Raw genomic sequence first — 55,507 nt, 5'->3', positions numbered from 1 at the left:
CTGCGTCACCTTCGCCGCAAGCCGCCGCATGCGGGACGTCGCCAGTGCGGTGGTGGAGAGCGTCGCGGCGACGTCAGAGAGCTTGGCCAGCTCGAGCTGGGAGACGTTCATGGGCACGCGGCGCGTGGACATCGGGCGGCCAGGGATCGCCTCACCGATCATATAATGGGCGATGTCGAGCGTCTCGAAATTGTTGACGAAGGACGAATTGCGGTGCCGGTCGAGCGGCCCGACTGCCTCCTGCGACAGGCTATGCAGCATCAGCAGGTTCGCCGCTGCCACCCTGATCTTGAGTGAATAGACGAACTGGTTCTCGTACATATCGCCAGTGAACGACGTGAGGCGGACCAGCATGAGCGGGTTCTTTCCGAACCACTTTGCCGAGTAAGCGAAGTGCCGGAAATCCGACTTGTCTATGCGCTGCTTCACGCCGAGCCCCCTTGCCATCCGCTCGATGCTGGCGACGGCCGCGTCGAACGAATTGCTCTGGGTACTCACGGCGAAGCCCGCGCTCCTGAAGATCGCCTCGGAGCGGAGCTTGCTGTCCTTCGCGAAGATCCGCGGCATCTCCATCCCGAAACCTGTCAGCGGATAGAGGACGAAGCCCGGCCTGTCGGCGCCTGCGGTCGCGAGCCCGGCGATGACCCGCGCGGGCACATCCCCGCCCCCATTCTTGGCGGTGTGCAGGATATAGTCGTCGAGCAGAGAGCGCCCGATGTAGAACTCGTTCGACCATAGCGTGCGCGCGATCGCCGCGCGGAGCTGCAGGATATGATGCTCGATCGCCTGGCGATCCTTGGCAGACAGCTTGGTTTCGTCCGTGACGAGATCGTCGATGCTGTCGAACTGGGTCAGCAGGTTGTGCTTGGCCTTCAGGAAATCGTCGGACTGTTTGAGCTTCTTGCCGAGCGTGACGGTCAGACCGCCGAGCGTCGAGGTCATTCGCCCCCCTCGCTCTTGCGGGACGCCTGCCATTCTCGCGCCGCCGCCTCGATGTCGAACCCTTCGATCGACAGGCCGACAATCGTGTTGATGAAGGCCTTCGCCTCGGCGATCACGGCTTCAGCCTCCTCGGGATTGCTGAAGGCTCCTTGGTGCACCACGGCATTGCGCACCGTGTTGATCTTCTCGGCCGACGCTTTGAGCGCCTTTCCGATCGGACTCTTGTCCGGCGTCTCGAAATAGATCGGAACGAACAGCCGAGTGACCTTTAGCGGAAGGCCATTGGCCCAACGCAGGAACATGTCGACGATGGTGTCATCGAATTCGGTCTTGCGGGCCCATTCCGTCCGAATGGCATAGTTGGCCGCGATCTCCGCTGCCGTGGCGCAACGGACGATCGCCGCAGATGGCTCTTCTCGAAGGTGCAGGCCGGATAATTTGGTCCATTGTGACTGCAATTTTTCGAGATCGGTGCGTTCGTTATAGGGCTTTGACGATTTCTCGCGATGTGCGTTGCTGTTTGCCTTAGCCATTTGCCCCCCAATTTTGCTGCCCGCCGCCCGATCAGGGCAAGCTCTTCAATATCTTTTCTACGATGAAGGTATAGCTTGCGATGCGGGCGGGCTGATCGGAATTGCCCTGCTTATAACGGGGGATTCCATGACCGCAGTTACGGCGGCGAACGTCTTTTACATCAAGCTGGGCCGGGGCGGTGACTGGGAGACGGAGAGCATCCGCGACGGCGTGCTGCGCTTTGGCTACCGCGAAGTGCCGCACGACCTTTGCGTGGCAGGCGACTGGCCCGGCGTTTGGGACGCGATGAAGGATCGTCGAGGGGACGCCGGCGCTGCAACTCGCGATGTGAAGCAAATCCGGGCATTTTACGAGAGCGACGAGGATACCATCTTCATCACCTTCGTCGGCGGCTTGCTCTATTGGTGTCGGCCGGTCGGCGAGATCGAGATCCTGCCCGACAACAGCCATCGCCGCGCGACCCTGGATGGCTGGCACAGCACGTCGGTCGGCGGCAGTCTGTTGACGGCTGACCGGCTGTCCGGGCGACTGCTCAAGGTCCAGATGTTCCGCGGGACGATCTGCGACGTGCGCGCGGCCGACTATCTGCTGCGCCGGTTGAGCGATGAGCTGTCACCGGAGGTCGCAGCGGCGGAAGAGGCGGAACGCGCCCTCACAGCGGCGATCATTCCCCTGATGCGACTGCTGACCTGGCAGGATTTCGAACTGCTGGTTGATCTGGTCTTCTCGAGTAGCGGATGGCGCCGGCTCAGCCAGGTCGGCCGGACCCAGAAAACGATCGACCTCGAACTCGTGCTTCCGAGCACTGCCGAACGCGCCTTCGTGCAAGTGAAATCTCAAGCCACTCGGGCAGCTCTCGACGACTATGTCGGCCGGCTGGCCGAAGCGGAGGCCTATGATCGCATGTTCTTCGTATGGCACACCGGCAACATCCCAGAGAATGAAGGCCCGGACGGGGTAATCCTACTCGGGCCGCAGCGCCTCGCGCGAATGGTCCTCGACGCAGGGCTGTCGTCCTGGCTCCGGGAGAAGGTCTCGTGAGCACTATCACCCCCGGACCGGCGCGATCACGGCCGGCGCGAAAGGACTGACCGTGGACTACGAACCCTATCCCGACGAGGTGGATGACGAGCCTCGATATCGTCCGGTGGCTGAGATCGGACAGGCCGAACTCTACGAAGCCCTGATGACCCTGGCAGGGTTCGGCGAGAATCCATTTTTGAGGATGCAGGCGAGCCAGCTGTGCCTGGTCGACAACATGCTCAATCACATCGAGCAGGAGATCCTTGAGCATCAGCTCGACGACGAACCGCCGCGCGGCCGGATGGCGCAGCTGTCGGCCCTGACACCCATGTGGATCTATGCGGCCTACGAACTGCTCCGCACCTGGCGCCAACGGTGCGAGGAGGTCATCAAGCTCGCGGAGAATGGCGGGATCAATCTCAAGGCCACCAACCTCGAACGCGATCTCGGCTACCGGCATTACGATAGGGAGCTGCGGGCCCAACAGCTTCGCGATGCTCAGGAGCGACCCGAACTCGTCGATCAGATGCGGATCGATCTACGCCGGACGGAAATGGGCTTCACCAGGCTGGAATTCCTGCGCGTTGCGCTCGCCAAGCATGAGGTGAGCAAAAAGGGAAACAAGAAGCCCATCGCCTTCGCGCCCGGGCTCGCCACCGTCGATCGCCATTGCGGATCGATGCAATATGAGCTCTCCAACGGTGGCTCGATCATCGACTATGTTACGCGGCGCGATATGGCTGAGACGATCCGCTATATCCCCGAGATGGAGAATCCGAGCGACGAGGATCTTGCTGGATTCAGGGTCTATATGAACCCGCCGGATGTCGAGCCCCCGGCGGCCTGAGACCTCAAAGCAGCGACGCTTGCGCCGCGGCCGGTGGATAGACCTGCAGCGGCAGGAGGCTGCCCTTCGGCAGGAGGCCAAGCACCTCCTCTGCTGGTACTGAGGGATCAAGCCAGTCGGCCCACCGGTCGCGCGGTAGCGGGATGATCTGACGGGAATGATAGGGCGCGACATCCTCGCCGGGCTCCATCGTCAGCATGGTGAACGCCTCGCCGATTTCCGGATGCGATCGCCAGATGCCGGCGATGCAGAACCAGGGATGGTCCTTCATCGTGAACAGCCATTTTGTCTTGCGCTTCTGGCCCGGTTCGAGCGGCGCCGTGAACTCATAGAAACCGTCGGCCGGAATGAGGCAGCGGTGCGAAGTGAACTCGCGGCCCTCGGAGCGGAAATTATAGACCGGCCGCCCATTCTGGCCAGGCCAGCTCCATCGCCGATTGACGAGCTCGCCCGATCCCCTGCCCTCGCCGCTGCGCACGATAGGCGCGACGTCGCTGATGTTGATGTCTGCGCGGGCCGCGACATTGGGCGTCCCTTCGGGCATTTTGATCTTGATCTTGAGGTCGTCGAAATCCTCAACGATCGAGGCGATATCGACCTCCAGGCGATAATCATTGCACATCGGTCATCCGTTCCACTGGTCCTTGCGACTCATCGTCGTTCTATATATGTTCTTGTCATGGCGACGCCAACACCGTTCGACTCCGAGGCCCCCCTCGAAAAGCTCTTGCCCATCATCCGGCGAAATCCGGACGATATGCAAGAAATGGAAATGGTCGAGGCCCGGTGGGGCTCCAATCCACGCTTCAGCGGCGGGGCCTCCTTCCGCTTCGTGCGCTCGGAGGGCCAGATCTTCCCCAGCCAGCGCTGTCTGGTGCCCGCCTCGGAATTCCACATGACCGTTAGCGGCGGCAAGCAGTATCGGGTGCGGCTCGAAGACGGCAATTTCTTCTATCTCGCGGCGATCTGGGAGCCGGCCATGGCAGAGTGGCCCCTGTCCTTCCGGGTCATCACCGTCGCGGCCAATCCTGAAGTCAGCCACTATCAGGATCGACACGATGCCATCATCCTGCGCCGGCAACGCATGCAATGGCTCGACCACCTGCTCCCAGAGATCGACCTTCTCGAAACACCGCCGGCCCGCACCTTCATCGTCGAGGAAATAAACGGCGGCCCGAGGCAGAAGAGGCTTGCCGTCTAGTCCGGGATCTGGATTTCCATCGCCGCCATCTGAGCGATCAGCTCTGCCCTGGTGATCCGAACATCAAAGCGCCATTCAAGGAGCCGCACACCGTGGCGAGCCAGCAGCGCGCGCTTTTTCTCGTCGCGGAATTGCGTGAGCTTGAACCCCTCTTCGCCGCCGAAGAGCGTCACGGGCGCGTAGTGCTGCTGCCCCTGATACTCGATGGCGAGGCCCAGCTCCGGCACATGGATATCGACGGACTGCATGCCGAGGAACGCCGGGCGCCATTGATGGACCGCGGAGGGCCATAGGGTTCGAACCAGATCGAGCAGCGCCACCTCGGACACCCAGCCCCGTCCGATCTCGGGAATCGACCTCTCGCGGCGGAACGCCTCTTCGGCAGCGACCATGGCGGTCGCAAAGAACGCGGATGCCCCGGTGTCGGCGGCCCCGATGTTGATGGAGAAAATCCGGCCGCGCCGCGCACCGTGGTTCGTGAACTGCGCCATATGACGCCGATAGGCGGCCCAATCCGAAGCGGGCGGCATGGGCGGTATCATGGTCGACCCGAAATCCGGCCGAAGCCTGATCATTTCCTCCAGGACAGGCGGCTCCAGCGTGAATTGCGCATCGAGATGGCCCAGGAATGCCTCGAATTCCTCCAGCAGACGCCCCGCAATGAGCGATGATTCCGCATGTTTGCGCGCCAGTACGCGAATATCCTGCGCGCGCAGCGGCGATCCTGTCAGGAATCTGAGATAGATGACCTCGTCGAACAGAGGCTCACGATCGCGGCCGGGCACCGCCTCGACCAGCGTAAGTGCCTCGTCGAGCCGATCAGCCTGTGTGAGTTCAAGAACGCGCTGCCAATGCGGATCGGGATCCCAAGGTTCGCCATCGACATCCGGAAGATCACCTGGGAGGCCGGTGCCGTCAGCGCCACGCCATTGGTCGCCAAGCAGGCGTGCCTGCAATCCGTAACTCCGGGCCCGTTGATTGTCTTCCCATACGCGGGCAGTCGGCAAGGCTGGATCGAGGGGATTGGGCGTCCAGGACTGACCTTGGGCGATTCCATCGGGCCGCATCACATAGCCGATGTCGAATCCCGCGGCGGCGTAATCAGCCATGGCGAGATCGCCGATAGCTTCAACGATGCGCTCGAACAGCCGGACCTGATCCTGACGGACCCCGATCGAGAGCAGGACGCGGCCACGCGCCGAGATCTGCCGGAAGATGCCCGGCGCATGGACGGAAAGCTTAACGGCGCGTTGCCGCCGGATCCCCGGCCCTTCGAGGAAGTGAATGCGATGGGTAATGTCGTCGGGGAAGTCGGGATAGCTCAACGGCACCGGCTCCACCGCCTTGGGCACCCGCTTCTTGGGCGGCGCCTCCGGTCCATATTCTGTCAGCAGCTCACCGCAGAGCGCCGATAGTCGAGTGAAATGAACGGCCGTTGCCGAGCCTGCCGCGCGTTTCCCTGCGAGCGTCGCGTAGAGTTTCTGCCACTTTGCCAGGTCCTTTCGATAGAATTCGCGGGACATCCGGCTGCGCAACGTATCCTCATGGAGCTTGGCTGCCTCACGGAACGCCTGAAGACCGGCATCTCCCTCTTCCGGTGACGGGGGCTTGAGCTCCACAGCGCGCACCCGGTCAGTCGAACGACGGCGAGCCGTCGGCCCAGCCCGACGCCTGCCAGCGGATATTGAATTGCTCCTGCAGCTGCGGCTGCATCGGCGCGGCTAGATCGGTCACCTGAAGCTCAGGCAGGAACAGCTCGGGCTTTCGGATCTTGCGACCGCCACCGCGGGCGCGCGTCAACTGGACGTCTTCCACTCCCCGGAATGCGATGGAACCGAGGCCGGAACCGGCCAGGCCCACGTCGGCGAGCACGGCGGCAAGACGCTCGAGATGGGCGGCGATCGATGCTTCCAGCTCGCGACCATTCACCAGGATCTCGGGATCATCGTCGATCCGGGCGCCGATCATCGCCTCGAATTCAATCAGGCCGGGTCGAACAAGGCGCGTGCGCCACCGGGTCTCCGGGTTATTTTCGGTCTGAATGAGCGGCAGGCCATAGCTCCACCATTGGCGCTCATCCGAATCTGACTGAACCCGGACCTGGCTGTCAGGCGGAAAGCGGAGCGCCGCAGCGAGGACGGTCTTTGGATCGAGAGCCGGCCGATCCATCGCAGCGAGCGGCACAATGCGCAGCGTCATGCTGGGCATGGCGACGATCTCGGGAAGCCCTCCTCGCATCCGGTCCGCCGCCAGCTCTGAAATCGCGGTCCGCGCGGCCTCCCAGCGGGGATCCACCTGCGGCGCCGTTGGCGCCGGCGGCGCGACACGAATTCGGGAGCGCCCAACCTTCTCGAACGCATCTATCGCGCCGATCAGCGTTCCGGCGCGCGCATTGAGTTCCCGGATCGCATCCAGGGTGACCTGCTGCGTGCCGTGCCGCACGTCATAGTCGGTCTTCGGCCAGACCATGTTGGGGTTCCGGTCCATCACATGGATGCGCTCATAGACCAGCTCCATGAGAGAGGTGTTCGCCGCGCGAAGCGCCATGGCGGCCTCCTGTAGCGCGGTGTCCTCGAAATCGAAGGCAGCGCCCGCCCAGGTAGCAGCCATATCATCGAGGGGATCGAGTGCCTTGCGCGGATAGGGCGTCCCGAAATTATGCTCGCGCAGGAACTGGCGCAGCAGCTCCGGGATTTGCTGGCGATACCGCTGCAACAGCTCAACATCATGAGGGTGAGGTTCGGCCGGCGGCGCAGCCGCCATAAGAACCTCGTCGTCGAGAATCAGGCGAAGAGCGCTCTCCAGATCCTTCTGAAGCCCTGCCCGCGCCGCCTGGCGCTCCTCGTCGGTCGCGTCGGCCGGACAGTGGAAGAGGATCGGCCGTTTGAAATGGGTGAGGTCGAACGGAAGAGGATGCTCGTCGGGATGGCCCATCGCTGTGTTCATGACGCCGATCATCCTGCCCCACCCGCGCGATTTTAGCGCCCAGCCATGCTCGAGCAGGACATTGGGGTTGGGCGAGAGCTGGCCCTTGGCGCGCGTGGCAACGTGCGTGAGGTCGGACAGGAAGGCGACCGCCCGGTCGATCTTTCCGAAGATGGTGTCCGCGAGCGGCGGCATGCCCGGCACATTCACAGTGTCGCGATCGGCGCGAAGCTCACGATCGGCGGGATCAACGTCGGCGTCCGCATTGACGGTTCGAATGGCGCGGTCCAGCGCCCACTGAATCAAGCCGCGACCGATCCGGTTCTCCGTGTCGCTTTGCCAGGAATAGAAGATTTGGTGCGGCATTCAGGTAGCGATTCTCGTCGTTATGGTGGTCGCCCTCGCTAACATGCCTGCCTGGCCCAAGCATCATGGACGCACTTTCCCTCGTCGAATGATTGTCATCAATGACACTCTACCAGGCGTTTCGGGGTAAAGTGTCATTGATGGCATCTTAGGTTCTGGTGGGGCGGGCCGCCCCGGTCAAAGCGGCGCTGGTCGAGAGCCCATCATCCGCGTCTCCAGATTGCCGCCGGGCCGACGATGCAGGTCGATGACGTGACCCATCGTCGGCGTGAACTCTATCAGACTGGCCACCGTCTCGTAGGATGTGTTCGGCCCGAAATAGCGCCTCGCGCCGTGCCACTTCCGCCCCTCGATCAGGCGGACCCGGTACGTACCCGCAGGCACCGGCAGGGACACCCGGTCATTGGCGGCAACATAGATCGACAGTGCATGGGCGTTCGTATCCGGGTCCACCAATTGCACCACCGTGTTGGAATCGGCTGCCTCGATCGTGAGATTGCTGCGTTTGATCAGACCGATAACATTGGCCCCAACCGTAACCGACCCGCTCCGGAAACGGCTGCGCCGGCTCGAGATCAGGAATCCAGCCATGACGCTGCGCGTCCCCATAGAATGGGATCAGGATCAGCAGCAGGCTCAGCACCGGCAGGGCGAAACGGACAGCGATCGCCGCCGCAGACGGTTGTCGGCGATATCGCTGGTGGCGCGGATCAAGCCAGGCCGCCTCGATCCGCCCCCTACCCTCGTTCCATCTCGTCCGGTTGGCGCGCTGTCTGTGGCGCGCTCGCATATAGTCGCGATCATCGATGCCCATTGGACAGCCGCCTCCTGCCGAATGTCCGGGCCGCCGACGTCCGGATCAAAACCAACCGCCCTTGCGGCCTTCGCCCGCGTCACGAAGGTTTCGGCCGTCGATGGCGGAGCGGCGGATCTCCAGCTCGACCTCATCACCCTTGCGCCGGGTGCGGAAGTCCGCATTGCTGAGGCCGTTGCGCCGGGCATAGTCCTCGGCGGCCTTCTCGCTGCCGAACTTGCCGCCTTCGTCAAAATCCCATGCCATCGTCACTCTCCTTGCTTTCAGCCGGCACCGCGCCGACCGTTCGTCATCAAAGAGCAAGGCCCAGGCTGCGCTCGGGCAGCGGCGGCAGCAGGTCTGCCTTTTCGGGCTTGAGATCCGGGGGCGCCTTGAGGCCGTCGCCCTTGATCGGTGCTGCGGGCTCAAGCGGCCCGTCCGGAAGGGGGGGAAGATCGGCGAGGATGTCCGGCTGATCCGCGAGGTTGATCCCGTCGATCGGGCCGGGATCGAACTTCACCGGCTTGGCGCCGCCCTTCTTGCCGTCGATATCGAGGCGGCCGACCGTCTCTAGGGCCGAGGTCTTGTTGCCGGCATTGTGGTCGAGCTGGCGTTCGAGCTTTTCCTTATCGTCCACGATCATGGTGAGTTCGTCGCGCACCCGCGTCACGCCCACATTGAACAGGCGCTGGTTCGACAGGTTGCGCTCATGGCTGTCCATGACCGTGATCGCCTTGTCGGTGGTGATGCCCTGCGCCATGTGCATGTTGAGCGCGTAGGCGAGGTCCAAACGCGAGAGCATCGGATCGCCCGGCGCCAATGTCAGGGTCTGATTGCCCGCCGTCTCGACGGTGATGCCCGAGGCATCGGCCGAGATGATCCGGGCGAGCGCCGCGTTGTGCAGGTCGCGCGGCTTGTCGTTCGCGGTCCAGCGGATGCGATCCCCCTCGCGGACATGCAGATCCTTCTTCTCGGTGAGTTCGAGCCGGTCCCGCTTTTCGGTGGGCGAGAGGCGCTGCGGGTCGAAGCGAATCTTGCGGCGCCCATCGACCAGTTCGACCTTGCCCGAGGGCAGCACCCTGGAGACGTCATAGCGTCCCTGCGCGAGCCCGACGTCCTGCGCGCCGCCGCGGCCGACATCGAGGGTGAGGCCGGGCCGATAGCTGGCGGCGTAGCGAAGCTCCTCGCGGGTCAGGTTCACGCGGTCATAGACGATGAGATGGATGCCCTCGCCCCGCACGGTGCCCTCGGCGGCAAGGCCGTCCTGGATGCGCTGGTTGATGATGGCGCGGGACTCCCGGCCAGACGCAAACACCTGGGTCGCGGCACGGTCGTCCGCCCCCAGCGCGAGCCACCTGTCGGCGGCCTCTTCGGGCGGGTTCGCGCTTTCGTGGACGTTATCGCCCAGCACCTTCATCGCCTCGCCCGCCTTACCGACATTGGCGAGCGCGGCGACGGTGCGCAGCGTGTCGGTCCGCTGACGGATATTCTCGTCCATTCGGGCCATCGTGCCGCCGGCGGCCTGGATCATCGCGAAGGACTTGCCGGCGTCGATCGAGGAGAGCTGCTGGCGATCGCCAACCAGCACGAGCTTGTCGATGCCGAGCGCCTCGACGATGCTGTGAAGCTTCAGCATGTCGGCGCTGGAGACCATCGAGGTCTCGTCCACGACCAGCATCGCGCCGCCGAGCCGCTCGCGCGCCTCCTCGTAGCGCGGCGTATCGCGCTCGGTCAGGTAGCGCTCGTTGGCGAGCACGAACGAGGCGATCGTCTGGCTCTTGATCCCGGCCCCTTCGGCGAGGTCGGCGACCATCTTGTTCTGGAAGGCCAGGCCCAGCACATCCTTGCCTTCGCCTTCCGCGATCCGGGCAACCGCCTGCAGCATGGTCGACTTCCCGGCGCCGGCGACGCCCTGGACAGTCACGGTCCGATCTTCGGAGGAGAGGATCAGGGTCGCGGCTGCGAGCTGCCCCGCATTGAGCGGGCGATCGGCGACCTCCTGCAGGCGGGCGGGCCCATCCTGCGCGGGGAGTATCGGCACCGCCTTGCCCACGCCCGCATCGACCGCCTTGAGAACGGCTTCCTCGGTGCGCAGCGCCTCCTGGGTGGTCACCATCCGGACGCCCTTGTCGCCGGCGCGGGCGACACCGGGGATTAGCTGGCGGTTGTCGTAGAGCTGCTCGATCCGGTGCTCGACCGTCTCGATGGTGACGCCCTTCAGGCCGAGGTCCAGCGCGGTCTTGGAGAGCTTGTTGACGTCGAACGCCGCCTCGCGTTCGGCGAGGATGCGGACGGCCGAGGCTACCGCCAATTGCGTCCGGGCGACGGCCGGCGATTTGGTGGCGCGGGCAAGGCCGCTGTCGATCAGCGGATCGGGCGAGCGAAGGAAGCCGCCGATGAGATCGCGCGCGCCGGCGATCGCGTCGGTGACCGCCCGGAAGCCCCGCTCCAGCTTGTTGTCGGCGGCGCCCTGCCCTGCCCGGGCCAGCGCCGAGGCGAGCAGTCCTTTGCCGTCGAACCCGAGCTCCGCCGCCTTGTCGATCCATCCTTTGAGGAGCCCGTCGCGGTCCTCGACATTGAGCTTGGGATCGCGGGTGGTGGTGGTCACGCCGTCGCGCCCCTTGGCCGAGACGATGCCGAGCTCGGCCGCCTTCTCGAGGATCGCCTCGCGCCGTTGGCTGAAGGCATCGATGATCGCCTTGGGCACGCCCATGATCTCGAACGTGCCGTGCTTGCCCTTGAGCTCGACCTGGTAGCCGAGCTTCTCCAGCCCGGCGCGCAGGTAGGCGTGGTAGATCGCCCCGACGACCGCGTTATTCGACCAGATCTTGTCGGCGTGCAGCGCCTGCCATTTGCCGTCGGGCATCTGGGTCAGATTGGCGATGACGGAGTGGACATGGGCCTGCGGATCGAGCGCGCGACTGGTGTCGTGCTGGAACAGCGCATAGACGAGCTTGCCGGTCGGCACCGGCACCTTGCGACCCTCGACGTCCTTGCGCCCTTCGGCGAGATTCTTCTCGACCCAGGCCATGGTTTTCTGGACCGCGACCATGTTGGCGGCGAGCACCCGCTTGTCGCCGGCGACATAGGCCATGACCGACACGGACTTGGGCGCGGAGAAGGTGAGGTCGACACCGTTGCGCCGGTTTTCGACCTGGGCGACGCCCTCTCCGCTCGGCAGGACGCCGCTCAGAATCTGCTCGAAGCTTTCGCGGCTGACTTCGCCTTCAAGCGCGAGGGCTTCGGCCCCTGCCCCGCCCCAGGCACTGACCTCGGAGGAGCCATCGGCCGTGTAGTAATTGTCCTTGAAGTCGTCCTTCGCGAAATAGTTCGCGGCGCCTGATGCGGAACGGACGGCGGCGACCGAGAGCATGGATCAGATCCCCATGTCGAGATCGTCCTGGTCACGGCCCGCGGCGAAGCCCTGACGCAGTTCGATGAGGGTCTGATCCTCGACTTGCGGCGCCTGCGGTGACGGTCCGCGCCGGTCGTCGGCGGGCCGCTGGCCGGTCTCCTGCTGGGCGTCCCTGCCGCGCGCGCCGTCCTCCTTGCCGCCGCCCGCTCCCTTCGCCTGCGGGGGCACCGGCCGGTCATCGCTACGCGGGGCGGTACGATGGGTTTCGGCGGCCTGGTCCTCGCTCGGCGACTGCAGGATCCGCGCCGCCATTTCCTTCGCAAGATTGGTTGGCTCGACCACCTCATCCACGATCTGGACGGCGCCGTCCCTGCCGCCGGCCTCACCGCCCTCCTCGTCGAAAATCTCCTCCCCGCGCTTGGACCGGACGGGCTGCATCACGGGACGCTTCAGGAAGCCCGGCGCCACGATGGGGTAGTTCTTCCATTCGAGAAGGATGCGCGCGGCCGGGAAACCGTCGGGGAATTTCACGAACCCGTGCATCGAGGGCAGGTTGGTGATGTCGTCGGGGATCACGAGGGGCTCGACCTGCTTGCGCGGAGTCAGGGTCGAGGCGTCGCGATTGTTGTTGTAGCCGTAGCTATAGGCCTCATCCATCTGCCGCACTTCGCGGTTGCCGATGTACTGCGAGCACTCCTCGGCGGTCTTGAACTCGCTGGTCGCGAGGATGAGCTTGGAGCGGGCGAGCGAGGCGAGATTTCGCGCGCCTTCCTCGCCATAGACCTCGACGAGCTTCTGGAAGCTGTGGAGCCCCAGGATCATTGCGCCGCCGAAGTTCCGCGCGGTCTGCAGGCCCTTCTCGATCGCAGGCAGGCGGTGCAGCGCGCCGACCTCATCGAACATGAACCAGGTCCGCAAGCTGCGCGTGCGCGGCAGCGTCATGAGGCTGGTGATGGCGATGTTCATCCAGAGCGTCAGCAGCGGCCGGTTCATCTCCAGATCGTCGTAGTCGGAGGTGACGAACAGGATCGATCCGGGCGCGCGCTCGGTGGTCATCCAGTGCCGGATCGAGAACGGCTCTCCTTCGTCGGGCAGGAAACGCAGGACCTGCGCATTGGTGTTGAAGACGGCGCGGATCGATTCCGCCATGCGGGCCGCTTCCGGGGCGGTCAGCGGGTCGGCGATGGTGTTCGCGAGGAAGCGATGCACCCGCTTCAAATCGGCGGTCATCAGGTTCTCGGCGAGCGCCAGGTTGGTGGTCTGGCCGCGCTCCTGAAGCCGGACGCACATCTCGATGAACAGGGTGCGGGCCGCGAGCGCCCAGAAGGGCTCGGACGAGCCGCCATCGGAGGGAATGAGCGCCGCGGCGGCCGACGTGAAATGGCTGTAGGTCGAGCAGTCGTTGAAGATCGACCAGGCCGGGCAGCGCTGGTCCATCGGGTTCAGGATCGTGTCGCGCATGGGATCGTAGAAGGCTTCGACATAGGCGCCGGTGAGATCGAAGATCACGGCGCTGTCCTGGCGCTGGCGCATCTGGCTGACCAGACTCCTGAGCTCGGTGGTCTTGCCCGCGCCGGTGGTGCCGATCAGCATGGAATGGGACTGCTCGAGGCGGTGCGGATAGGGGATGCCGGCGAGCGTATAGGGATGGTGGATGCCGCCCGCCTTCCGTGTCGCGAACGGCAATTTGAGCACGGCGGCGGACGAGCGGCCGGGGAAGAACTCGCGCGCGTCCTCCGCGAATTTTTCCGCATTGTGCTGCGCGATTTCGGAGACCAGCACGGCGCGATCGACCAGCATGGCGCCGCGCTCATGGCGTTCCTGAAGGATCGAACGCCCACGCCTGCGCGAGATGTCGACGAACCAGATGGTGAGTGGCGCGACCACGAAAACCGAGACGAGGATCGAGCCGATCAGCGCCCGGATGGTGGTCTCCCAGGCCTGCTGCACGGCCGGGATATAGGGCACCACGGGCATGACCGTTTTGTAGATCTCGCCATTGGGCAGGGTGACGTTGACGCGCTTGTTGGGATTGAGGTCGACCCAGTTCCAGAGCGCCGAATAGATCTTCATGCAGACGAGCTGGAATCCGTGCTCGTCGAGGCGGATCGAGAGGATGACGAACCAGGCCGCGAGGAAGGCGAAGAACCAGACCATGATGGGCAGCCGCGCGCCCGAAAACCACATCAGCATCTCGTGGGTGAGAAGCTGTGAGCCGCGGGTGAAATTGCCCGAGTTTCGCTGCACGCGGCCGCGCGCAGAGTGGTGGGTCAGCGGGATGTTTTTCCCGTTCGAGCGGATGTCCTCACGCGCCATGATATTGCACCAGGCGCTTGTCGGTTTCGGCAACGAGGCGGTCGCGAAGCTCAGGATATTGCTCGCGCAGAATGACGTCGAGCACGAGCTGCTGGAACTCGCTGATCCGGGCCAGGCGGCGCTGGCTCGCGGTCAGCACGTCGGAGGATGAAAGGAAGACATTGAGGGCCGACCGGATGACGTCGGCGACGCTCAATTTCTGTTCGGCGGCGATCACGCTGAGGCGGTCCCATTGGGCGCGCTCCAGGCGGACGTTGTAATGCCGGTAACTGGTAGCCAAGACCAACCTCCTAGCAGGGAGGCTGGTGGGGACTGAAGAATGGCTCTATTTATAGCCGAGCGACCCGGTTCCGGCAAGTTGATCGTCATGGACCAGCAGGCCGTAGTCTCACAGACTACGCGCGAATGGCTGATTTCCGCCGTTTTTGCCCGCCCACCAGCTCGTACTACAACGTAGTCTCCTTTCCTTCCGCGCTAACCCGTTGTGAAACAACGGAACTCATGCACCTTCAGGTGCGTAGGGTGTGCTAATCCCAAGAGCCCGATCCCCTGTCCCTGGGCCTGTTACGATGTCGTCGGAGAGGAGCCGGTTGCCGGGACCGGCGAGGTACGCGCCGCCCTGAGGCGGAACGCGCGAGGCCGGTGTCACCGATCCGATCAGGGCGCGAAAAGCCCCGATGCGCAGCATCAACGTCGGCCAAAGGGCCGCGTTGGAAAGGCGAGGATCGTGACCCGAAGGGCGGAGACAAGGCGCATGCCTTGGCTCCGTGAGGTTGGGCTCTCGTTGCCTGAAGGGCATCGGGAGCCCTAGCGAATAGAGCCGTCGTCGGGCGCAGGCCCGATGCGCCCAGCCCCATGAATCTTCTTCTTCCTGCCCTCACCAACCAGCGCTATGTTCAGCCAGTTCATAGCCCGATTAGCCTTCACAAGAGGCACCTATGGCAAAGACACTGGAACAGGAGAGACAGGCTCTCGAAGAGGATCAGCGCCGGCTGGAAGAGCGGCGCAGGAAGCTCGAAGAGAAAGAGCGCGAGCAGGCGATCGCGACGATCGAGAAATCCGGACTGCTGAAGCTTGAACCTAAGCGGCTCGCCGATCTGACGGCCCGCATCAAGACACTGGGTTTCGAGGAAGTCGAAAAGCGGCTCAAGGCCTGAATCATCCCCCGCCGCGGCAACGCCGCGGCACGGTCATGGGGGGCTCGATGCCCCCCGTGACCGTTCCTCTCCCAGCAAAAAAACGTATGGCCCGCCCCGTTTGCAAGCTGTCTCTTATACACATCTTGCGAGCCAGTTCGACAAACTCGCCGTTCAGTGCCTCGACCTTGGTATCAAGTTCGTGCCATTCGGCGCGCAGTTCACCCACCAGTTGCTTCAAGCGCTGTCTCTTATACACATCTTGCGAGCCAGTTCGACAAACTCGCCGTTCAGTGCCTCGACCTTGGTATCAAGTTCGTGCCATTCGGCGCGCAGTTCACCCACCAGTTGCTTCAAGCGCTGTCTCTTATACACATCTTGCGAGCCAGTTCGACAAACTCGCCGTTCAGTGCCTCGACCTTGGTATCAAGTTCGTGCCATTCGGCGCGCAGTTCACCCACCAGTTGCTTCAAGCGCTGTCTCTTATACACATCTTGCGAGCCAGTTCGACAAACTCGCCGTTCAGTGCCTCGACCTTGGTATCAAGTTCGTGCCATTCGGCGCGCAGTTCACCCACCAGTTGCTTCAAGCGCTGTCTCTTATACACATCTTGCGAGCCAGTTCGACAAACTCGCCGTTCAGTGCCTCGACCTTGGTATCAAGTTCGTGCCATTCGGCGCGCAGTTCACCCACCAGTTGCTTCAAGCGCTGTCTCTTATACACATCTTGCGAGCCAGTTCGACAAACTCGCCGTTCAGTGCCTCGACCTTGGTATCAAGTTCGTGCCATTCGGCGCGCAGTTCACCCACCAGTTGCTTCAAGCGCTGTCTCTTATACACATCTTGCGAGCCAGTTCGACAAACTCGCCGTTCAGTGCCTCGACCTTGGTATCAAGTTCGTGCCATTCGGCGCGCAGTTCACCCACCAGTTGCTTCAAGCGCTGTCTCTTATACACATCTTGCGAGCCAGTTCGACAAACTCGCCGTTCAGTGCCTCGACCTTGGTATCAAGTTCGTGCCATTCGGCGCGCAGTTCACCCACCAGTTGCTTCAAGCGCTGTCTCTTATACACATCTAGAGGTGTATAAGAGACAGAATCAACGCCAAGGATAACAATAGACAGCGGTCCGCTCCTTTCCTTTGCAAGCACCGGCATCATACCGGATGCCGGGGAAAAGGGGCGGGCCATCCCATAAGGGGAGAGGCCGCAGCCCCTCCCCTATCGTTCAGAATTCGTCGATGATGCCGCCCGGCGCGGTGTAGACGATCCGGTCGATCATCGCCTGTCCGAGCGCGCCGTAGTCGCCCTCGTCAATGGCGAGGAACCCCAGCTCATCGTGCTCGACCACATGCTGGTCGAAGTAGCTGTGCATCGCGCGGCGCTCGGCATTGGCGACGGCGGCGAAGTAGGCGGCGTGCTGATCGGCGGCGGCGATGTTCGTGATCGTCTGCATGTTCGTCTCCTGTCGTCTTGAATGACAGGGGAATGGCGTCGGGCGGGCGGGACCGTGTCAGGCCTCGCCGGCTTGCCGGCGACCGCAAAGCGGCGGTGGGGGTCACGATTTTCTTCGGCGGCCACCGTCGTTCGAGATTGATGCGCAGCGCCCGATCCGCCGAAGAAAATGGTGGGGCCCCGCCGGGCTTGAGACGGTCTCGTCCGCCCGACAGAATGGGAAGACTGTGAGAGATTTTTCCTCTCGGGGAAGCGCCTCCGGCAAGGCGTAGCGGCGCGCGGACCGACGGGTCCGTGCGGCACGCGAGCGAGCCGGTGTCGTCACGATGAAACGCCGCCCCATCATGGCTTTTGCGAATTATGAGAACGGCGTGCACGGACCCTTCACCGATCTCGGCCAGCGGGCGGAGCGGATGGACAATCCACTGATCCGGGAGGGTGCTGGACAGGGCCGAAACGACTTCGCCTTGGTGTCACAGGAGGTCTGTGTTAGGCGCCGGATTGCGCTGCGAAGGCTGCGGCGCCGGGACTGGTAATCCCGTCGAGAAAGGCAGCTCGGTGTGATCTCACGCCGGGGTGCCTGCGCACATGTCCAGGTGCCTTGGCACTAAAAGCGTAGGCGCATGTCTCGACGTGTTACCCTGTCTCTTATACACATCTAATCCCGTCGAGAAAGGCAGCGCGGTGTGATCTCACGCCGGGGTGCCTGCGCACAGGTCCAGGTGCCTTGGCACTAAGAGCGTAGGCGCATGTCTCGACGTGTTAGCAGCCCCGGCTCCCGCGCACGGCGCGGGAGCTCTCCGGGGAGGAGCGACGGCCCGGAAGCTCGCGAGGATGGACCGCGCTCGAGGTAGCGATATGGACCTCTCGGAGACGGACCCGACGGTAACACGGGCGCTTGCGCTGGCATTGATGCGGCAGGCCAAAGAGTATCTGGCGGCGACAAACGATGTCGATGCCGCCGACCAATTGCAGCGCGCGATCGATACCCTGCTGACACCGCGAACGCCGGTCGCGGCATAGGCTCGCAGCGGCATTGCGGGGCGCGCCGCGCGCGGCGACGCGCCCCTTCGCGACGTCTGGTCCGGGCGGAGGCTATGCCCATTCCAGACGGGAACTGTCGTCAAGATCTCCGGTCGCGATCAGGCGGTCGAGCCGGGACAGGTATGGGGCTGCACCCTGCGCTTCGACGCTGCGCCGGATCGCGGGATCAGCGAGGCGGGCACGGACATTGTCGACCGGGATTTCGCCGACGCTCTCCGGTCGCAGTCCAAGCCCTTCGAGCAGCGCGAACGCATTCTGATAGGCCAGATCGAGTTCGAGGCCGAGATCGGAGGTCAGCCCGACCGACAGGGTGATCGGGCCAGTGTCGCCCTCGCGATAGACGCTGACCCGGCGGCCGCGAAACTGGGCCTCATCCAGCACCGTGATGACATCGGTCTGATAGTCGAAGATGCGTGCGATGCTGGCGAGCGCCAGCGGGCAGACACGCGCCTCGAACCGATAGGAGAGATAGTCGTCCTCCGCGAAATCCGGATCCAGCAGGGTCATGTCGAGACGCTCGCCTTGGCCGCGCAGAAATTCCCGGAAGGCGGCGAGCTGGCGGGCGTTGATGACGGCGGTCTGGCGTTCCTGATGGTCGGCCGATGTGGTGATGCGAAACACAATGGACATCTCGTCCTCCCTTGCTGAACGCAGCACCCGTCCCTTCTCCCCTCTGGCCGCCTGGCGGGGCGAAGTCGGTGCGAATGGTGGCCATTGCGCGAGCGCGCCAGCGCTCAGTCCCCCGCGGCGCGAAGGGGCTCGATGCCCCTGAGCGCCGCATGTCCACGCAGAAAAAGATGGAGAGGCCCCGGCCGAAGCCGGAGCCCCTCCAAGCGAGCACTCACGCGCTGCGCTGGGTGCGCTGGTGCGCGAGGCGGACGATGTGCAGCGGCACCCCCGCCTGCCGCAGCTTCTGGGCGAGGTTCTGCTGGATGCCCGAGCCTTCGCAGATGACGGCTTCCACCGGCTTGAGACCGAGAATGCGGTCATTGCGGACGAAGGCGGCGCGGTTGCCCTGACTGCGATCGAGGCGGAACTGGATGACCTTGACGCCGCGCGATGCCGCCCATGCGTGCGCCACGGCATCGCAGCCCTTCGCTTGCGCGGTGGTCGCGAGGATCATCTCCGGGATGCGTGCCTTGATGCTGTCGAGACCGTTCCAGAGCAGGTCCACGTCCTCCCACACCTGACCACCGGAGAACGCCACGACCGGGCCTTCGGGGGCGAACTGCTCGCGGCGCTCCCGGGCTTTCGAGGCAAGATAGTCGCGGGCCTCGATCATCGATGCGGTAAGCGCGCTGGAAACCCGGCTTCCCCGCACCGGCGAGAAGGGCTTGCCGGTTTCGACCCGATAGACCTCGGCGGCATGGTCGCGCATGCATTCCATCGCCTCGCGGCAACCCTGGAGGGTCTGGCAGAGGAGCTGGGTGTCTTCGAGTTCGGTCGCGTAGATCTCGGACGGATCATAGCTGCGTGCGAGATCGCCGAGCTTCTTGGCGGCGTCATCCTCGCGGCCCTCGATACGCTTCGCCACGACATGGAAGCTGTTGGCGAAACCCCACGCCAGATCGGCCGCAAACGGCTCCATGCGGGTGTCGCGCAGCACGTCGAACATGGTCTGCATCATCATCTCGGTGGCGGCCCGCACCTGCTCGGGATCGGGCATGTCAAGTGCTTCGGGCGCTTCGACGATGCTGAGCTTGGCCATCTCGCTATGTTCGATGAACGCGCCCTCGTAGGTCTGGGTCAGTCCGTCATTTTCACGCGACGCGGCGACGAAGCTGGCAAGGTCGGCGAAATTGTTGAAAGAAGTCATAAAAGCCTCCGAACAAGTCGATCTCTCATCCGGGATTGGATGAAAGATGAAATCTCATCGGATGGGCCGACGGGGCTTTGTCAGGGACGCGGGGACAAGTCCCCGCGCCGCCTCGGCGGGGCGTGGGGGAACCGATTTTCTTGGGGCCAGAGCGCAGCGACGGTCCCGGGAAAATTGGGGGGACCGCGCATCCTTGAGAAAGCCCCCCAAGGCACATCACACTACGGCGATGAAGCTTGTCTGATACCGAGATGTTAGAGAGAGAATTGGATTTGCCCCGGCCGCGCGGCGGCCGGGTTAACAGCAAATCGCTCCATACTGTCCCAGGAGAAACCCCCTCCCCATCACCCCCGCAAGGTGATCGTAACCCGGCAGGGCGGAGACGCGGCAAGGCCGTGGCTCCGGGAGCCGCAGGCGAGTAGAGCGCCGGTCCCGGCCTGAGCCTGTCGAAGGGCCGGGATGCGCCAAATGATCGAGCACCGACGCCGCAGGCAATGTTGAAGGAATGAAGAGTGAAGGCCCAGATTCAGGCGAACTATGAGGAGCGTCTATCGCGATATGCTGCACTGTTGCATGGCAATGAGCCACCGGGGCTGGTGGCGAAACTCGCCGTCTATCAGCAGCTCCTGCGGCAACGTGATATTCATGGCGACCGCCTGTGGCAGATCGAGCCGATCCTCTATCCGCTGGCGGAGCAGGACGTGATCGCGCTGGTGAACAGCGTGATCAAGGTCGTCACCGATCAGGAGTGGAAGCTCCGGGATGGGGCGAGCTTCCATGTCGGCGAGTTCTACGCGATCGGCGTCGAGAACATGGTCCACAACCTCGAGACGGGGCGACGCGCGAACTTCCCGGGCCAGTTGAGCTGAAGGGCGGCGCCCGCAGGCGCCGCTCTACCGGGTCAGAAGAAGTCGATCTTGTCGGCGATGATCTCGCAGCCGTACCGGGTGACTCCGTCGCGATCCTCCCAACTCGAATAGTGCAGCCGGCCGGTGATGGCGACGACATCGCCCTTCTTGCGCGAGGCGCCGGCCTTGCCGAGGCCGTTGAAGCAGGTGACCTTGTGGAACTCTGTCTCTTTGGCGGTGTAGCCGGTGGCGTCGTCGACATAGGTCTTGCCGTCCCTGAGCTTCACGCGATCGGTCGCGACAATGAGGGTGGTGACGGCGCCGCGGGTCTCGGGGTCCTTGGCGACGCGGCCGGCGAGATTGACGTTGTTCATGGTAGTGCTCCTCGTTGGGTCCAGCGGCCTTCCCGCCGGTGACACCGAAGAGCGGCGTGCGGAGAGGGTCCGCACCGTAGCGTCAGCGGAGGGGAACCCCTGGAGGGAGTTGGCGCGGGCAGCCGCGAAGCGGCAACACGGGCGACCGGATGGGGTTGCGGGACGTCTTCGTCTCGCCGCAGGTGTCAGGAACAGGCGAAGGAAGGCTGCTGGCCGCGGCGGGGCTCTACCCGATGGACGATCGCGCGGCGCGCTGCTCTTGACCCCGGCGCCGGCGGCGGAGCGCCCTCAGGAGTTCGTGCTCAGCAATCGGTCACGGGCAAGCCCGTTCGGCGAGGCCCGCTAGACGCAGCGATCGGGATTGAGGGCAGAGCCTCGTATTGCTCGGCCTCGGCGGCCTCAGGCGCGAAATGGCAGACGGAGTTTCGCGCGGCGGGACCTTTCGCGCGCGGTATCATGCTCATCAGCCCATCGGTCGGCGGCGATCTCTTCGTCCGTAGGTCGCGCGCCCGCGAGATCGGCCCGCTGCTTGTCGCTCAAGGTCTCGGCCGTGCTCACCGCCCGATTGCCGTGCCGCTGGTTCGTTCCCATGTGTTCTCACTCCGAAGTCGCGATGATCCGCGCCGCGTGGCAAATGCGGGCGCGGCCGATACTGGTCAGGAGGTACGCTTGACCTGCGTGACCTTGCCGGCGTCGTAGGCGGCGAGCCAGCGGGTGCGGATGGTTTCGTAGAAGGCGGTTGGAAGCTGACCGTATGCAACCTCGCCCAATGGATCTCCGGGCACCGTCCGAAGATCGGGCCCGGGCCATTGAAAATAGTTGAGCTCCGTGAGGACGACCCACGAGCGATCATCATCGAGCCCGAGACGAACCTTCGTCGCGTGCGGAATTTCAACGGCAAGGCTCGTGTCGGACGGCGGCGTATGGGTCACTGGCAGGATGGTGACCATCTTGGCGCCTGCCTTATTTGTCGTCGCGAGCAGCACGGCGCAGGGACGGTCTTTGCTGCCTTCTTCGTGACCTGCCTTTGCTTCATGGCTCCAGAGATACGAGTAGCGAATTACTAGGCCGGGAACTGGATCGGGAATTTGCACTCGTCAGGACTCGACCTCGTGATCGAAGGCAGCGGCTTCTGCCGGCGCTCGCGCCGCTCGAACCCCCTCCACGATTTCCTCCGGCACGTCAGTCAACGTGAAGACCTCGCGATCGCGCCGCTTGAGCCGCTGATATTCGGCGGCCGACATCAACACGAGGCTATCGTGGCCATGATGCGTGATGGTAAGGGGCGCAACCAGCGCCTGGCGGCTGATGCGGCCGAAGGCCTTTGACGCCTCAACGGAACTGACAGTCTGGGGCATGGTGATTCTCCTGTCCGGAAAGTACGGAGTTTCCGGATAAATTTCAAGTCCTCTCTGTCGCGCGCGCGAGGACGATAGCTGAGGACACGGTCACAGGGAAACGAAGGCAGGGCCCGCTTGCCGTGAGGCAAACGAGCCCTGCGGGGTTGCCGCGCGCCGGAGGGACGCGCGCGGCAGGGAGAGAGGATCGTCAGTCGGCCATCTCGGGCGTGCGGCGACGGCGGCCATTGCCCTGCGCGGGCTCGCCGCCGAACGCGCCCTCGGCCGAGGATTCACCCAGGCCATCCGTACCGGCGAGGCCGTTCGGCTTGGCCGGCTCGTCCGCACCGGGCAGCGGCGGCAGGCTGTCGTCGGCCGGGGCGGGGTCGGTCGGCGCATCGCGGCGGCGGTTGGGACGCGACCAGACGATGTTGTACGAGCCGTCGTCCTGACGGAACGCCGAGATGTAGAGCGGCTTGTCGAGGCTGGGATCCTCGATCTTGCCGTTGAGGAACATTTCGCCGGTCGCATTGGACGCCAGCTCGAACAGTGAGCCGACCTGGACCCACTGGCGTGCCGCCGAGAGCGCGAGGATCTCGAACTGGGGCGCACGCGGATTGGCGGAATGGACGGTGCGAAGGGCGATGACGATCGCGACCGTGAGCGTCGAGATTTTGCCGGTGTAGGTGCCGCTGGCGTTCTGGGTGATGGTGCCGATGTTCATGGGAAGTCTCCTGAGAAAGTGCGCTCGCTGTCTCTTATACACATCTAGATGTGTATAAGAGACAGGGCGATGACGATCGCGACCGTGCGCGTCGAGATTTTGCCAGTGTAGGTGCCGCTGGCGTTCTGGGTGATGGGGCCGATGTTCATGGGAAGTCTCCTGAGAAAGTGCGCTCGAACCCCTTGTCCGAACACCTTCTCTCACCCGCTCCTCTCCTCGGCCGTTCGGCCGAGTAAGGCGCGCCAGCGCCGCTCCGACGCGCCACTTCGGCGCCGTCGGGTACTTCAGGGCCTCGCAATCACGCGATGCGTGTCAAGTCTGGGGAGCGCTTGCCGATGGCCGCCCCAGGGCAATGACATCCTGCATCTCTTCGGCGAAACCGAGACCGTCGATATAGACGGCGCCGCGGTCGTTCTGGCCGAGAAAGCCGATCACGCTCGTGATGTCGTTTGCCACGTCGATGTCGAGGCCGAACATGTCGGCGATCTCGAAATGACCAAGCTCCGGGCCATTCCACCAGGCCATCAGAAAGTTCGCGACGCGGCGCGCCTGCCCGGTGTCGCCCATGGCGAGCGGGATAAGCCGTGTCAGCGCCGCACGGGCGGAATCATAATCTGTCGGTACGGACGTCATCGGTTTTCTCCGCGCGCAGAGGGTATCGAGGCGACACCCGGGCGCAAGCGTTTCTGCCTCGAACGGCCCGATCCTAATGAATCGAGCCGAACAGCCGCCGCTTGACCTCGGCCTGGTGCCGGCCATCCTTCTCGCCGATCGTCGCGGTCATGTCGGCGAGGAGCTGTTCGGCAAGCCTCGGCGGGATTTCCGCATAGGGCGTGATAACGGCGATCGCGGCCTCGGGCGTGGGAAGCTCGCCCGGTTCCGTGCCCCGCCAGATCAGCGCTTCCCCTTCATCGGGCTCATCATCGGTGCGAAAGCACACCTGAGCATAATAGGTCTGGAGCGGTCGGTCCCAGCCTACCGCCGCGCAGATGACGTCGGGATGGCCGGCCTTGGGCGGGAGAATGTGCCTGCTCATGCGTGTGTCCTCCGCATTCTGTGCGCGACGTGCCGCGCGGCGCCTTCGGCGCTGTTGATGGCCTGACCTGCTGCCGATGCCGCGCGGCGCGCGCCCGCCCTGCGCAGCAGGTTACGGGCTTCGCGCAGGCGTTCAACGGCAATCGCAATGGCTTGTCCGTCCTCGGACGTCGCGGGTGTGATGCGGCGCAAGATTACCTCCATTTTGGTTGGAAATTGGCGAGGCGACTGATCGGCTCAATCGTCGCAGGGGAGCATGATCGTCAGGACACGGACGGTCACCGCGGCGTCGGCAGGATCTTCCGAGCCCCATTCGAGCGAGGGATCGTAATAATCGATGCGAAAGCAGACGATGTGACCCTCGAGCTCGAACTGCCCGTAGTTGCGTTCCGGGCCGTCATCAGGCTTGAATTCGTAGCGCCGGACGGCCGCGAGTACCGCGGCCTGGGCGACGGCTTCGCTGACGATGCGGTCGCCGCCTGCCAATGTGGCGAGACAGGTCGCCGTCATCACGATCCGCGCGTTTCGATCGAGGCCGAGCCGCACGCGGTCATTGAGCTCGGCGATCCGGGATATGGTGCTGGTCATGCTGCCTCCATCAAGCCGGCGTTGAAACTCGCGATCCATTCTTCCATCGTCGGCCGCTCGGCGATCGGCACGATGCTGGCGGCGTCCTGGAAACGGATGAGATCGGTCGGCGCATCGCGACGGATCGCGTCGATCTCGGCCTCGGGGAGCAGCCGCTCGGCGCGGATGAAATCGGTGATCCTGCCGGGCCGGGTCCTGGTCGATCGGCGCCACAATCCCTCGACGGTGCGCAGGCGCGGTTCGGCGCGGGCCTCAATCAGGACAATCAAGCGAAGGCACCACGCCGGCAGGGCGCGTACTTCATCGGGCCGGATGGCGCCGCAGAAGAAGCAGCTCGACTTGGGCGGCACCGGGAGACCGGCGGCCTCGATCCGGGCGATGCAGCGATCGCGCGTCCAGTTCCATTCGCGCAGCGGATAGCGGCACTGGAACAGCGGATCGTCCAGCCCGGCAGCATGGGCATGACGCCGGGAATCGGAGGGCGACGTGTCGTAGCCGATCAGCCGCTCGACCTTCTGCCCATTCGCCCATGCGGCGCGAGCCGGTGCCCATTGCTTCAGGAAAGCGTCTTGCGGCGCCACCTTCCATTTGAGGCTGCAACTATGCCGTCCCAGGCTGATGCTCGGCAAAGTCGCATTGGTCAGGACATTGGCGAGGATCGAATAATAGGGCGGCCAGTGCTTGAAGCGCCTGGGCACGTAGCGGACGATCTCATAGGGAATCCCGCGCGCGTGCATCCACGCGGCGATCATCCGCTGATATTCGTAGGTCTCGGGCTTCTCCGCGCCCGGATCGGCGCTCAGCACCAGGTCTGGCGCCTCGCCGCGCGCCTCGAGTTCGATCAGCAGCGCCGTGGAATCGACACCGATCCCATAGGCCAGGACCACGGGCGGCGGGGCGGCGACCAGAATGGTATCGACCGCTCGTCTGTTGCTTGGGATGTGCATGGAGTTCTCGGCCTCGATCGCGGCCCATCGCCGCAACCCTCAAGATCCCCCTCCCCTCATTCTCGGCCGGCTGTGCGGTTCTCGGCCTCGATGCGAAGATCGAACTGAAAGGTGGGGTGCGCCAACGGCAGGGCCTTTGGATAGGGAAGTCGCGGCAGTGCGCGGCCGTGCCGGCGGGCTTCGCGGGTGAGCTCGAAGCAATAGGCGTAGAGACCCGGCTGCTGATGGCGCACGAGATGGCGTTCGCGTTGCAGCCGCCAAAGCCATGTCGCAGGCATCTCCCCGAACTCCGGCCTGGGCAGGCCAAGCGAAACGAGCTGATCGATGGCGCCGGCATGGCCTCGCTCGCCAAGGCGGATCTTCGAGAGCGTGCGCCCCGCGATCGTTGTGTCGCCGGCGCGCAGGACGGTTCGCGGCCTCGTAATGGCGCGGTGCGCCGCCGAGAGCGCGCAATAGACGCGGCCTATATGTCCGGCGCTTGGGTCGCTGTACGAAACCACGGCCTCGATTCCGGGCTTCTCGCGGCGCAGATGGCGAAAGGCCCGCGCGACGAAGAAGCTCTCCCCGTTCTGGGGCACGGCGTCTGTCAGGATCAGGCGGGCGAGCACGCAGCCGCGTAGCGGATCGGCAAAGCCGGTGTGCCGCGTGATTACGGCTCCGGTGGCCGGAACGGCGAAGACGGCGACGCCTTCCAGGACTGCCCCGGCGCCATAGAGCCCGACCGCGAGCTGCGCCGCAGGATAGGTCGGCAGATAATGATGGCGGGCAATGAAAGCGCGCGCGGCATCGTGTCCGATGATCTCGACGGAATAGGATTTGGGATCGATGACCGTGAGATCGCGGGCCCAGAGCGCCCGGCGCTCGCGCCAGCGCTGGCTGCGGCTCGTTTCCATGTTTTGGATCCTCGAATGTTAGCGGGCGGCAAATCTCGTCGCCCCGCCGAACAGGCGGAGCGCGCGTGCCATCTCGTCGCGCAACCGGGCCTTGCTGCCGACGATGAGCGTCGGCGCGAGGGGTTTCCCGCCGGGGTCGATGAAGCCGTGCGCGAGGGTGCCGTCCTGTTCGATCGAGACGAGATGCCCCTTGCCGGGCGCCGGCCCCTGATAGCGCGCCGTCAGCTCGCCTAGCTTCGCAGTCAGGCCCTTGGTCGCCTTGGACCAACGGATGTGGCCAGCGCCGACATTGCTCCCGGCCTCGCGGCCTCGATCCATCCAGAGTTTCGCGTGCGCCTTGACCTGCAGCGGCGTGTTGCGCGTGCGTTCGCGATTCCGACAGGTTGGCAATGCGGCCGAATGGGTATCGAGAACCCGCAGATATTCGCCGTGCAGCGCGACAAGGATATCCTCGATGTCGATGCCGGCGAGGAGCGCGCGAAGCCGGTCCTCCTGCTCGGGACTGGCAATGAGCTCGTCGGCCCGCTCCGCCGTCAGTTCCTCGGCCTCGGGCTGCGCGGTCACACCGGATATGAAGCCCTTGGTGGCGGTGAGAATGATGGCGTGACCGCCGCAGCGGCCGCCTGTCTTACGATAGCGCTCCAAAATATCGCCTCGGCCGAGCGCCGCCGCCGGATGATCGCCCAGGATGATAACCCGCCGCGACCATGGTGTCGGTCGGGGCCGGTCGCTGGGTTTCGGCCAGTCCGAGGGTAGCGATCGCACCGCACCCCGCGACTGCATCGAGATGGGCGCTCGTTCGGCAGCGCGATTGGCCCGGCGCGCCGCATCGAAGAGATCGTCAACGTCGCCGCCGCCGTCGGCGAACCCGCAGTCATAGGCCGGGCGTTCTGCGGCCTTGGACGGCGAACAATGGTTCCAACCTACATGGGCCGCGTACCAGCCATCGGCATAGCGGATCGCGAGATTCCAGTCATAACCATAACGATCGCGTCCACGCAGGATCGCCGCATCGCGGTCATCACCGCGTCCTGAGACGGCGCGCTCCTCGGTGAAGCTGAAATTGCGCGCCTGGCGCTCGGCCTCGCTATGCGCGGCAATCGCGTCGTTGACGGGCTTCATCGCCTGGACGCGCGCGCGGGTGTGCGCCATGCGATCTTCAGGTGAAGCCGTCGGCGCCAGGTCCGGAAAGTCGCGCCAGGCTTTCGCGATCGCTTCGGCATGTTCCGGTGCGCGGCCCCGGGCCAGCCAGGTGGCAGTCGAACAGGGGTCGAACTGCGGGATTTTTTCGACATGGATCATGTGGTCGGCCTCGGTCGAGATCAGGCGAAGAGGCGCATCGGCTGTTCGACCGGCGGCGTGAGACGAAGGTCGCGCCGCAGACGGTCGGCGAAACGGTCGGGCGCCATGAGATCATTGACCGATGCCCAGTGATTGCGCGCGCCGCAGTGATCATCGCGGCCACGAACCCGGCGATAGAGGACTTCCCGGCCCGGGCCCGAACAGCCAAGCGAGAGCTGCACCCATGCTTCCTCGCCATGGAGCGTGATTTCGCCGGAAACCGCAGGGCCGCCCTTGCTGGAGCGGATGTCATAGGTTCCGTCGCATAGGCCCAGCGCGTCGGCGAGGCGCCGCATTGCGGTGCGGCCCTCCGAATGGAAGAGCCGCTTGGCGGCCTCGTCATGGCTCACGCCCCGATAGGCGAGGTTGCGCAGGACCGGCGTTCGGCGGATTTCGGCGATCTGGTCCATGCAGGTGCGCCGAAGCTCGAGATTGGACGGACGATCTTCGCACACTGCGCTGAGGTGGCGAACGAGCAGGATCACGGCGGGATCGGTTTCGGCGTCTTTGCCGGCGTTGCGGCAATCCTTGATCGCGGCTCCGATCGCGTGGAGGGTGGTGCCGACGGTGATCAGCGCGCTGGGGTCGAGCGCCTGCTGGTGGCGCATGGCGACGTCGTAAGTCATGGGATGGCCCTCCGGTCTTGAGCGAAAATCCGCTCAAACGGCCCTCTCCCCCTCCCCTTTCTCCCGTGGCCGGCCTCGGGCTCGACCGAAGATTCAAGCAGCGATCGGTAGCGGGATCGGCACGGCCTGCCCGGTGGCGATATTGATGAACGCGCCCGCGTGGCCGATCGATCCGCGGCCAACGAGATCGAAGAGAAGGGCCAGCGCGTGGCTCGCCACCACCCGGTTCACGAAAAGCGACTGGCGCTCGAGGGCTTCGGCCATCGAGCACGACGGCGCGTCGTCGTCAGGCAGGCTCTCGTTCGCGACCTCGGGGAAATATTCGAGGACTGTCGGGAGGATCTGGTGCCCGGCCTCGGGCTCAGCGTTCGGGCAACCGATGATATATTGCCCGTCGCCAGCGCGGTTGCCGAGATCCAGCCAATAGGCCGGCGCATTCCTGGCCGAGGCGATGGCCGCACCGACGCTCCGGCGCGCCGATGCGGTATCGACACAAGTGATGACGATGTCGGTGCCGTCGAGCTTCGCGGCCTCGGGTGCCCGGCCATGCACCGCCGTCCAGGCCAGACCGTGGGCGAGATTGATCCGCTCGGTTAACGTCCTGTCTCTTATACACATCTAGATGTGTATAAGAGACAGGGAGAAAGGGGAGGGGGAGAGGGCCTGTCTCTTATACACATCTAGATGTGTATAAGAGACAGGGAGAAAGGGGAGGGGGAGAGGGCCTGTCTCTTATACACATCTAGATGTGTATAAGAGACAGGGGCGAGATTGATCCGCTCGGGTAACGTCCGGGCCTTCGAGTTGCCGATCTCGCACCTGAAGAAGGGCTGCCGGCCAAGATTGGCCTCGCTGACGATATCGTCGTCGACGACGGTTACATCGAGCGAACGCGACGAAATCGCCCGCAGCGCCGTATCCAGCGAGGCGAGCCCCATCAGCATCTGCGCGCCGTTGCCGCCGCATCCCACAAGCACGATTTTGATCGCGCGGTTGCCGAGCGCCGCAGGCAGATAGTGGCGAAGGGGCGTCTCAGAGGTCATGATCGTCTCCTGAAAAAAGGGCTTCGCGGCAGCGGGAGGAACATCCCTCCGGCGCACAGTCGCGAGGCAAATGCGGGGCCGTCCGTATGACCCAGACGTCCGACAACCAGGGCGATCTTGGTCGCGTGCGCGTCGTCCGCGTCGTCGGTTGCGCTGAAGAAGGCCGCGCCGTGCCCATGGCTGTGAATGTCGCAGATGAGGTGATGGTGCGGCGGCAGCGCAGGCGGACGATAAGTGAGGTGTGACGGCGTCGCGCGGTCGATCTGGGGGAAGTCGACCCAGAATCGCCGATTAGCCTCATCCCAGAGGATGAAGGCGGCGGCCTCGTTGGGCAGCGCGGCGCGAAAGTGCTCGAGGACTTGCCGCAGCAGCTCCGCCGGTATCAAGCCGCAACGCAGGTCCGCGCGGCGAACTCCAATGCTCCCGTAGGGCAGGTAGGCCGGGATCGGCGGTGTCACGGGCAGATCCAGAGCCAGCCAGGCCCGGCGCAAGATCAGGCAGACACCATCGCGGCCGATTGCGAGGCAGCTGCCTGCTCGGGCTTCGCGAACGGCCTCGATCGCGGGTGATCGCCCATCCGGCGGCACGGGATAGCAAGGCGCCTCCGCCAGTACCGCGGCGGCGGTCGGGTCTTCGGCGAGGGCAGTCATCGGCCGGACCTTCCGTAGATGAGGTCGCCGAGCGTCACTGGGTCGGCCTTGGCGGCGCCTCGCGGGGCGGTCTGGCGACGATCTCCGAGGAACGGCCTCAAGCGTTTGACCGGGAAGCGGGTCGCGCGGGTCGCTGCGAGGGTGTCCCAGAGACGCACGAGACCGCCCTTCCCCGTGATCGTCAGCTCCTGACCCGGATTCGGATGGGTCGACCAGGAGTCGAAAAGCGCGCGCTCGAACTCGGGAATGGCGGACACATCCAGCGATGTCGGCTTCGGAATGTTACCCCAGCAGAGGGAACCGTTGAGGAAGACGTTGAGGATCGGCGAATGAAGCAAGGCGGTTTCGGCCGCGGGCCGCTCGTTCCGCTCAAGCGCAAAGACTCCAAGCCGGCGCCGTGTGGCGACAAGGACGTGTGCCGGATAGGCAACCGGGACGATCGCGCGGCCGCCAAGCGCACGCAGTCCAGCCAGTTTCGCCGAGAGGTCGAAATAGGCCGTCCTCACCTGTGCGGGCACCCACCAGACCAGCAGGTCGGGATGGGCGACAAGCACCGTTTCGGGGAGAATTTGCGGCGGGGCGACGCGGCCGAGCGCCTGCGACCAATGCCGCAGATGCGCCCGGGTCAAAGGCGTTCCAGCGGCGATGGTCGGCGCGCCGATAGCGTCGTGCTCGATCTGATGGATGCTGGCGAATGCCTCGGCATCTTCGCCAGGGGTAAGATGCGAGCCGAGGCCGCGAGCCCCGTCGCTTCTGTAGAGCAGGATGGCGTTGGTCAGCATCATGCCGCCTGCGGTTCGCTCGAACTGCACGCAATGGTCAGTCATGTCGGCCTCGTTATTCGGGAGGATAGAGTTCGATGAGATGTTTGGCGGCCCGCAGCAGCCGCGCGCCGGCGGCGAGTGACGCATGCCAGACATCGATCGCGGTGGAGTGCGTCATTGGGCAAAGGCCCGTCACGTCCATGAAACCATATTCCATGCCGTGACGCCCGACGTCGTCGACCTCGACCGCGAACTGTTCGACGGGAACGAGTGTCAGCGGCGGAAGCGGCGAACATTCCTCGATACCGGGGACATATTCGTAGAGAACATCCATCTCGAGGCGCCAGGCGTGATGTTCGTCAGGCAAATTGGTGAGCGCCGCGTGGGCATCCCGCAATTCGCGCAGAGCCCGACGAAGGGCAGTCGGTAACTTCGACGTGGGCGCTGCCCTCGCGGCGAGCATCCATTCTGGCCGCCTGGCGTTCATTTCGGACGGCATGGTCTGGGCCGCGATCTCGCTGTCGTCAGCCCCATGGAGCGCAACGAGGGCCTCGCGCGCAGCGGCGTCCTCGGTCTCGCCGTCCCAATAGTACATCGAGATGTTGTCGAAGAGGTCATCGTAGCAGAAGATCGGGAGAGCACTTCCGAGCGTGCGCTCGAGCACCCGATACGCAGCCGCGCGCCACGGGATCGGCCGCTTGCTGTCCTCGATCCATCCGAGATCGAGCTGCCCGACACTGTCGCAGACGATCGCGACCGCCGGCGCCCCGCAGGATTCGCCGTTGAGCACGACGACGCGCAGGTCCGCGATCGTGCAGCTCCGCAAGCTTTCGAGGACCTCGGTCTGGAAGACCCGTTCGATATGTCGGCGCGCCTCAGGGCGCGTGCGGTGCACTGTCTCCTGCTCTTTCGAGGCGACCCAACTGCCGACGAGCTTATGGTGGGCCGCCAAAGGTCGATCGAACATCACCGGAATATCAGGGGAGATATGGACGGTCCGTCCTGCCAGATCAGCCGAGCGGAGGAAGGGAGAGTCCTGTGGGTGGCGGGATAGGATCGGCAGGACCATCCTCGCGCGTGCCCGCGTCGAGGATGATCTTCGCATGGAGGGCCTGGGCTTGTTTGCTGCAAGCAGGCCGGGAGAGTTCGGAAGTGTTGCCATGGTCGTTCTCGATCCAATGGAGCAGCGTGCAGCGCGGTGCGGCGGGGATGGCCGCCATTTGAACGCGCGCCATGTCAGCCCTTGGTGCCGACAGCTCGGCGATATTCGGTGACGTGGACACCGCCAGTAACCCCGGCATCGACCAGGTCGGCATTGAGGATCGCCGGGTAGAGGGTGGCGTGGTAGGCGCGCAGGCCCTGCGGGTCATTGGCAAGGTACGGCGGCTGCGGGAGGTCGATACCGTCATAGCGGTAGACGCGGGCAAGATGGTCGATCTGCATCGGAATGTCCTTGTTGGAATTGCAAAGGGTGTCGGTTGCTTCCGATCACCAGAGGCTGGCGGGCTCCTCCGATTTTGCATCGGCCGGCAGGGCGCCCGCCGCTGGCGCGGCCGGCGTGCTCGCTGCGACTACCGGCTTGGCGGGTGCCGATGCCGCCTTTGCCTTCGCCGCCTCCGCAGACGCCGCGCGCGCGGCCTCGGCCGCGTCCCGCTGGGTCGCGATCTGATCGGCAAGCGCCATGCGTGTGGCAATCAGCCCACCGAGCGCCCCCTCGGCGCCCTTCGCAAGCTCTGCATCGATCTCGGCGGCCGTCGCTGTGATCGAGATCGGACGCAGCTCGCCGGCCTCGGCCTTGTGCGTTTTGCCTTCGGCGACGCGGGGAATGATGATGAGGGTAACGACACCGTCATCGCCGGCGACAAGATCGAAGGCGAGCGAATAGCTGCCCAGCATGGGCAGAAGATTGGTGATCAGCATTGTGGGATTCCTTGATTGGAAAGTTGGGCGAGGTCAGGCGGCCAGTTCGGTGACAACCTCGTCGGCCTTGGCGGGCGGAAGCGAATTGGGCGGCGCATAGCGGCCATCGAGGGCCATCGCGCTTGGCACCCGGCCAGCCCAATCGAACCCGACAGCATTCAACATGCCGGAGATCAGGTCGCCCTTCTTGGCGCCGAGCAACTTTGCGAATGCCTTCTCGCCCATGTGCGCGACCAGGCCGCTCTCGGCGGCAATGAACTTGAGCTCGTCCTTCGTGTATCGTTCGAGAAAAGCGCGATCGACCTGCCAGACTGTCCGGATGTCGATGCCGAAGGCGCCGGCGAGATCGGCGACGTGCGCGAACGACTGGACGTCCCGGGCATATGCTGCCCCGATCGCAGCCAGCACCGTGGTGGCCTGAACCTCCGATAGCTCGCGGATCTCTGCGATCTTTTCCTTGAAACCGCGATCGGGGAACGCGGCGTCGACCAGCAGTGCAGCGCGCGAGGTCAAAGTGCCTGACTTGATGTGCGAAAGCGTGCCGGTCAGCGCTGCCACGAGGATCGCCGCCTGGGCGTTCAAAGGATCGTCGGCCAGCCCGCGGGCGAGCGCCGTGCGCCATGTCGCCTCCCGCAGGTCGGTCGTGCGGCCTGCGATGGACTTTGCGGTAACACTGGGCCCGGTGCTGGTGGAAACCTTGCGCACGACGGTTCCGCGACCGACCAGAGGTGCTGAAGGCGCTGCGTCATCGGTCAGACCGCCGATCTCACCGCCGTCCTCGTTTTCGTCGCCATCGTCGGCGAGAGCGTCATCATCGCCGTCATCGTGTTCGATCGCTGCGGCGGCGTCCTCGGCCTCGGCGGCCGCCTCCGCATCACGGCGTGCAGCTTCGACCGCCTCGGTCTTTAGCTGGAAGCAGGTAGCGTTGGTGCAGTGGCCATCGTCGACATGGGTGTCGAACAGGGCGCGCTGCGTCCCTGAATTGAACGGACAGGTGGTGCATTCCGTTTTGTCGAACAGGGCATCGGCGAGGCGCTGCGTGACCTTCATGAGAAGATCGCGGGTCTTTGCGATGTCAAGGCCGGCCGCGATGATCGTCTCGAGCGCCTTGTCCTGCTTGTCGGCGGGAACGGCGGCGAGCAATTCGGCGTGTCCGACCTTGATCCGGCGCTCGTCGAGCGCGGTTTTGACGGTCTCGGAAAGGTCGGCGAGCGCGAGCCGGCGGTCCAGCTTTGCGCGGGACCAGCCAAGCCGCCGTGCAGCTTCAGCCCGGTCGCCTTGGCACGCCGCGAGATAGCGAACGGCCGCGTCCGCCTGCTCGGTCTCGGAAGGATCATCGCGATCGTCGTTTTCGGCAATCGCCGCGTCGAGCGCCTCCTGGTCGGTCATCTCCCGGATCAGGACCGGCACCTCGGCGTTTTCGCCGAAGGCTTCCATTGCGGCCCGGTAGCGGCGACCGCCCGCGACGATCGTGAAATGCTCCGGCAGGTCGGCAGCGGGCCGAACCAGCATCGGCTGCAGCATGCCTCGCAAACGCAGGGAGGCGACGAGTTCGTCATGCTTCTTCCGGTCGAAATAGCGGCGCGGATTATAGCCCACGGCAATCCGGGCGAGCGGGACCATGGCGGTCCCGACAGGGTGCGATGCGGTCAAGGCGGTTCTCCTAGTGAGAATGGCGGTGCACGCGCTTGCTCGCGACGCGCACCCTTTCGGTGAGCCTGATGCTCACCCTTCCACTCCCCCTCCCCTTTCACCGCTCCGCCGTCTGGTCATGGAAGATGTCGGCCGCCCATTGCTCGAGCCACGGCTCGAACATCTCATCATGATCAAGATCGCCGGACTCGATGAGATCGCGGATTTCGGTACGGGCCTGCGCGATTGCGGCCTCCCAGGGATCGATCGGCGGAGGATCTGCGTCAGCAGGCCGTTGCTGCGGAAGGCGGCGCGGCCGCTCGGTTAGTCGGTGGTACTGACCGGCGAGCCATTGCTCCATGTAATCGGCCACGACGCGATCGGTCTTGGAGATCCCCGCCTTCAGGGCTGCCCGACGCGCACCGACGCCATAGGCCTGGCTGTCGATCGACGCGACCCGGTGTGCGAAAGGCAGAAGGAAGGGCAGTGCCGTGCCCTTGACGCCGAATGCGTGGAGCAGAACACCGGCCGGAAGAATCTGATCGAGATGGTCGATGACCGCGATCAGGCCTTCCGGTCCGTGAATATCGCGCCGGCACATGCTTCCGACACCGATCAATGCGCCGGGGCGGAGCGAACCCCAGAGCGCATCGACACAGCGCTCATAGTCGGATGGTCGCCGGCCCTGGATCACAGGCATCAGTCTGTCGGCTATTCCGGCATCCTCGCCCAGGATGCGGCAGTCGCGATTGGCGCGGATGGTGCGCGACAGGCGGTCGAAGACTTCGTCGCGATCTCGCGCGATCTCAGCCTCGACGCAGTAATCGGCACTTGCCCACCATTGGAATGGATAGGCCGCCGCGAGCGATACATAGTCCGACAGGGACCACGGGAAGCCACCATAGCGCGCAGTCGCGACGAAGCCTGCGGAGTCCAGGCAGAGGCCGGACAAACCCCGTGCATTCTGGAGTTGCCCCAGGCGCCATCCGGTCCATTCCCGCCAGCCGCGCTTTTCGGACCAACGTGAAAGCGCGTTCGCCGAGATGAGCGCGGTCCGGCCAAGCGCGCGTGCCCGCTGAAGGATCGGCCCATCGTTCAGGTGCGGAAGGCCGACGATGACGTTGATGGGCATGATGCGCGCTCCGCTCGCAACGGAAGCACGCGGACAATTGACGGTCGCGCATGTTCACGTTACGTTCTAATGAGTAGGAGATTTGCCATGACGACGCCCAGCATCCGACACCTGTTCGATCTCGACATAACGCTGCGGGATGCGGCGCTGGATATGGAGAACCGGCCGACCCGTCGGATGATCGCCAATGCGGCGATCGGCATTCATGTCGAGGACGCCTACTATTCGGTGCGGGAGCTGCGCGAGGCGGTAAGCTGGGTGCATGAAGGGGTTTCGGCGGGCAAGCTGAAGCTGGCGGAGATCCTGGGCAATGATGGTGCCGACGATTTTCAGCGCTGCATCTATTTCTGCCTCGCCGGCCGCGGCGTGGTGTCGATGCTCGACGATCTTGAATGGCTGGAGGATCTGCTGGAGCAGCGCGGGCGCATCGCAGGCGAACAGAAGCGCCTGAAGGAGACGGTGATGCCGCTCGTGAACCCCTATGTGGCCGACGCGCCCGATGGGCCGTTGGTCAGGATGGACGGAAATTTCGAGCAGGGACCATCTTGGTGGGCCGACCCGACTTTGTCGGCCTGACCATCAGCGCTCGCAGCTCAGGCGGTTCCCGTGCCGCCAGCGCGACGGTTCGATCCAGTCTCCGGCAAAGGCCCCTGCCCTTTGCCTCCTGGCCGAAGCGAAGGCCGCATTATATGCGCGCAGGCGAGCGGGATCGTCTCTGAGATAACTCGCCTGCGGGGTCGCGAGACCCGCGCGGATAAGACGCTCTCCCAAATCCGCGCCGTCGACTGTAACGACCGCAACGGGGCGGCCATAAGAAGACGAAGACACGAGCCGGATCGTCGCGGCCTTGGAACGCAGGGCGTTCGCGGCGAAATCCTGTGCGGCCTTCCCACACTGCCAACATCCCGAGGCGCGCCGACAGAGCTGCCCGCGCTCGAATGCGTCGACCCCAAGCAACCGGAAATCGACGGCCACGGTATCGCCATCGAGCGCCCGCGCCTTCGCGTCGAAACTCTGAGACCATGAGGGCGATGTGAGAGCGGCTCCGCCCGCGAGGATGATGGCCGCCGCGATCCGGATCAAAATGTCATCTCCACCTCGACATGATCATCGGCCGCCGGCGTCGTGCAGACCCGGAATGGTTGCAGCGGATCGCCAGTGCGGACGATCGACAGCCTACCCGGCCGCTCGTCGAATAGGCGACCTGCGACGCGATTGGCGTTCTCGCGGCTGCAAAGCTGCAGACGCTTGGGCGACAATTCAAGACACGCGGCAAACATGATGGCTTCTCCCTGCTGCGGGAATGATACTGGCTGACGCACTCATGCAAAGATCGTCTTGTGAACCTTAGTGACCGGCAGGATCGTCCAGTCGCGCTCCATGAACCGGCTGATCGCATAGCCGCAGCGAGTCGCGGGATCGCGGAAACTCAGGCGGCGGCCGCGCTTCACGACGATAAATTCGTCACCCACATGACCATCGGAGAAGGTCAGCGCCTGGGCCAGTTTGATCCGGTCGCCGTCCTCGATCTTGCGCGATCGGCGGGCCAGGTTGGCACGGCACCGCGCGCGCCAGTCGAGGGCGTGCTCCCGGTCGGTCGGGGTCAGAAGGTCGAGAATGTGGCGGGGACAGCTATCCTCATAGGGGCCGACAGATTCGTCCATATCCTTGTAGCCGAAATGCTCGCCGGACTTGCTTTTGGGATTCCACATCACCTTGCAGACGATCGCGAAAACCTCCTTGCCGACGCCGTCGATCATCACCTGAGCCGCAGCATAATAGGTGCGATTCTGGGGGCAGGATGAGGCGAGCACCTTCAGTCCCTTGATCGTCCCGTCCGCCTCGCGGCTATAGGTGAATTGCGCGTCCAGATAATCCTTGGCGGTCTTGTGTCCGCCCATGTGGAAACGGGACATGGTGAGCCAGCCCATCGGTATCTCCTGTGATGTCGGGGAAAATTCGGATTAGCGGCGGTCAGGCCGCCTCGAGGATCTGCCTGACCCCCTCGGCCGATGACGCCGTGTCGTCGCTGTCGCCAAACGCCAGAAGGTAGTTGAAGGCCTGCTCAGCTTTCGAGGCGGCGTGAATGATTGCGGTCTTGTCCGCGCGCAAAATGCCGAGCCAGTGGGCGACGTAGCTCGCATGATTGTCGTGCAGTTCGTTCGGCAGATCCAAATGCGCGCAAATCAGGCCGCTTCCGATCTCAGCCACAAGCTCCTCGAAACTATAAGCTTTGTCGCCGAACCGCTTGCCGAAGGTCCGGGCAAGGCGCGAGCTGCCGCCTGACCAATGAACGGTCTCGTGTGCCCTCACCGAGGCGTAATGATCCATCGTTGTGAATGACCGCCGGTGCGGCATCTGGATGAAATCAAATGTCGGGTGGAAGAAGGCGCGATCGCCGCCATGTCGAACAGCTGCCGGCACATGATCGAAGAACTCGTCGATGGCAGCTTGCCGCGCAGATGGATCGATCGGCGCAGGGGTCGCGTCGTCCGGATAGAAATAGGCGGGCAGCCCATCGATCTGATCGGCGTTGAACACGAGATAATGGCGAAGGAAACGAATGCTGCGTTCGCTCTCGGCACCGGTCACCCGGTCCGACTCGGTCTTTTTGAAGCTCGAATAATAGACCGAGAGCGAGCCGTGCTCCCCCCGGCGAACATGGCCGCCGAGCGCTTCGGCCTGGCGATACGTCATCCAGTAGCGCGAGCGATAGCCGTTCGCGTCTGCGATCGCCCAAAGATAGACCGTGTTGATCCCGGTATAGGGCGTGCCGCAGTGTCGGAGCGGACGGCCACCGGCGCCGGCAACCCGCCAGGGCCGAGTCCAGGGCGGGACGCCTTCTTCCAGCTTTCTGATGATGAGGTTGGTGATTTCGGCCGCGACGTCGCGGCTCGGACGGGCTTTCGCAGGCATGGCTGATGCTCCAGCGGGATGACGATGGGGTTCGGGAGAGGCAAGCGTGCGGGAGGGGACGATCGCGCAAGTGGCGCCGACCGCCCCCCTGTCCTGCTGGGTCAGGCTTCGACCGGCTCGATCACCGTATCGTCCGCGACCGAAGCGCCTTCCGCCATGTGATCATCCGACAACGCAGAGCGATCCGGCTCGCCACCGAGACGATCGGTCGGGCACGGGGCCGCAGCACCAAAGCGCATCGCGTCCGGCACCCATGCGAGCACAGCGTCCTTCGTCTCGGGCTCGACAATGGCCGCCCCGGCGAAGAGTTTTTCACAGCTCTCCGAGATCTCCGCCTTCTTCAGGGTGGCGTGCCGAGCCGTCAGCGCGCCGCCGCCGACGTCATGAAGCAGGCTCAAAATGCTGCCCTTGTTGACCCGATCGAAGAAGTTTTCCGCGGTCGGACGCCACCAGCTCGCAACGTCGATCTCGAGGATCGAGGCCAATCGATTGTGGATCGCGACCTGGCCGCTGGCCCCGCGCGGCTTGGCCTCGATCGACATGGCAACGATATAGGCCAGCCACTGCGCCTTGCTGTCGTCATCGAGCGCGCGAAACCCTTCGAACCGATCGATTTCGTGATCGTGGTCGCACCATCCGGCATCAAGGCCATCATGCGCTTCGGCCAGGTAGGACCGGGCGCGTGAGCCGGGCAAATCCGCCGTGACGGGATCCTGCGGGGCATCAGCGCAGATGGTGGTGCCATATTGAACGATCTCGTCGGCAGAACCGCCGCCGGCGAAAACCCGGGCGTCGATCATGACGAACAGCGCGTAATCGAGCGCGAGCGCCGGCTGAGCGAGCAGACAGGATGCGAGAATATCGCGGCGTTGTATGGCAAGCTCGTCGTAGAGCCGATTGCTGAGCGGCTTGCCGCCAGGTGCCACAGCTTCGGGTCGGCGAGCTGGCTCGGGCGAATCCTTCACGCCGACGCGAAACCTGCCCGCCCCGCCCTCGTCGGGTTCGCCGGGATTTCCGCCGCCCGCATCATCGATCGCGTCGGGTTCTTCGACGATGAGCTCCTGCTCGCTATAAAATTGGGTGTCGAGACGCATCTCGCCCTGCGGCGTCAGAAGCAGAAACGCGCCGACATGCGGCCGCAGCTCATCTGGCAGCACGGGCGCGCGATGCTCGATCGCCTCGGCCTCGGCGATCAGTCGGTCATCCTCCTGGTCCAGGGCCTTGTAGGCATCGGGCGAGATGGATTCGTCCTGCATTTCGGCCTCGAGCTCGGCGCGGCGCGCCTCGATCTCGCCAAGGCGGGCGGATTGCTCCTCGGTGAGCGCGGGCGGCTGCAGGATGGCACGGTAGAGGCCGTGGGCGGCGTTGTGGGCGTAGTTGCTGGCGATCGGCCTGATCCAGGCAAGGCCCGTCTCCTCACCGATGCGTCTCGCTTCGGCCTCCATGATGTCGCCGGCGAGACGGTGCGCGATCTCGGGATTGTTCCAGCGGTCGTTGCCGTCGGTGAAGAGGTCGCCATCGACCTTGCCGCCTGCCGCGCGATACCGCTCCTCGCCGACCAGAATCGCGATCGGATCGCTGGCCTTGAGCGTCTCATTGGCGATGACGCGGCGGATGGTGTCGGCCGTTACGTGGCCATTCTGGTAGCTGTTCCAGACCAGAAGCTGCTTGTCGTGGCTTTCGGTCGACGCATAGGCTTTGGCGATGTCGAGCGTGATCTCGCTTTTGCTCAAGGCGTCGAAGATCGGCGCTGCCAGCGAGGCGAGGCGCAGGCGCCCCTCGACGAAGCGACGTGTCACGCCGAAACGCTTTGCGACAGCATCGAGATCGCCGGTCGAGCCGATGAAGTGCTGAAAGGCGCGGCATTCCTCGGCGGGGGTCATCTTGAGCTGATGGAAGTTGGTCGCCGTGGACGTTTCGGACAATTCGGCATCGTCGCCGGTAAGGATCATGACGGGGACATCGAAATCGGCTTCCGAGATCGTACCGCGCTCGGCGAGCAGGCGAAGCGCGCGCCAACGGCGTCCGCCATCGAAGACCTCGAAGGTGCCGCGCGGCTTTTTGGCGGGCGTGACGAGCAGATTCTGAAGGACGCCCTTGGCCTCGATACTGGCGGCCATGGGTTCAATCTGAAGCTGTTCGTCCGGTGCGGTACGGACGTTGATCGGCGAGAGCCGCAGCTTGGCGAGTTTGATGGTCTGGATCACCGGGGTCACTCCTCTTGGCGTCCGGCAATTCCCGGACACCACCCCGTTCCCCCTTCCCTCTTTCCCAAGAGCGGCCTCGGTCGTTTGACCAAGGGCGACCCGCGCTCACCCAGGATCGGCGAGAATGCGCCCAAGGATGTCGGCGGCGATGCTCACCGGAAGGAACACCCGTGTCCGGTACTGAATGATCTCGGTGAAGCAGCCCAAGGATTTCAGCCAGGCGAGCTGATCCGACGGCGCCCCGACTATCTCGATGCGATGATTTCGGTTCACCATCGCGCGGCGGATCGTCATGGGGAATGGGCGGGCAACATCAACGCTTCGACCGGAATGGGCCGATTTGATGATGTCCGAGGGCGGCAGGTTCTCGGCGCGATCGATGCCGAGCTTGGTGAAAAGCTGGACAACGTGCTCGTCGAAAACGAGGCGGCCGAGCCAGCTATTTCCCGCTTTGTCAGCGATGCGGTTGACCACCAGATGATCGCTGGGCAGCGCCGACCAGATCGGCAGAAGCAAGCCGGTCGCGAGGCGGATCGTCTCGGTGTCGACCTTGTTCGCCGCTTCATCGGCTTCGGCCTGCCATTTCGCGCAGAAGGCGTCCCGATCGACTATTTTCCAGGCGCTCTCGAAGAGCTCATGCTCGCGGATATATTCCCGCCGGGTCGGCCTCGTCAGCTCGAAGCGCGGGATCGGCGTTCCGTCCTTCTCCTCCATGAGCGCTCGGGCGCGGGTCTGCAGCGCGACCATCCCCGACTTGGCGTTGAGCAGAAATACGGCGGTGCTATCGCTGTCGGCGATACGCAGCACGCGCTCCAAGGTGACAGGGGTCCGCCGCCGCGCGATCTCGATGGTCAGCAAGTGCGACGTCGCCCCGCTGACCGGGTCGGTCCGGAGCAGTGTGTCGTCGATCAAGGTGACGGAATCGACGAGGATCGTCTCGACACCGACATCGAGCCGGCCAGCCTCCCTCGCCGCCGATACCCGTGTCTCGACCAGGGACAGAAACTCATCGAAGATGCTGTTCTGCAGGCCGATGGGAAGCGCGAGGATGCGATTTAGCCATCGCTGGATGGGCGGCAGTTCCTCTTTCAGGACGCCGTCCTTGTCGCAGAGCTCGAGACCGGTCCGATCCTCGAATTCCGAATGCGAGATGCTCTTGAGCTTGCCATCGACCAGCAAGTGGAACCACGTCACCAGCGCAGCGCAAGCATATTCGCTCTCCAGATTATCAGCCGGGTCGAAGAGATTCTGACCGCCGGTCTGGCGCTGACCCCGTGTGAGTGCGCCGAGGCTGTCGAGCCGCCTCGCAATCGTGCTGGTGAAGCGGAGTTCGCCTTTGCAGTCGGTCGTGACGGGCCGGAACAGTGGCGTGCTCGCCTGATGGGTCCGATGGGTTCGGCCAAGGCCCTGAATGGCGCGGTCCGCGCGCCAGCCCGGCTCGAGCAACAGATGGACGCGTTGCTCCTGGTTCGGCACGTCCATTGATGCGTGATAGGATCGCCCCGTCCCGCCGGCGTCCGAGAAAATGAGGACGCGCTTCAGCCCCTGCATGAAGGCCGCGGCCTCGGCCTGACTGGTACGGGTCGAACGGGTTTCCAGCTTCTGCCGGCCGTCGCCCGTCGAGATTAGGCGTTTTGTCCGCCCAGTGACTTCCGCGACACGATCATGCCCGAAATGCTCCAGGATGCCGTCGAGCGCCGACATGATCGGCGGCAATGCGCAAAGATGCTCGATCATCAGCGCGCGGGCAGCTTCGGCTTCGGGATTGTAGACGGGATTACCCGTCTCGTCCGTCATCGGCTCGGAGCGCTGCGTGCCTGTGTCGTCGGTGAAGACGCGCATTTGGCGAGTAGGGAAAGCGCGCTCGAGATAATCGATGACATATTCTTTGCAGTCGCAGTTTATGTCGAGCGTGGCGGCGAGAGACGCAGGTTTCCTTCGGTTTTCCATGATTTCACTCCAGATAATATGCGGGTTAGAGGGAGTGTTCGAAGACGGGTCAGGCCCGCCTTCGAACGTCGGTGAGCATTGTGATCAAGGCGTCGGAAGGCGGCTTGAAGCGCCCCGGCTTGATCGCAGGGGCACCGTGGGCTGCGAGAATCTGCAGCTTCTCTTCGGGATCGGCGCGCAAGTAGGTCTCGGTGCTCTGGATACTGGCGTGGCCGAGCCATAATGCGACCTTGCGAATGTCCCCCGTCGCCGCGAGCGTGTGCATCGCGCAAGAATGACGAAGCACGTGGGGTGTGACGCGCTTCCCAAGGATCGACGGCTGCTTCGTCGCTGCCGTCTTGACGTGCTCGGCCAATCGGAACGCAAATCCGTCGCGGGTCATCGGCTGCCCGTTGGCATTGAGGAAAATCTCGGTGACCTCAACTTGAGGCCGGATCGCAAGCCATGCGCGCAATGCGATCTGGGTCTCCTTCCACAGCGGCAGGACCCGTTCACGTCGCCCTTTGCCCATGATGTGCATGGTGGACAGGGAGCGGTCCGGGAAATCGCCCAGTTGCAGCGTTACGAGTTCCGACACCCTCAGTCCGCCAGCATAGGTAAGATGCAGCATCGCGCGATCACGGGTGCCGAGGCGTGTCCGGGGATCGGGTGTATCGAGCAAAGCCTTGATCTCGGCCCGGTCGAGGTAATCGATCAGCGCCTTGTCTGTCTTCTTGGTCGGGATTGCTCTGACACGGAGTGCCTGATCGAGGCAGGCTGGAATCCGGTACTCGATGTATCGGAAGAAGGATCGGATCGCGGCGAGCCTGCCATTGCGGGTCCGCACGCAGCTGCCGCGGCCGATCTCCACATGATCGAGGAAGGCCATGATCATGTCTGTGCCGAGATCCTCAACCTCGAGATCGGTCGGTCGGCGCTTCAGCCGATCGGCAGCGAACTGGACGAGGAGGACGAAGCAGTTGGCATAGGTCTTCACCGTGTGCGGGCTGACGGCGCGTTCGCGCGGCAGATGTTCCCGCAGATATGCTGAGAGATGGGGAGCAAGCGCCGTCATGCCGCTTCTCCTTGAAAAAGTTGCTCGCTTGCAGCCGCAATGTCGCGCAGCAGCACTGGCGTGGCTTCGAGATACCAGTACGTGTTGGCGATCGACGCGTGCCCCAGGTAGACACTGAGACCGGCCATGTGGTGGGCAATGGCCTCCCTGTCACGCGGGCAGGACTCAAGCGAGCGAACAGCGAACGTATGTCGCAGATCGTGGAGTCGCATGCCTGCCGTACCGGTTGCTCCACGATATCCGAGAAGCCGGGCCAACCTGACGAACACGACGTGGGCGCGCACCTTGTGCGGCGCCCGCCCCCGGATAGTGACGAACAGGTCATTACACTTGGCCGGGTGCTTCGCGCGGATCGCAATGTAGGCTTCGAGTGCTTGGCGCGTCGATGGCTGCAAGGCGATCAGTCGCTGCTTGCCGAACTTGCCGTTGCGGACGACCAGCCCATCCTCGACCAGATCGTTGCACTGTAGCGCGAGAGCCTCGGAAATCCGGAGACCTGTCGCCGCGAGCAGGCCGAACAGGTAATGGTACGTGTATGGGCTAATCGTGCCATGGGGCGGAACGTTCAATGCCGCCGCCATGATCGCCCGCACCTGGTCCGCTTCGATTATGGTCGGAGTGGGACGTGGCCGCTTCCCCCGGCCGAAAACGCCGACAGGCGGGACTTCGTTGTCTGGGTCCTCGGCATGAGCGAAAAGGCTGAAGTTACGAGCAGCGTCGTACCTATGGCGAGCCACGTTTTGCGAGCTTGCCGTGTGGCACCAGTCGTAGATGCGCTGCACTCGGGTGTGCCGGTCACCGAAGCGTTCAGCGAAAGCGGCGTATTGGCGCAGCAGTCGTTCCTGTTCCGAGAACTTCCGCCCCAAGCTGCGATACAGCGAGACGTATCTGGCAATCTGCGTGCTCAGCATGACGGTTCTCCCGGCCATGGCTGCGCGATTTTCATGAGCATCGGCAGGTCGACCTTGGCGTAGATGGCGGTGGTCTCGGGCGAGCTGTGGCGCAGGATCGTTCCAACGGACTCCAGCCCTGCGCCCGCGCGCAGCAAGTTGGTGGCAAGCGAATGCCGGAAAATGTGCGATCCGGTCGGCACGCCTTCGATCCCGCCGCGCTCATGCGTGCGTGCAACGATGCCGGCGATCTCCGCCGATGAGCGGAACGAACGGAACGGGGCTTGCGCGCGCACGAACAGATGCGGATCGGCGGTCTTGGGACGCGCCGTGGCAATGTAGTCCAGGATCGCGTCACCGACGTCCTGAGGCAATGGCAGGCGATCAGGCCGACGCGTCTTGCCCTTGACCGTCAGGTGGCCCGAGCGCCAGTCGATATCGTCGAGGTGCATATCCCGAATATCACCGGCACGCAGGCCAAGCCGGGCGAGCAGGAGAATGATGGCCTTGTCCCGAACTTCCACCGGGCGATCAGTCGGACATGCGCCGATGATCTGCTCGATCGTTGCCGGGTTAACGTGCCGGGGCAGCGTCGAAAGACGGTAGCGTTGCACTGATGGGATCGCGTGCAACAAAGCTGGACGGCAAATACCCTGCACGACCAGGAACCGAATATAGCTCCGTATTATCGTGACGAGCAGTGATGCCGAACCCGGCGTCTCCTTGCTTCGTTGTTGAAACGCCCGTCTGAGGACGGCTGCATCCCATTGTGAAGGCTCGCCGAGCATAGGCGCGAGCCGCCTGATATCGGCCCGGTAGCGCCGGATCGTCTCATCGGTCGCGCCGCGGTGTTGCTTGAGCCATGCCAGATATGCCGCCATGTGCGGGTCGTCATCCGACACCAGTTCGACTGAAGGGATGACACCGCGGTCGCGCAAGAACTCGACGAAGTGCCGAGCGCCTCGCCGCCGCCGCTTCGCGCCCGAGGCAACAAGCTTGCCTCGCTTGCGCCAGACCGGACATCGACAATCATGCGCGCCGTACTGGTCGATGATCGTGTCATCGATATCGGCCCATTGTCGTCGCGCAATGCGAAGCCAGGCCGCGAAATGCTCGGCCTCGGATCGATAGGACTGGGCCGGTCCTTGCGCGAGTTGCAAGCGATCGATCCCATCGAAATAGTCGGCGAGGTGCCGTGGCAGATCGTCGATCCCGTCGTCGACACCGACGTAGCCTTGATCCTCCAGGAAGCGGACGAAGCGCCTGACTCGCGCTGCAATGTCCGCCTTATAGACTGGCTGCTGCGCCGAATACCGGTGGCAACGGCACCGATGCTTCTCGAACCGCCGAACGGTCCGATCGTCGATCGTGCGGATCGCGATCCCATGCAGTTCCATCCAATGCAGGAAATGACGGGCCGCAGCGCCAAACAGAATCGCACTGCCTGACCTCTCGTCGAGCGACAGAGAGGAGAGGAATGCGGTGAGTAGAGCGTCGTGACTGGGCGGGTCTTCGACCCGGAGCCGGGCCGCTCGAAACGACAATAATGATCTTGATCGCATGTTGGTTCCTTCGACTTGTTCAGGTCGAGGGAACCGTAATTATCTGGAGTGAAATCATGGAAAACCGAAGGAAACCTGCGTCTCTCGCCGCCACGCTCGACATAAACTGCGACTGCAAAGAATACATATAATGTGGAGCTCCACATTACAGGAATTCACGAGGGCTGAGGTCGATTTCGAGGTCGACGCGCTCATCCGGGCTGAGCATGCCCAATCGCCGGTCGAGGATGGACTCGGCCGTCGTCACCAGTTGAAGCACCACCGACTGGCCCGCCATAAGATGCTCGCCGACCGCGGCGATGACCGTTGGCAGCTTCATCGAAAGCAGCACCTGGCCGAAGAAACGCTGCTTGGTGGACTCGAAGCGCGAGCGGGCCGATGCCTTCGCCCCGCTATTCAAAGTGGTGTTCTCGAGACCATCGACGACGCCGGTGAGTTCCAGGGCTTTTTCCATGTTCCGGTGGATGATGGACCAGGCATTGGCGTAAGTGTCGTAGATCTCGATCTGCGCGGGCGTCAGTTCGTGCCGCAGGATCTCATATTCGACACCGGCGAAGCTCAGCGCTCGCGCCATGTAGAGCCCAGTCGCCTTGAGATCGCGTGCGACCAATTCCATGGCGGCGATCCCGCCCTGGCGAATGCTGGAGATGAATTGCTCGCGATTGGCGAACGCCGTCTCCGGTCCCCAGAGCCCGAGCCGCACGGCATAGGCAAGGTTGTTGACCTCGGACGCCCCCGTCGCAGAGGCGTAGAGGATCCGCGCGGCGGGCAGATGGTTCTGGAGCCGAACGCCGCTGATGCCCTGTTGCGATCCCTCCTTGGCTCCGAGTGCGCCCTCGCCTCCTGCGACACCGCCCATCTCGTGCGCTTCGTCGAAGGCGATGACGCCGTCGAAATCGGCGCCGGCCCAGTCGATGATCTGCTTCAGCCGGCTATGTTCCCCGCGCATCGATCGAAGGGTCGGATAGGTGACCAGAAGGACGCCCTGGTCAAGCCTGATGGGTTCGTCGATCTTCCAGTTCGATATGGGCTGAATGTCACCGGCGAGCCCGCCGAGGGCCGTCCAATCACGGCGAGCATCTTCGAGGAGGGGCGCGTTCTTGGTGACCCAGATATTGCGACGCCGCCCCTGAAGCCAGTTGTCAAGAATGGCGGCCGCGATTTGGCGACCCTTGCCTGCCCCGGTTCCGTCCCCGAGGAAGAAACCCTTTCGGTAGCCGCGGCCCTCCTCCGAGATAACGAGGCCGACACCATCCTTGTCCGGTGAGAAGCGCCCAGGGATCGTCTGAGCCCAGGCATGGCCGGCGTAAACGACGGTTTCGAGCTGGGAGGCCGAGAGCAAACGCTCTGTGACAGTCCGCTCCGGCAGCGAAGGGACGTAATCGGGGATCGGCGCTGGGATTGATCCCATGGCAACGGATTCGACGAGCGCAGTCGGGTGTTCGCCGGCTTTGTCGAAAACCAGGCGGCTTGGCCGATAGGGCAGATAGACGCCGGTCTGTTCGAGCAGCGGCGCCGGGGTTTCGAGCCTGGTGTAAGCAACCGGCAAGACATGGTTGCGCACGGCAGCGTGAAAGGCCCGGGGCATGGGCTTGGCGCTTTTGACCGCTCTGAAGAGCGAGATGCCTCCGCCCCGCTTCGGCGCGGGTGCCGGCTGATCTGCGACAAGGGACAGGCGAGGTGTCACGGTGAGAACGTCGAGCAGTTCCGCGATTGATCCACCCTGGATGACTTCTGGTGCGAGCCTGCCGGCGACCTTGTCGATGACGAAGATTCGCACGTCGATAGACGTGCCGTGTTTGAGATAGCAGCCTTCAAGTCGAACAGAGGCTTGCACTGTCGATCCGCGAAGGACGGTCTCGTAGTGGTCGCGCATTCGGGTGGTCGGTCCGAACCAGTCGGGCATGATGGCAACGAGGCGGCCCCCAGTCTGCAATCGGCGAAGTGCAGCCTGAAGATGCCGAACGGCCGCAAGATCATCGACGCCGCGGCCGAGCGACCGCGAAAACGGCGGATTCATGAGGATCAGGGAAGGACGCGGTGCGTCGCCAAGAGCAGCATCAAGAATCGCCCCATCATGGCCGGTGATCGTTGCGCCGGGGAAAACGCCGTGCAGGCGATCGCGGCGGATCGGATCGAGCTCGTTGAGATGCAGCGATCGATGAGCCCCAAGCTGTGCAACGAGCAAACCGTTGCCGGCGCTGGGCTCGAGAATGACGTCATCCTGCCGGACATCTGCGAGCAGAATCGCGACGGCCGCAATGTCGACAGGAGTCGAGAATTGCTGCCATTCGATCTGGTCTTCGCTCCGCACGGTCTGAGTGGGGAGGCGCTGCGCGAGGTCAATCCGCGCGGCGACATCGGCGAGGCTGGCCAGAGGCGCCAATGATCCACGGAGATGAAGGGCGAGTGCGTGCTCTAGCACCTCGAAGCTTGAGCGCTGCGTCCAGCGTCCTTCGGCATCGGTTCCGCCGAACGCCTGCACCATCGCCCGATTGAGATGTTGACGGGTGACCGGCTCGCCTGACGCCAGTTGGGATAGAAGGATGTGCGCAGCGGCACGGTCGCCGCGCTCGGCGGTCTGAAAAAGGTCGGTCATTTGGGAATCTCCTGCGCGGCTGCATCTGTCGCAGCGACACACCCTCGATCCCCCTCCCCTCTCTCCGCCCCGGGATCAGGTCCGGCAGTGCGCGTCGAGGAACTTTGCCCAATCCTTGAAAGCCGGCGGCGGCGGGTCGCGGCGGATGATGAGCCCGGGACGGGCATATTTCGCTTCGGCGGACGCCGCGGCGCGACGCCCTTCTGGATCATTGTCCTCTGCGATCAGCAGGGTCGTAATGCCGGGTGGAATGACCAGTTGATCGAGCCGCCTGGCGCCAAGTGAGGCCCAGCAGGGGATGTCCTTGATGCGGGTGTAGGCGCCGGCAGTCTCGAAACCTTCGGCGATCGCCAGCGTCTCGCCCCCTGCCCGGCCCCGCCATGCGCCTGTCCCAGGCACGCCGAGCATGACTTTTCGGAGGCACTTCGCTGTCGCAGGGTCGAGAAAGTTGCGCTGGATCGCGACGAGCTGCCGGATCTCGCGAACAGCAATCAGCAAAGCCGGTCGATAAACGGTTTTCGGCTTCGGGAGGTATGGGCAGCGCGAATGGAAGCGCACGTCGGCAGGCGCTGGCAACAAGTTGCGTCGCTCAAGATAGCGCTCGGCCAGCGTCCCTTTGACGCCAACGGCCTGCTCCCAGATGCGCGAGACATTGGCGCTGCCTTGCGGTCGATCCTGTTCCGGTATTGCATAATGTTGGCCGGTTCGAACCCGACGCAATTCCCGCAGAACATCATCGCGTGCGCAACCCGCGAAGCACGTCACCAGAATGCCGCGGTCACCTTGGCGGATCGAAAGACTTGGATCGTTGTCGCCATGTGCCGGGCAACGGGCCATAGCCCTGTAGCCGGTCCAGGTGCCGCCAAGAGCGCCTACGAGGTCAACAAGTTCCTGGGTCGGTCGTTTGGCCGTGAGTGGCATAGGACTACCTCCTGCTCGGTAGCCACATCCCCCCTTCCCTCTTTCAGCGCATGGCGCTGTGACCCGGACCTATCAACGATGAGGGTCGGCGCGCTCACGTTGATCGCTTCATCGGGCACGACTCGGGCTCGTTCGCAGGCGACGAACGGCTCGGACATCATCGGTCAATCGTCAGGCCGGTTCTTCCGCCGATCCGCATATTTGATCACGAAGGCCTCCCAGAGCCGCATCCATTCGGTGTCGGTCCGGGGCCTCTTGATATCGGCGAATCCCTTGCGGAATGCGTTGGCCATATCGTCGACTGACCAAGGATGGCCCTTAGTGAGACCGACACTCCGAAACGCCTGTTCGCGGTCGCCATAGGAAAGCGTTCCCGGCGGGAATGCGTGAAGCGGTTCGTCTGATTTCGCTGCGGGTTTCGTTGCCTGCGGAACGGTGCGAACCGATGATCTCGGTGCCGTTTCGACGCCTGGCGCCCCAACAAGTCGCAAATGGGGTCCGACCAATTTACGCTCCATCGGCGCTGGAGACGGATGAAGGACCACCTTCCTGCCGGAGAGATCGACGTTCGCGTTGGGATAAACCGCCGAGACGAGCTGCATCGTCTCCCGCACCGTTTGACGAAAGCGCTTGCTGTCAGCCTCGTTGCCGAGGTGCTTTGCCAGTTGATCCCAAGAAATGATCTGCCCCTTGTCGGAGCCGATCCGTGGGAGGCGATAGGCAAGATAGGTATAGAGATCGAGCGCCGTTGGCGTCCCTTTAAGCTCCCGGATCGCTACTTCGTTTAATGGGACAGCGTGCTCGATAAGGTGACTGTAGAAGACCTCCGACATACGGATTTCCCGCGCGAAGGTGCCGTTCTTGTCGAGTGAACCAGCATATTCATTTGAGATCTTCACATCGCGGACCGCAAAGGCGTTGTCGTCCGTTTCGGTGCCATCCCAGCGAATCTGCCACTCGCACGCCAGCAAGCGGTCGACCTGTTCGCGCATCAGATTTGCGGTGCCACGGGGGCCATAGGACACCGTTTGATAGCCAAGCCGCCGCATCCATTCCGTGAAGTTGCGGCCGAGATAGACGTCGCGCGAACGCTTCATTACCGCCTGTGAAAGCAGATAGATGAGCGCAACCCTGGGATAGGCCCCATATGGAACACCCAGGCTTCTCATGACCGACTTGCCATCGATATTTTGAAGAACCGGCCGAGGGTTGATTGCCAGCGCGTACTTGCCGTCTTCCCGGATAATCGGGAGCGTGTCGTCCTTCGGGCGCTTGGTCGGGAGCGACATGGCGCAAAGCGCGGAATGGAGAAATGCCGGGACAGGCTCTTCGTCGTGGACTCGCAGGAAGGCGTCGAGCGTCAATTGGGTTCCGGCAGTGGAGGCAAGCTTCCGGACATTCTCTGCACCGCCATCGATCATGGCGAGTGCATATTGGTGCCCAATCGGCCTATGCTGATCTCCGTTCATTGTTCCGCCCTTCCCCGAATCTCCGGGGTCTGTGATGGCGCTGTCTCAACAGGTTTGGGTTTCGAAATCAACCCTGTTGGCAGTTTTGGCGGGAAATCAGGGGTGAGAGTTGCAATTCGACCGATGATCTCGGTGCCGCTTTTGCCGAATCGCCCCTTCCCACTTTCAAAAATCGAAATTTTGAAGCCGATTCGCGAATCGGATTGATTCAGGGATTCATGTAATAGGTATGCGCTCCGAGATCATCGGTCTGTTGGCACCGAGATCATTGGTAGGACGCACCGAGATCATCGGAAGGTACTGAGATCATCGGTATTTATCCACAGGGCATCGCTCGGTGCAGCCGGACGCAGCAAGTTTTCGGAAAGCTTGCACCGACTCGGAGATCATCGGTGCGTCTCTACCAGGGCGCATTGGCATTACCTTGAAATCCGAAACGGCTCGGAGATCATCGGTAAAGTTGTAAGTTCGATGGCCAAATCGTTGCTCGAAACTGCCAACGTCGCTATTGTGGGCCATCAAACCCACAAAAGCGGAATCTCATGGCCACTGATCCCACAAATGTCCCCGCCGATGACCTTCTGGAAGGTGGCCTGGATGTGCTTCACCGTAAAGCGCTCACGATCCTCAAGCGGATCCGCGACAGCGCGGTCGATCCAGAGACAGGGCAGAAGCGAGCCCCCACCTTCCCTATCTCCAAGGCTGCATCACTTGTCGGACGCACCGCGTCGGCGATCCGAGAAGCTGAACGCGACGGGCGTTTGCCGGAGCGTGGGCGGACGGCTTCCGGTCATCGCGTCCAATATACGCTCGAAGAACTTGATCATATGCGTGAGGTGTTCGGAACGCGTCCGTGGCGCAGCCCGGAAGATCCACCCGCCATTCTCTCGGTCTGCAATTTCAAGGGCGGTGTCGGCAAGTCCACGATCGCGCTGCACCTGGCTCAGCACTTCGCGATCAACGGCTATCGTGTGCTGTTTATCGACTGCGACAGCCAAGCTTCATCGACAATGATGTTCGGCTACCGACCAGACGTCGATCTGGAGGAGGACGACACGCTCTATGGGCATTTCCATAACCCGGAATTGCTGGGTGTGCGAAAGATCATTCGGAAGACCCACTTCCATGGGCTCGATCTGATCCCTGCGAATTTGCGGCTCTACAATCTCGAATACGAGATCGCCGGCTACCTCGCGCGCAATCAGAACCTGAACATCATCGACCTGATCGCCGAGGCCATCGACTCGGTGGTAGAAGATTACGATGTGGTGATCATGGATCCGCCTCCAGCACTCGGCATGGTCTCCATGGCGGTCCTTCAAGCAGCCAATGCGATGGTGATCCCCGTGCCGCCAAGCCTGGTCGACTTCGCATCGACGGTGTCGTTTATCGACATGGCGAAGACCACGATGAAGCAGCTCGAGCAGCTCGCGGGGAGGGGGCGCCCGGCTTACAATTTCATCCGTCTCGTCGGCAGCCGGGTCGACGACAGCAAGTCGATGCATCGTGAGATACTTTCGATGATGCGGAGCGTTTTCGGAGGCTCAATGTCTTCTTCGGTGATGGTCACCAGTGCGGAGATCGACAATGCCAGCTCGCGGATGAAGACGGTCTTTGAACTGGAAAAGCCCGTCACTTCGCACGAGGTTTACAACCGGTGCATGAGGCATCTGAATGAGGTTTGCCGAGACATCGAAGAAGACGTTTTGCGGACCTGGCCGAGCCGGGCAGGGGGGCAGCTTTGAGCAGCAGTTGCCACGTGGCAACAGCGGGCAATTGTTCGCCGTCTATGGGGCTGAAATCTGCTAAGAATGATGCGTTGTTGCCACGTGGCAACCGAGCAAGGAAAGCGTTTATAAACAGTATCATGAGCCAAATTCCAGGATCAGTTTTCCCTCAGAAAAGGGGAGCCGAAGGCGAGGCGAATTTCGGTTTGTTGCCACGTGGCAACAGACCAACAAATCGGGTCTCCAAGATGCCGGAAATTCGAGTAGGAGCGAGCCGATGACAAAAGGAAATAAGGGCTTCGGCTCGATGTTCACCGAAGGCCTGGATAATGAGGCCGAGCTTGACAATGCGAGCCCCTCGGAAGGGATCATGGCGAGCCGAAGCCAGACCCTGGCGCGGATAGCGAGCGGCAAGACGGTTACCGATCGAACGGAGTGGGTGGACCCGGCTCGTTGCCGTCCCTGGCGGATGCACAATCGCGACCTGGACCATTTGTCCGAAGAGAGCTGTCGCGATCTGATCGACTCCTTTCTCGCGGCGAAGCGGCAGCGCATCCCGGCGATCGTGCGTCGTCTGAAGGACGATCCTGACTACGATTATGAGATCATCGCTGGCGTTCGCCGGTGGTGGACCGTCCAGTGGCTCCGCGAACATCATCATCCAGAATTTGATTATCTCGTCACGATCCAGACCGTCACGGATGAAGAGGCATTCCGGGTTTCGGACGTTGAAAATCGGTCGCGAAAGGACATTTCAGACTGGGAGCGTGCAAAGGAATATGCGCGAGCGCTGTCGGAGTTTTACGAGAACTCCCAGTCCCAGATGGCGGAGCATCTCAACCTCTCGCGGTCATGGCTGAGCCGCCTGCTGGATGTTGCGAGGCTTCCTGAGGAGATCGTGGCGGCATTTTCGGACACCCACGACATTACCGTTCGAGTGGCGCGCGATATCAAACCGCTGACCAGCGAACCGAAAACTCTGAAGCGAATGCGAGACGAGGCCGAGCGCATCGAGGCCGAGCGTAGGAATGGTGGTTCCAGTCTGACCGGACCCGAGGTGGCGAAGCGACTTGTTCGTGCGACCGTTGAGGCAAAGAAGAAGGAGACTGGCGAGCGAGAGATCACGGGCAAAGGCGGAAAGACGATTCTGCGCTATGCCAGTGCCAGAGGTGGGGGGATCACGATCAAGATCGTGCCCCGGACCGGCGCCACGAAGGCCGAGCTCATGAAAGCGATCGAAGAACTGTTGCCGGCGAGCTGAGCAAAACAAGCGAGACGGCGTTTCAGTACGGAGGGCGTCCCGGTCGCTATTCGGCCCGCAGCCGGCGCTGCGCGGCAGGCGTGGTGGGCAGCGCCGCGAGGAGCTTTCGGGCACCCTGAGGTGTCACAGACAGCAGCTTCGAAACGGAGGATGCCTGGAGCCCTGGATAGGCGATCAATAGGCGCCCGAGAAGCGGCAGGCGACTTCGCTGAGTTGCACCTAAATTGGTGAGCTTGGCGACGTCATGCTCAATTGCGGAAAGCTCGCGGAGCCCCGCCGCGCTGATCTGCCCGATCTCCTTAGCGAGGAACCCGGTCAGCGCGGCAGGGGAAGGGGGCATGAACTTGGGGAGCGGCACCAGTGAGGGGATGATGCGGCTCGTGAAGCCAGCGCGGTAGAGCATGCGAGGAAGAGCGGTCGCGACGAGCCAGTTGCGATCGCGGCAGCGGGGAGGAAGCTCCAACGAGCGTCCGTCGATCGCAACAACCTCCGAGGCGCCGACCGGAAGACGCTCGGTCATTTCGGCAAGAGCGAACACGCGCTCGGCGATGGACCGGAGATCGGCGACGGGGAAGGGTGCATCCGCCGCAGACTTCACCTGACGCCAGAGCGGGCCGAAGTGTGCGAGATCGTCTCCACCATAGCGCTCAGCCTCTGCACGGTCGTCGAGGATGGTTCGGAGAGCATTGAGGGATGCGCGGCCAACCGGGTCTCTGACATCCTCGTCCCGACTTAGTGCGAGGTGGAAAATGGACGCCACCGATATCGGATCGTTGAGACCTTCGGAGGCGCGGGGAGGGGCGCTTCGCCCCGCGATCCAATCCTGCAGGTCGCCGACAGCGATCGGCACGCCGGCGAGACCTGCTAACGCCGCGGCGCCGTGAAGGCGCGATCGCGCAAGGAAAATGTCGGCGCTTGTACTATGATGAAGCCGGCCGTCGAGCCGGCCGAGCAGCAACATTGGGTCATTTGCGCGGCGGTCGACGATCTCCTGCATCGCTCTTACGCTTAGCGCGTGAGGAAACCAAAGTCAGCAGTTGGTTTCGCCTCATGCTATCGTCGAAAAGTTCATATGCGATAATTGCAGTTATCACATATCCGGAATTGACCTCTCTTTATTAGGTGAGCTACAAGGGCCGCTGAGGAGCGTGGCGCAGGATGGGCACCGAAACCGGCTTAGAAGGGTCAGAAAACGCTGTGGCGGCGCCTGAGGCGATCCTGCCAACCGTTAGCGCGCCGGCCGACCTTGCCTGGACGATCGTGCAGATGCGCGCGGGCGAGCGCATTGCCGTCAACGAGGCGCTGATCGCCGCCTATCAGGCCCAGTCGGCCCGAAGCTGCGATTTT

At 63.5% G+C, this 55,507-nt stretch carries 58 protein-coding genes and 3 pseudogenes (1 of these 61 cut by a window edge); 10 read left to right on the top strand and 51 right to left on the bottom strand.

Annotated features, from left to right (window positions below; translation table 11 throughout):
- Both FE851_RS22235 and FE851_RS22230 read right to left on the bottom strand, forming a co-directional pair.
- A protein-coding gene (locus FE851_RS22235) for a HEPN domain-containing protein (protein WP_066703444.1) crosses the window boundary here: on the bottom strand, positions 1–942 show its 5' portion. Its footprint begins 462 nt before the window's first position; 942 of the gene's 1,404 nt are visible here — the first part of the coding sequence; its start codon is at positions 940–942; its stop codon lies off the left edge, out of view.
- A complete protein-coding gene (locus tag FE851_RS22230; RefSeq protein ID WP_066703440.1) occupies positions 939–1,475 on the bottom strand; it encodes a hypothetical protein in 537 nt (178 codons plus the stop codon). Before FE851_RS22230 ends, FE851_RS22235 begins: the two co-directional genes overlap by 4 nt.
- A 127-nt stretch (positions 1,476–1,602) precedes the next feature.
- On the opposite strand from FE851_RS22230, the gene FE851_RS22225 reads away from it, so the two are divergent.
- Both FE851_RS22225 and FE851_RS22220 read left to right on the top strand, forming a co-directional pair.
- Complete coding sequence (locus FE851_RS22225; RefSeq protein WP_066703437.1) at positions 1,603–2,517, top strand: hypothetical protein; 915 nt, start codon at positions 1,603–1,605, stop codon at positions 2,515–2,517.
- Positions 2,518–2,569: 52 nt separating this feature from the next.
- Positions 2,570–3,346 carry a hypothetical protein gene (locus FE851_RS22220; RefSeq protein ID WP_066703428.1) on the top strand — a complete coding sequence of 259 codons (777 nt, stop codon included), beginning with the start codon at positions 2,570–2,572 and terminating at the stop codon, positions 3,344–3,346.
- Between the two features lie 4 nt (positions 3,347–3,350).
- Here the strand turns inward: FE851_RS22220 and FE851_RS22215 are convergent, their stop codons facing one another.
- On the bottom strand, positions 3,351–3,968 hold the full coding sequence (locus tag FE851_RS22215; protein WP_066703426.1) for an SOS response-associated peptidase: 618 nt from the start codon (positions 3,966–3,968) through the stop codon (positions 3,351–3,353).
- A 57-nt stretch (positions 3,969–4,025) separates the two neighbouring features.
- Between FE851_RS22215 and FE851_RS22210 the strand changes: the two genes are divergently transcribed.
- Complete coding sequence (locus FE851_RS22210) at positions 4,026–4,547, top strand: SOS response-associated peptidase family protein (RefSeq protein ID WP_066969933.1); 522 nt, start codon at positions 4,026–4,028, stop codon at positions 4,545–4,547.
- Here the strand turns inward: FE851_RS22210 and FE851_RS22205 are convergent.
- From FE851_RS22205 to FE851_RS22175, 7 genes are all read right to left on the bottom strand, one after another.
- Positions 4,544–6,070 (bottom strand): hypothetical protein, encoded by a 1,527-nt coding sequence (locus FE851_RS22205; protein ID WP_066703424.1) that lies wholly within the window; start codon positions 6,068–6,070, stop codon positions 4,544–4,546. The genes FE851_RS22210 and FE851_RS22205 overlap by 4 nt on opposite strands.
- 109 nt (positions 6,071–6,179) lie before the next feature.
- Entirely contained in the window at positions 6,180–7,838 is a 1,659-nt protein-coding gene (locus tag FE851_RS22200) for a hypothetical protein (protein WP_145206768.1), read from the bottom strand.
- A gap of 177 nt (positions 7,839–8,015) precedes the next feature.
- On the bottom strand, positions 8,016–8,429 hold the full coding sequence (locus FE851_RS27015) for a hypothetical protein (protein ID WP_228227682.1): 414 nt from the start codon (positions 8,427–8,429) through the stop codon (positions 8,016–8,018).
- A 268-nt stretch (positions 8,430–8,697) separates the two neighbouring features.
- Complete coding sequence (locus FE851_RS22190; protein WP_066703418.1) at positions 8,698–8,898, bottom strand: hypothetical protein; 201 nt, start codon at positions 8,896–8,898, stop codon at positions 8,698–8,700.
- 46 nt (positions 8,899–8,944) lie between these two features.
- Positions 8,945–12,004: a MobF family relaxase gene (mobF, locus tag FE851_RS22185; protein WP_066703415.1), complete on the bottom strand. Its 3,060-nt coding sequence runs from the start codon at positions 12,002–12,004 to the stop codon at positions 8,945–8,947.
- Between the two features lie 3 nt (positions 12,005–12,007).
- Positions 12,008–14,302: a type IV secretion system DNA-binding domain-containing protein gene (locus FE851_RS22180; protein ID WP_030090598.1), complete on the bottom strand. Its 2,295-nt coding sequence runs from the start codon at positions 14,300–14,302 to the stop codon at positions 12,008–12,010.
- Positions 14,292–14,582, bottom strand: a complete 291-nt coding sequence (locus FE851_RS22175) for a hypothetical protein (protein WP_030090597.1) — start codon at positions 14,580–14,582, stop codon at positions 14,292–14,294. The genes FE851_RS22180 and FE851_RS22175 overlap by 11 nt, the downstream gene beginning before the upstream one ends.
- Positions 14,583–15,240: 658 nt before the next feature.
- On the opposite strand from FE851_RS22175, the gene FE851_RS22170 reads away from it, so the two are divergent.
- Positions 15,241–15,459, top strand: coding sequence for a hypothetical protein (locus FE851_RS22170; protein ID WP_030090596.1), 219 nt, complete (start codon positions 15,241–15,243; stop codon positions 15,457–15,459).
- Between the two features lies 1 nt (position 15,460).
- Here the strand turns inward: FE851_RS22170 and FE851_RS27010 are convergent, their stop codons facing one another.
- From FE851_RS27010 to FE851_RS22135, 3 genes are all read right to left on the bottom strand, one after another.
- Complete coding sequence (locus tag FE851_RS27010) at positions 15,461–15,679, bottom strand: hypothetical protein (RefSeq protein ID WP_261371163.1); 219 nt, start codon at positions 15,677–15,679, stop codon at positions 15,461–15,463.
- A 692-nt stretch (positions 15,680–16,371) separates the two neighbouring features.
- On the bottom strand, positions 16,372–16,596 hold the full coding sequence (locus FE851_RS27005) for a hypothetical protein (RefSeq protein ID WP_261371162.1): 225 nt from the start codon (positions 16,594–16,596) through the stop codon (positions 16,372–16,374).
- A 67-nt stretch (positions 16,597–16,663) separates the two neighbouring features.
- Positions 16,664–16,891, bottom strand: a complete 228-nt coding sequence (locus FE851_RS22135) for a hypothetical protein (RefSeq protein WP_066703412.1) — start codon at positions 16,889–16,891, stop codon at positions 16,664–16,666.
- Positions 16,892–17,748: 857 nt separating this feature from the next.
- Between FE851_RS22135 and FE851_RS26355 the strand changes: the two genes are divergently transcribed.
- The gene (locus FE851_RS26355) at positions 17,749–17,913 is read left to right on the top strand and encodes a hypothetical protein (protein WP_157077779.1); all 165 of its coding nucleotides are present in this window, start codon (positions 17,749–17,751) and stop codon (positions 17,911–17,913) included.
- A 72-nt stretch (positions 17,914–17,985) separates the two neighbouring features.
- Here FE851_RS26355 and FE851_RS22130 read toward each other — a convergent pair whose 3' ends face one another.
- Together FE851_RS22130 and FE851_RS22125 are read right to left on the bottom strand one after the other, a co-directional pair.
- Entirely contained in the window at positions 17,986–18,564 is a 579-nt protein-coding gene (locus tag FE851_RS22130; protein WP_030090593.1) for a hypothetical protein, read from the bottom strand.
- A gap of 211 nt (positions 18,565–18,775) precedes the next feature.
- Positions 18,776–19,750 carry a DUF2493 domain-containing protein gene (locus FE851_RS22125; RefSeq protein ID WP_030090592.1) on the bottom strand — a complete coding sequence of 325 codons (975 nt, stop codon included), beginning with the start codon at positions 19,748–19,750 and terminating at the stop codon, positions 18,776–18,778.
- 512 nt (positions 19,751–20,262) lie between these two features.
- Here FE851_RS22125 and FE851_RS22120 point away from each other — a divergent pair.
- Complete coding sequence (locus FE851_RS22120; RefSeq protein WP_066703409.1) at positions 20,263–20,619, top strand: hypothetical protein; 357 nt, start codon at positions 20,263–20,265, stop codon at positions 20,617–20,619.
- 32 nt (positions 20,620–20,651) lie between these two features.
- On the opposite strand, the gene FE851_RS22115 is transcribed toward FE851_RS22120, so the two are convergent.
- From FE851_RS22115 to FE851_RS22005, 23 genes and pseudogenes are all read right to left on the bottom strand, one after another.
- Positions 20,652–20,972, bottom strand: coding sequence for a single-stranded DNA-binding protein (locus tag FE851_RS22115; RefSeq protein WP_062787869.1), 321 nt, complete (start codon positions 20,970–20,972; stop codon positions 20,652–20,654).
- 399 nt (positions 20,973–21,371) lie between these two features.
- Positions 21,372–21,563, bottom strand: a complete 192-nt coding sequence (locus FE851_RS22110) for a hypothetical protein (RefSeq protein ID WP_062787870.1) — start codon at positions 21,561–21,563, stop codon at positions 21,372–21,374.
- Positions 21,564–21,628: 65 nt separating this feature from the next.
- The gene (locus FE851_RS22105; protein WP_030090590.1) at positions 21,629–22,066 is read right to left on the bottom strand and encodes a hypothetical protein; all 438 of its coding nucleotides are present in this window, start codon (positions 22,064–22,066) and stop codon (positions 21,629–21,631) included.
- A 3-nt stretch (positions 22,067–22,069) separates the two neighbouring features.
- Complete coding sequence (locus tag FE851_RS22100; RefSeq protein ID WP_037505398.1) at positions 22,070–22,330, bottom strand: type II toxin-antitoxin system Phd/YefM family antitoxin; 261 nt, start codon at positions 22,328–22,330, stop codon at positions 22,070–22,072.
- Positions 22,331–22,520: 190 nt separating this feature from the next.
- Positions 22,521–23,033 carry a DUF736 domain-containing protein gene (locus FE851_RS22095; RefSeq protein WP_145206767.1) on the bottom strand — a complete coding sequence of 171 codons (513 nt, stop codon included), beginning with the start codon at positions 23,031–23,033 and terminating at the stop codon, positions 22,521–22,523.
- A 44-nt stretch (positions 23,034–23,077) separates the two neighbouring features.
- Positions 23,078–23,182, bottom strand: coding sequence for a DUF736 domain-containing protein (locus FE851_RS22090; protein ID WP_261371161.1), 105 nt, complete (start codon positions 23,180–23,182; stop codon positions 23,078–23,080).
- 163 nt (positions 23,183–23,345) lie between these two features.
- Positions 23,346–23,666, bottom strand: a complete 321-nt coding sequence (locus tag FE851_RS22085) for a hypothetical protein (RefSeq protein ID WP_145206766.1) — start codon at positions 23,664–23,666, stop codon at positions 23,346–23,348.
- Positions 23,667–23,739: 73 nt separating this feature from the next.
- Positions 23,740–24,069: a hypothetical protein gene (locus tag FE851_RS22080; protein ID WP_062787874.1), complete on the bottom strand. Its 330-nt coding sequence runs from the start codon at positions 24,067–24,069 to the stop codon at positions 23,740–23,742.
- A complete protein-coding gene (locus FE851_RS22075; protein WP_083216155.1) occupies positions 24,066–24,260 on the bottom strand; it encodes a hypothetical protein in 195 nt (64 codons plus the stop codon). Before FE851_RS22075 ends, FE851_RS22080 begins: the two co-directional genes overlap by 4 nt.
- Positions 24,261–24,305: 45 nt before the next feature.
- Complete coding sequence (locus FE851_RS22070; RefSeq protein WP_030090586.1) at positions 24,306–24,656, bottom strand: DUF3768 domain-containing protein; 351 nt, start codon at positions 24,654–24,656, stop codon at positions 24,306–24,308.
- Entirely contained in the window at positions 24,653–25,603 is a 951-nt protein-coding gene (locus FE851_RS22065; protein ID WP_062787876.1) for a hypothetical protein, read from the bottom strand. The genes FE851_RS22070 and FE851_RS22065 overlap by 4 nt, the downstream gene beginning before the upstream one ends.
- A gap of 56 nt (positions 25,604–25,659) precedes the next feature.
- Positions 25,660–26,496 (bottom strand): hypothetical protein, encoded by an 837-nt coding sequence (locus tag FE851_RS22060; protein WP_030090573.1) that lies wholly within the window; start codon positions 26,494–26,496, stop codon positions 25,660–25,662.
- A gap of 18 nt (positions 26,497–26,514) precedes the next feature.
- On the bottom strand, positions 26,515–27,798 hold the full coding sequence (locus FE851_RS22055; RefSeq protein WP_066703984.1) for a hypothetical protein: 1,284 nt from the start codon (positions 27,796–27,798) through the stop codon (positions 26,515–26,517).
- 20 nt (positions 27,799–27,818) lie between these two features.
- Complete coding sequence (locus tag FE851_RS22050) at positions 27,819–28,463, bottom strand: hypothetical protein (RefSeq protein ID WP_030090571.1); 645 nt, start codon at positions 28,461–28,463, stop codon at positions 27,819–27,821.
- 93 nt (positions 28,464–28,556) lie between these two features.
- Positions 28,557–29,066, bottom strand: a pseudogene (locus FE851_RS22045) (PRTRC system ThiF family protein); the annotation flags it as partial.
- Between the two features lie 197 nt (positions 29,067–29,263).
- Positions 29,264–29,506: pseudogene (locus FE851_RS22040) on the bottom strand (ThiF family adenylyltransferase); the annotation flags it as partial.
- A complete protein-coding gene (locus FE851_RS22035; protein ID WP_030090569.1) occupies positions 29,503–30,156 on the bottom strand; it encodes a PRTRC system protein A in 654 nt (217 codons plus the stop codon). The pseudogene FE851_RS22040 and the gene FE851_RS22035, both read right to left, overlap by 4 nt.
- Complete coding sequence (locus FE851_RS22030) at positions 30,153–30,983, bottom strand: PRTRC system protein B (protein WP_030090568.1); 831 nt, start codon at positions 30,981–30,983, stop codon at positions 30,153–30,155. Before FE851_RS22030 ends, FE851_RS22035 begins: the two co-directional genes overlap by 4 nt.
- Before the next feature lie 10 nt (positions 30,984–30,993).
- A complete protein-coding gene (locus tag FE851_RS22025) occupies positions 30,994–31,989 on the bottom strand; it encodes a hypothetical protein (RefSeq protein WP_228227686.1) in 996 nt (331 codons plus the stop codon).
- Between the two features lie 167 nt (positions 31,990–32,156).
- Complete coding sequence (locus tag FE851_RS22020; RefSeq protein ID WP_145206764.1) at positions 32,157–32,363, bottom strand: PRTRC system protein C; 207 nt, start codon at positions 32,361–32,363, stop codon at positions 32,157–32,159.
- A gap of 45 nt (positions 32,364–32,408) precedes the next feature.
- Positions 32,409–32,840 carry a PRTRC system protein E gene (locus tag FE851_RS22015; protein ID WP_030090565.1) on the bottom strand — a complete coding sequence of 144 codons (432 nt, stop codon included), beginning with the start codon at positions 32,838–32,840 and terminating at the stop codon, positions 32,409–32,411.
- A 33-nt stretch (positions 32,841–32,873) separates the two neighbouring features.
- The gene (locus tag FE851_RS22010; RefSeq protein WP_062787881.1) at positions 32,874–34,463 is read right to left on the bottom strand and encodes a PRTRC system ParB family protein; all 1,590 of its coding nucleotides are present in this window, start codon (positions 34,461–34,463) and stop codon (positions 32,874–32,876) included.
- Positions 34,464–34,590: 127 nt separating this feature from the next.
- Positions 34,591–35,604 carry a hypothetical protein gene (locus FE851_RS22005; protein ID WP_062787883.1) on the bottom strand — a complete coding sequence of 338 codons (1,014 nt, stop codon included), beginning with the start codon at positions 35,602–35,604 and terminating at the stop codon, positions 34,591–34,593.
- Positions 35,605–35,691: 87 nt separating this feature from the next.
- On the opposite strand from FE851_RS22005, the gene FE851_RS22000 reads away from it, so the two are divergent.
- Positions 35,692–36,180, top strand: coding sequence for a hypothetical protein (locus tag FE851_RS22000; protein WP_145206763.1), 489 nt, complete (start codon positions 35,692–35,694; stop codon positions 36,178–36,180).
- A gap of 3 nt (positions 36,181–36,183) precedes the next feature.
- Here FE851_RS22000 and FE851_RS21995 read toward each other — a convergent pair whose 3' ends face one another.
- The 12 genes from FE851_RS21995 to FE851_RS21940 form a co-directional block, all read right to left on the bottom strand.
- The gene (locus FE851_RS21995; RefSeq protein WP_369805560.1) at positions 36,184–36,684 is read right to left on the bottom strand and encodes a thermonuclease family protein; all 501 of its coding nucleotides are present in this window, start codon (positions 36,682–36,684) and stop codon (positions 36,184–36,186) included.
- Complete coding sequence (locus FE851_RS21990; protein ID WP_030090560.1) at positions 36,684–36,884, bottom strand: hypothetical protein; 201 nt, start codon at positions 36,882–36,884, stop codon at positions 36,684–36,686. The genes FE851_RS21995 and FE851_RS21990 overlap by 1 nt, the downstream gene beginning before the upstream one ends.
- Positions 36,885–36,926: 42 nt before the next feature.
- A complete protein-coding gene (locus FE851_RS21985) occupies positions 36,927–37,535 on the bottom strand; it encodes a DUF6927 domain-containing protein (RefSeq protein WP_062787886.1) in 609 nt (202 codons plus the stop codon).
- 43 nt (positions 37,536–37,578) lie between these two features.
- Positions 37,579–38,520, bottom strand: coding sequence for an ArdC family protein (locus FE851_RS21980; RefSeq protein ID WP_145206762.1), 942 nt, complete (start codon positions 38,518–38,520; stop codon positions 37,579–37,581).
- A 101-nt stretch (positions 38,521–38,621) separates the two neighbouring features.
- A complete protein-coding gene (locus FE851_RS21975) occupies positions 38,622–40,727 on the bottom strand; it encodes a ParB/RepB/Spo0J family partition protein (RefSeq protein ID WP_037505400.1) in 2,106 nt (701 codons plus the stop codon).
- A gap of 105 nt (positions 40,728–40,832) precedes the next feature.
- Positions 40,833–42,569, bottom strand: a complete 1,737-nt coding sequence (locus tag FE851_RS21970; RefSeq protein WP_261371160.1) for a strawberry notch C-terminal domain-containing protein — start codon at positions 42,567–42,569, stop codon at positions 40,833–40,835.
- Between the two features lie 157 nt (positions 42,570–42,726).
- Complete coding sequence (locus FE851_RS21965) at positions 42,727–43,731, bottom strand: tyrosine-type recombinase/integrase (protein ID WP_024310637.1); 1,005 nt, start codon at positions 43,729–43,731, stop codon at positions 42,727–42,729.
- Positions 43,728–44,642 (bottom strand): tyrosine-type recombinase/integrase, encoded by a 915-nt coding sequence (locus FE851_RS21960; protein WP_011540751.1) that lies wholly within the window; start codon positions 44,640–44,642, stop codon positions 43,728–43,730. Before FE851_RS21960 ends, FE851_RS21965 begins: the two co-directional genes overlap by 4 nt.
- Entirely contained in the window at positions 44,636–46,183 is a 1,548-nt protein-coding gene (locus FE851_RS21955; protein ID WP_011540750.1) for a tyrosine-type recombinase/integrase, read from the bottom strand. Before FE851_RS21955 ends, FE851_RS21960 begins: the two co-directional genes overlap by 7 nt.
- A gap of 145 nt (positions 46,184–46,328) precedes the next feature.
- Positions 46,329–48,782: a strawberry notch-like NTP hydrolase domain-containing protein gene (locus tag FE851_RS21950; protein WP_145206760.1), complete on the bottom strand. Its 2,454-nt coding sequence runs from the start codon at positions 48,780–48,782 to the stop codon at positions 46,329–46,331.
- A 75-nt stretch (positions 48,783–48,857) separates the two neighbouring features.
- The gene (locus FE851_RS21945; RefSeq protein WP_030092781.1) at positions 48,858–49,703 is read right to left on the bottom strand and encodes a toprim domain-containing protein; all 846 of its coding nucleotides are present in this window, start codon (positions 49,701–49,703) and stop codon (positions 48,858–48,860) included.
- Between the two features lie 164 nt (positions 49,704–49,867).
- A complete protein-coding gene (locus tag FE851_RS21940) occupies positions 49,868–51,172 on the bottom strand; it encodes a replication protein RepA (RefSeq protein ID WP_062787891.1) in 1,305 nt (434 codons plus the stop codon).
- Positions 51,173–51,714: 542 nt separating this feature from the next.
- Here FE851_RS21940 and FE851_RS21935 point away from each other — a divergent pair.
- Both FE851_RS21935 and FE851_RS21930 read left to right on the top strand, forming a co-directional pair.
- On the top strand, positions 51,715–52,917 hold the full coding sequence (locus FE851_RS21935; protein ID WP_062787893.1) for an AAA family ATPase: 1,203 nt from the start codon (positions 51,715–51,717) through the stop codon (positions 52,915–52,917).
- A gap of 259 nt (positions 52,918–53,176) precedes the next feature.
- Positions 53,177–54,160: a ParB/RepB/Spo0J family partition protein gene (locus tag FE851_RS21930; RefSeq protein WP_030092784.1), complete on the top strand. Its 984-nt coding sequence runs from the start codon at positions 53,177–53,179 to the stop codon at positions 54,158–54,160.
- A 46-nt stretch (positions 54,161–54,206) separates the two neighbouring features.
- Here FE851_RS21930 and FE851_RS21925 read toward each other — a convergent pair whose 3' ends face one another.
- Positions 54,207–55,157 (bottom strand): hypothetical protein, encoded by a 951-nt coding sequence (locus tag FE851_RS21925; protein WP_051743944.1) that lies wholly within the window; start codon positions 55,155–55,157, stop codon positions 54,207–54,209.
- A 161-nt stretch (positions 55,158–55,318) separates the two neighbouring features.
- Between FE851_RS21925 and FE851_RS21920 the strand changes: the two are divergent.
- Positions 55,319–55,507 (top strand): annotated as a pseudogene (locus tag FE851_RS21920) (integrase); the annotation flags it as partial.

The organism is Sphingobium sp. B2 (assembly GCF_007693735.1).
Taxonomy (GTDB): Bacteria; Pseudomonadota; Alphaproteobacteria; order Sphingomonadales; family Sphingomonadaceae; genus Sphingobium; species Sphingobium xenophagum.
This window is presented reverse-complemented; position numbering and strand designations above follow the sequence as displayed.

Bases quoted from the DNA above. Each gene is read 5' to 3' on its own strand.
- FE851_RS21935 (WP_062787893.1), top strand. From the start codon at position 51,715: ATGGCCACTGATCCCACAAATGTCCCCGCCGATGACCTTCTGGAAGGT.
- FE851_RS22210 (WP_066969933.1), top strand. From the start codon at position 4,026: ATGGCGACGCCAACACCGTTCGACTCCGAGGCCCCCCTCGAAAAGCTC.
- FE851_RS26355 (WP_157077779.1), top strand. From the start codon at position 17,749: ATGGACCTCTCGGAGACGGACCCGACGGTAACACGGGCGCTTGCGCTG.
- FE851_RS22050 (WP_030090571.1), bottom strand. From the start codon at position 28,463: ATGACTTACGACGTCGCCATGCGCCACCAGCAGGCGCTCGACCCCAGC.
- FE851_RS22060 (WP_030090573.1), bottom strand. From the start codon at position 26,496: ATGGAAACGAGCCGCAGCCAGCGCTGGCGCGAGCGCCGGGCGCTCTGG.
- FE851_RS22025 (WP_228227686.1), bottom strand. From the start codon at position 31,989: ATGGTCCTGCCGATCCTATCCCGCCACCCACAGGACTCTCCCTTCCTC.
- FE851_RS22015 (WP_030090565.1), bottom strand. From the start codon at position 32,840: ATGCTGATCACCAATCTTCTGCCCATGCTGGGCAGCTATTCGCTCGCC.
- FE851_RS22020 (WP_145206764.1), bottom strand. From the start codon at position 32,363: ATGCAGATCGACCATCTTGCCCGCGTCTACCGCTATGACGGTATCGAC.
- FE851_RS22115 (WP_062787869.1), bottom strand. From the start codon at position 20,972: ATGAACAACGTCAATCTCGCCGGCCGCGTCGCCAAGGACCCCGAGACC.
- FE851_RS27005 (WP_261371162.1), bottom strand. From the start codon at position 16,596: ATGATGCCGGTGCTTGCAAAGGAAAGGAGCGGACCGCTGTCTATTGTT.
- FE851_RS21985 (WP_062787886.1), bottom strand. From the start codon at position 37,535: ATGGGCTGGCTCACCATGTCCCGTTTCCACATGGGCGGACACAAGACC.
- FE851_RS22100 (WP_037505398.1), bottom strand. From the start codon at position 22,330: ATGCCCCAGACTGTCAGTTCCGTTGAGGCGTCAAAGGCCTTCGGCCGC.
- FE851_RS22055 (WP_066703984.1), bottom strand. From the start codon at position 27,798: ATGATCCATGTCGAAAAAATCCCGCAGTTCGACCCCTGTTCGACTGCC.
- FE851_RS22035 (WP_030090569.1), bottom strand. From the start codon at position 30,156: ATGACTGCCCTCGCCGAAGACCCGACCGCCGCCGCGGTACTGGCGGAG.
- FE851_RS22080 (WP_062787874.1), bottom strand. From the start codon at position 24,069: ATGAGCAGGCACATTCTCCCGCCCAAGGCCGGCCATCCCGACGTCATC.
- FE851_RS22180 (WP_030090598.1), bottom strand. From the start codon at position 14,302: ATGGCGCGTGAGGACATCCGCTCGAACGGGAAAAACATCCCGCTGACC.
- FE851_RS21960 (WP_011540751.1), bottom strand. From the start codon at position 44,642: ATGCTGAGCACGCAGATTGCCAGATACGTCTCGCTGTATCGCAGCTTG.
- FE851_RS22170 (WP_030090596.1), top strand. From the start codon at position 15,241: ATGGCAAAGACACTGGAACAGGAGAGACAGGCTCTCGAAGAGGATCAG.
- FE851_RS21970 (WP_261371160.1), bottom strand. From the start codon at position 42,569: ATGCGCGTCTTCACCGACGACACAGGCACGCAGCGCTCCGAGCCGATG.
- FE851_RS27015 (WP_228227682.1), bottom strand. From the start codon at position 8,429: ATGGCTGGATTCCTGATCTCGAGCCGGCGCAGCCGTTTCCGGAGCGGG.
- FE851_RS22190 (WP_066703418.1), bottom strand. From the start codon at position 8,898: ATGGCATGGGATTTTGACGAAGGCGGCAAGTTCGGCAGCGAGAAGGCC.
- FE851_RS22000 (WP_145206763.1), top strand. From the start codon at position 35,692: ATGACGACGCCCAGCATCCGACACCTGTTCGATCTCGACATAACGCTG.
- FE851_RS22230 (WP_066703440.1), bottom strand. From the start codon at position 1,475: ATGGCTAAGGCAAACAGCAACGCACATCGCGAGAAATCGTCAAAGCCC.
- FE851_RS21925 (WP_051743944.1), bottom strand. From the start codon at position 55,157: ATGCAGGAGATCGTCGACCGCCGCGCAAATGACCCAATGTTGCTGCTC.
- FE851_RS22215 (WP_066703426.1), bottom strand. From the start codon at position 3,968: ATGTGCAATGATTATCGCCTGGAGGTCGATATCGCCTCGATCGTTGAG.
- FE851_RS22090 (WP_261371161.1), bottom strand. From the start codon at position 23,182: ATGAACATCGGCCCCATCACCCAGAACGCCAGCGGCACCTACACTGGC.
- FE851_RS22065 (WP_062787876.1), bottom strand. From the start codon at position 25,603: ATGCACATCCCAAGCAACAGACGAGCGGTCGATACCATTCTGGTCGCC.
- FE851_RS22030 (WP_030090568.1), bottom strand. From the start codon at position 30,983: ATGACTGACCATTGCGTGCAGTTCGAGCGAACCGCAGGCGGCATGATG.
- FE851_RS21945 (WP_030092781.1), bottom strand. From the start codon at position 49,703: ATGCCACTCACGGCCAAACGACCGACCCAGGAACTTGTTGACCTCGTA.
- FE851_RS22225 (WP_066703437.1), top strand. From the start codon at position 1,603: ATGACCGCAGTTACGGCGGCGAACGTCTTTTACATCAAGCTGGGCCGG.
- mobF (WP_066703415.1), bottom strand. From the start codon at position 12,004: ATGCTCTCGGTCGCCGCCGTCCGTTCCGCATCAGGCGCCGCGAACTAT.
- FE851_RS22205 (WP_066703424.1), bottom strand. From the start codon at position 6,070: ATGTCCCGCGAATTCTATCGAAAGGACCTGGCAAAGTGGCAGAAACTC.
- FE851_RS21965 (WP_024310637.1), bottom strand. From the start codon at position 43,731: ATGACGGCGCTTGCTCCCCATCTCTCAGCATATCTGCGGGAACATCTG.
- FE851_RS22010 (WP_062787881.1), bottom strand. From the start codon at position 34,463: ATGGTCCCGCTCGCCCGGATTGCCGTGGGCTATAATCCGCGCCGCTAT.
- FE851_RS22200 (WP_145206768.1), bottom strand. From the start codon at position 7,838: ATGCCGCACCAAATCTTCTATTCCTGGCAAAGCGACACGGAGAACCGG.
- FE851_RS21940 (WP_062787891.1), bottom strand. From the start codon at position 51,172: ATGAACGGAGATCAGCATAGGCCGATTGGGCACCAATATGCACTCGCC.
- FE851_RS22070 (WP_030090586.1), bottom strand. From the start codon at position 24,656: ATGACCAGCACCATATCCCGGATCGCCGAGCTCAATGACCGCGTGCGG.
- FE851_RS21990 (WP_030090560.1), bottom strand. From the start codon at position 36,884: ATGTTTGCCGCGTGTCTTGAATTGTCGCCCAAGCGTCTGCAGCTTTGC.
- FE851_RS22005 (WP_062787883.1), bottom strand. From the start codon at position 35,604: ATGCCCATCAACGTCATCGTCGGCCTTCCGCACCTGAACGATGGGCCG.
- FE851_RS21950 (WP_145206760.1), bottom strand. From the start codon at position 48,782: ATGACCGACCTTTTTCAGACCGCCGAGCGCGGCGACCGTGCCGCTGCG.
- FE851_RS22095 (WP_145206767.1), bottom strand. From the start codon at position 23,033: ATGAACATCGGCACCATCACCCAGAACGCCAGCGGCACCTACACCGGC.
- FE851_RS21980 (WP_145206762.1), bottom strand. From the start codon at position 38,520: ATGCCTGCGAAAGCCCGTCCGAGCCGCGACGTCGCGGCCGAAATCACC.
- FE851_RS22130 (WP_030090593.1), bottom strand. From the start codon at position 18,564: ATGTCCATTGTGTTTCGCATCACCACATCGGCCGACCATCAGGAACGC.
- FE851_RS22125 (WP_030090592.1), bottom strand. From the start codon at position 19,750: ATGACTTCTTTCAACAATTTCGCCGACCTTGCCAGCTTCGTCGCCGCG.
- FE851_RS21955 (WP_011540750.1), bottom strand. From the start codon at position 46,183: ATGCGATCAAGATCATTATTGTCGTTTCGAGCGGCCCGGCTCCGGGTC.
- FE851_RS22085 (WP_145206766.1), bottom strand. From the start codon at position 23,666: ATGACGTCCGTACCGACAGATTATGATTCCGCCCGTGCGGCGCTGACA.
- FE851_RS22110 (WP_062787870.1), bottom strand. From the start codon at position 21,563: ATGGGAACGAACCAGCGGCACGGCAATCGGGCGGTGAGCACGGCCGAG.
- FE851_RS22135 (WP_066703412.1), bottom strand. From the start codon at position 16,891: ATGCAGACGATCACGAACATCGCCGCCGCCGATCAGCACGCCGCCTAC.
- FE851_RS21930 (WP_030092784.1), top strand. From the start codon at position 53,177: ATGACAAAAGGAAATAAGGGCTTCGGCTCGATGTTCACCGAAGGCCTG.